Origin of the sequence: Psychroserpens mesophilus, from assembly GCF_050617655.1 — a bacterium.
GTDB lineage: Bacteria > Bacteroidota > Bacteroidia > Flavobacteriales > Flavobacteriaceae > Psychroserpens > Psychroserpens mesophilus_A.
The window spans coordinates 57,672-115,342 of the sequence record NZ_JBODQC010000009.1; the positions used below are offsets into that span (position 1 = coordinate 57,672).

General features: G+C 32.1%; 50 protein-coding genes (2 of these 50 cut by a window edge). 16 read left to right on the top strand and 34 right to left on the bottom strand.

The annotated features are described in order from the left end of the window. Positions 1-41 carry the 5' end (the start) of a pyridoxal phosphate-dependent aminotransferase gene (locus ACRHNM_RS13830; RefSeq protein WP_431137239.1) on the bottom strand. It extends 1,144 nt beyond the left edge of the window, so only the first 41 of its 1,185 coding nucleotides appear in the window; its start codon is at positions 39-41; its stop codon lies off the left edge, out of view. Positions 42-74: 33 nt separating this feature from the next. Next, on the bottom strand, positions 75-1,169 hold the full coding sequence (locus tag ACRHNM_RS13835; RefSeq protein ID WP_431137240.1) for a fatty acid desaturase family protein: 1,095 nt from the start codon (positions 1,167-1,169) through the stop codon (positions 75-77). 145 nt (positions 1,170-1,314) lie between these two features. Here ACRHNM_RS13835 and rsmG point away from each other — a divergent pair, with 145 nt between their 5' ends. Further along, complete coding sequence (gene rsmG / locus ACRHNM_RS13840; protein ID WP_431137241.1) at positions 1,315-1,944, top strand: 16S rRNA (guanine(527)-N(7))-methyltransferase RsmG; 630 nt, start codon at positions 1,315-1,317, stop codon at positions 1,942-1,944. Between the two features lie 336 nt (positions 1,945-2,280). On the opposite strand, the gene ACRHNM_RS13845 is transcribed toward rsmG, so the two are convergent. Both ACRHNM_RS13845 and pruA read right to left on the bottom strand, forming a co-directional pair. Beyond that, positions 2,281-4,644: a T9SS type A sorting domain-containing protein gene (locus tag ACRHNM_RS13845; RefSeq protein WP_431137242.1), complete on the bottom strand. Its 2,364-nt coding sequence runs from the start codon at positions 4,642-4,644 to the stop codon at positions 2,281-2,283. 99 nt (positions 4,645-4,743) lie between these two features. Next, positions 4,744-6,372 carry an L-glutamate gamma-semialdehyde dehydrogenase gene (gene pruA / locus ACRHNM_RS13850; RefSeq protein ID WP_431137243.1) on the bottom strand — a complete coding sequence of 543 codons (1,629 nt, stop codon included), beginning with the start codon at positions 6,370-6,372 and terminating at the stop codon, positions 4,744-4,746. Between the two features lie 139 nt (positions 6,373-6,511). Between pruA and ACRHNM_RS13855 the strand changes: the two genes are divergently transcribed. Continuing rightward, positions 6,512-7,507 (top strand): DUF6695 family protein, encoded by a 996-nt coding sequence (locus ACRHNM_RS13855; protein WP_431137244.1) that lies wholly within the window; start codon positions 6,512-6,514, stop codon positions 7,505-7,507. On the opposite strand, the gene apaG is transcribed toward ACRHNM_RS13855, so the two are convergent. Together apaG and ACRHNM_RS13865 are read right to left on the bottom strand one after the other, a co-directional pair. Next, positions 7,508-7,894 (bottom strand): Co2+/Mg2+ efflux protein ApaG, encoded by a 387-nt coding sequence (apaG, locus tag ACRHNM_RS13860; protein WP_431137245.1) that lies wholly within the window; start codon positions 7,892-7,894, stop codon positions 7,508-7,510. It abuts the gene before it with no gap. Positions 7,895-8,003: 109 nt separating this feature from the next. Beyond that, the gene (locus ACRHNM_RS13865) at positions 8,004-9,365 is read right to left on the bottom strand and encodes a pyridoxal phosphate-dependent decarboxylase family protein (RefSeq protein WP_431137246.1); all 1,362 of its coding nucleotides are present in this window, start codon (positions 9,363-9,365) and stop codon (positions 8,004-8,006) included. A 96-nt stretch (positions 9,366-9,461) separates the two neighbouring features. Here ACRHNM_RS13865 and ACRHNM_RS13870 point away from each other — a divergent pair, with 96 nt between their 5' ends. After that, complete coding sequence (locus tag ACRHNM_RS13870; RefSeq protein ID WP_431137247.1) at positions 9,462-10,007, top strand: cysteine dioxygenase; 546 nt, start codon at positions 9,462-9,464, stop codon at positions 10,005-10,007. Here the strand turns inward: ACRHNM_RS13870 and ACRHNM_RS13875 are convergent. Both ACRHNM_RS13875 and ACRHNM_RS13880 read right to left on the bottom strand, forming a co-directional pair. Continuing rightward, positions 10,004-11,254 (bottom strand): DUF5103 domain-containing protein, encoded by a 1,251-nt coding sequence (locus ACRHNM_RS13875; protein WP_431137248.1) that lies wholly within the window; start codon positions 11,252-11,254, stop codon positions 10,004-10,006. The genes ACRHNM_RS13870 and ACRHNM_RS13875 overlap by 4 nt on opposite strands. An 84-nt stretch (positions 11,255-11,338) precedes the next feature. After that, complete coding sequence (locus tag ACRHNM_RS13880; RefSeq protein ID WP_431137249.1) at positions 11,339-12,061, bottom strand: RNA methyltransferase; 723 nt, start codon at positions 12,059-12,061, stop codon at positions 11,339-11,341. Positions 12,062-12,186: 125 nt separating this feature from the next. Between ACRHNM_RS13880 and ACRHNM_RS13885 the strand changes: the two genes are divergently transcribed. The 13 genes from ACRHNM_RS13885 to rpe all read left to right on the top strand — a co-directional run bounded on the left by ACRHNM_RS13885 (position 12,187) and on the right by rpe (position 28,170). Then, positions 12,187-14,718 (top strand): BamA/TamA family outer membrane protein, encoded by a 2,532-nt coding sequence (locus ACRHNM_RS13885; RefSeq protein ID WP_431137250.1) that lies wholly within the window; start codon positions 12,187-12,189, stop codon positions 14,716-14,718. A gap of 111 nt (positions 14,719-14,829) precedes the next feature. Continuing rightward, complete coding sequence (fbaA, locus tag ACRHNM_RS13890) at positions 14,830-15,897, top strand: class II fructose-bisphosphate aldolase (RefSeq protein ID WP_431137251.1); 1,068 nt, start codon at positions 14,830-14,832, stop codon at positions 15,895-15,897. Between the two features lie 256 nt (positions 15,898-16,153). After that, on the top strand, positions 16,154-17,011 hold the full coding sequence (gene accD / locus ACRHNM_RS13895) for an acetyl-CoA carboxylase, carboxyltransferase subunit beta (protein ID WP_431137252.1): 858 nt from the start codon (positions 16,154-16,156) through the stop codon (positions 17,009-17,011). Between the two features lie 86 nt (positions 17,012-17,097). Next, the gene (locus tag ACRHNM_RS13900) at positions 17,098-18,126 is read left to right on the top strand and encodes a T9SS type A sorting domain-containing protein (RefSeq protein WP_431137253.1); all 1,029 of its coding nucleotides are present in this window, start codon (positions 17,098-17,100) and stop codon (positions 18,124-18,126) included. A gap of 309 nt (positions 18,127-18,435) precedes the next feature. Then, entirely contained in the window at positions 18,436-18,705 is a 270-nt protein-coding gene (gene rpsO / locus ACRHNM_RS13905; protein WP_431137290.1) for a 30S ribosomal protein S15, read from the top strand. 198 nt (positions 18,706-18,903) lie between these two features. Beyond that, positions 18,904-21,153, top strand: a complete 2,250-nt coding sequence (locus tag ACRHNM_RS13910; RefSeq protein WP_431137254.1) for a polyribonucleotide nucleotidyltransferase — start codon at positions 18,904-18,906, stop codon at positions 21,151-21,153. 206 nt (positions 21,154-21,359) lie between these two features. After that, a complete protein-coding gene (locus tag ACRHNM_RS13915; protein WP_431137255.1) occupies positions 21,360-22,814 on the top strand; it encodes a glycosyltransferase in 1,455 nt (484 codons plus the stop codon). Between the two features lie 294 nt (positions 22,815-23,108). Next, complete coding sequence (gene proC / locus ACRHNM_RS13920) at positions 23,109-23,912, top strand: pyrroline-5-carboxylate reductase (protein ID WP_431137256.1); 804 nt, start codon at positions 23,109-23,111, stop codon at positions 23,910-23,912. Positions 23,913-23,914: 2 nt separating this feature from the next. Then, a complete protein-coding gene (proB, locus tag ACRHNM_RS13925; RefSeq protein ID WP_431137257.1) occupies positions 23,915-24,694 on the top strand; it encodes a glutamate 5-kinase in 780 nt (259 codons plus the stop codon). A 13-nt stretch (positions 24,695-24,707) separates the two neighbouring features. Continuing rightward, complete coding sequence (locus ACRHNM_RS13930; RefSeq protein WP_431137258.1) at positions 24,708-25,907, top strand: glutamate-5-semialdehyde dehydrogenase; 1,200 nt, start codon at positions 24,708-24,710, stop codon at positions 25,905-25,907. A 132-nt stretch (positions 25,908-26,039) separates the two neighbouring features. Next, positions 26,040-26,414, top strand: coding sequence for a hypothetical protein (locus tag ACRHNM_RS13935; protein WP_431137259.1), 375 nt, complete (start codon positions 26,040-26,042; stop codon positions 26,412-26,414). 90 nt (positions 26,415-26,504) lie between these two features. Continuing rightward, a complete protein-coding gene (locus tag ACRHNM_RS13940; protein ID WP_094967995.1) occupies positions 26,505-27,368 on the top strand; it encodes a sigma-70 family RNA polymerase sigma factor in 864 nt (287 codons plus the stop codon). 139 nt (positions 27,369-27,507) lie between these two features. After that, positions 27,508-28,170: a ribulose-phosphate 3-epimerase gene (rpe, locus tag ACRHNM_RS13945; protein ID WP_431137260.1), complete on the top strand. Its 663-nt coding sequence runs from the start codon at positions 27,508-27,510 to the stop codon at positions 28,168-28,170. 1 nt (position 28,171) lies between these two features. On the opposite strand, the gene ACRHNM_RS13950 is transcribed toward rpe, so the two are convergent. The 26 genes from ACRHNM_RS13950 to ACRHNM_RS14075 all read right to left on the bottom strand — a co-directional run. After that, the gene (locus ACRHNM_RS13950; RefSeq protein ID WP_431137261.1) at positions 28,172-30,517 is read right to left on the bottom strand and encodes a GumC family protein; all 2,346 of its coding nucleotides are present in this window, start codon (positions 30,515-30,517) and stop codon (positions 28,172-28,174) included. A 5-nt stretch (positions 30,518-30,522) separates the two neighbouring features. Beyond that, positions 30,523-31,284 (bottom strand): polysaccharide biosynthesis/export family protein, encoded by a 762-nt coding sequence (locus ACRHNM_RS13955; protein WP_431137262.1) that lies wholly within the window; start codon positions 31,282-31,284, stop codon positions 30,523-30,525. Between the two features lie 83 nt (positions 31,285-31,367). After that, positions 31,368-32,480, bottom strand: a complete 1,113-nt coding sequence (locus ACRHNM_RS13960) for an MraY family glycosyltransferase (RefSeq protein WP_431137263.1) — start codon at positions 32,478-32,480, stop codon at positions 31,368-31,370. Between the two features lie 124 nt (positions 32,481-32,604). Next, positions 32,605-33,705 (bottom strand): non-hydrolyzing UDP-N-acetylglucosamine 2-epimerase, encoded by a 1,101-nt coding sequence (gene wecB, locus ACRHNM_RS13965; protein ID WP_431137264.1) that lies wholly within the window; start codon positions 33,703-33,705, stop codon positions 32,605-32,607. Positions 33,706-33,905: 200 nt separating this feature from the next. Beyond that, positions 33,906-34,604, bottom strand: coding sequence for a WecB/TagA/CpsF family glycosyltransferase (locus ACRHNM_RS13970; protein ID WP_431137265.1), 699 nt, complete (start codon positions 34,602-34,604; stop codon positions 33,906-33,908). Beyond that, entirely contained in the window at positions 34,594-35,814 is a 1,221-nt protein-coding gene (locus ACRHNM_RS13975; protein ID WP_431137266.1) for a delta-aminolevulinic acid dehydratase, read from the bottom strand. The genes ACRHNM_RS13970 and ACRHNM_RS13975 overlap by 11 nt, the downstream gene beginning before the upstream one ends. Next, positions 35,789-37,927 carry a bi-domain-containing oxidoreductase gene (locus tag ACRHNM_RS13980; RefSeq protein WP_431137267.1) on the bottom strand — a complete coding sequence of 713 codons (2,139 nt, stop codon included), beginning with the start codon at positions 37,925-37,927 and terminating at the stop codon, positions 35,789-35,791. Before ACRHNM_RS13980 ends, ACRHNM_RS13975 begins: the two co-directional genes overlap by 26 nt. Further along, positions 37,928-39,127 carry an O-antigen ligase family protein gene (locus ACRHNM_RS13985; RefSeq protein WP_431137268.1) on the bottom strand — a complete coding sequence of 400 codons (1,200 nt, stop codon included), beginning with the start codon at positions 39,125-39,127 and terminating at the stop codon, positions 37,928-37,930. Between the two features lie 29 nt (positions 39,128-39,156). Further along, positions 39,157-39,615, bottom strand: a complete 459-nt coding sequence (locus ACRHNM_RS13990) for an acyltransferase (protein WP_431137269.1) — start codon at positions 39,613-39,615, stop codon at positions 39,157-39,159. Further along, positions 39,612-40,778, bottom strand: coding sequence for a glycosyltransferase family 4 protein (locus ACRHNM_RS13995; RefSeq protein ID WP_431137270.1), 1,167 nt, complete (start codon positions 40,776-40,778; stop codon positions 39,612-39,614). The genes ACRHNM_RS13990 and ACRHNM_RS13995 overlap by 4 nt, the downstream gene beginning before the upstream one ends. Next, a complete protein-coding gene (locus tag ACRHNM_RS14000) occupies positions 40,771-41,877 on the bottom strand; it encodes a glycosyltransferase family 4 protein (RefSeq protein WP_431137271.1) in 1,107 nt (368 codons plus the stop codon). The genes ACRHNM_RS13995 and ACRHNM_RS14000 overlap by 8 nt, the downstream gene beginning before the upstream one ends. Before the next feature lie 59 nt (positions 41,878-41,936). After that, positions 41,937-43,112 carry a hypothetical protein gene (locus ACRHNM_RS14005; RefSeq protein ID WP_431137272.1) on the bottom strand — a complete coding sequence of 392 codons (1,176 nt, stop codon included), beginning with the start codon at positions 43,110-43,112 and terminating at the stop codon, positions 41,937-41,939. Further along, on the bottom strand, positions 43,112-43,525 hold the full coding sequence (locus ACRHNM_RS14010; RefSeq protein ID WP_431137273.1) for an acyltransferase: 414 nt from the start codon (positions 43,523-43,525) through the stop codon (positions 43,112-43,114). Before ACRHNM_RS14010 ends, ACRHNM_RS14005 begins: the two co-directional genes overlap by 1 nt. Then, on the bottom strand, positions 43,522-44,682 hold the full coding sequence (locus ACRHNM_RS14015) for a glycosyltransferase family 4 protein (protein ID WP_431137274.1): 1,161 nt from the start codon (positions 44,680-44,682) through the stop codon (positions 43,522-43,524). The genes ACRHNM_RS14010 and ACRHNM_RS14015 overlap by 4 nt, the downstream gene beginning before the upstream one ends. Beyond that, the gene (locus ACRHNM_RS14020; RefSeq protein WP_431137275.1) at positions 44,675-45,739 is read right to left on the bottom strand and encodes a glycosyltransferase; all 1,065 of its coding nucleotides are present in this window, start codon (positions 45,737-45,739) and stop codon (positions 44,675-44,677) included. The genes ACRHNM_RS14015 and ACRHNM_RS14020 overlap by 8 nt, the downstream gene beginning before the upstream one ends. Positions 45,740-45,777: 38 nt before the next feature. Continuing rightward, positions 45,778-47,466, bottom strand: a complete 1,689-nt coding sequence (locus tag ACRHNM_RS14025) for an asparagine synthase-related protein (RefSeq protein ID WP_431137276.1) — start codon at positions 47,464-47,466, stop codon at positions 45,778-45,780. Next, complete coding sequence (locus ACRHNM_RS14030; protein WP_431137277.1) at positions 47,463-48,497, bottom strand: glycosyltransferase family 4 protein; 1,035 nt, start codon at positions 48,495-48,497, stop codon at positions 47,463-47,465. Before ACRHNM_RS14030 ends, ACRHNM_RS14025 begins: the two co-directional genes overlap by 4 nt. Next, a complete protein-coding gene (locus ACRHNM_RS14035) occupies positions 48,487-49,656 on the bottom strand; it encodes a glycosyltransferase family 4 protein (protein ID WP_431137278.1) in 1,170 nt (389 codons plus the stop codon). Before ACRHNM_RS14035 ends, ACRHNM_RS14030 begins: the two co-directional genes overlap by 11 nt. Positions 49,657-49,692: 36 nt before the next feature. Then, positions 49,693-50,685: a glycosyltransferase gene (locus tag ACRHNM_RS14040; protein WP_431137279.1), complete on the bottom strand. Its 993-nt coding sequence runs from the start codon at positions 50,683-50,685 to the stop codon at positions 49,693-49,695. After that, positions 50,685-51,551, bottom strand: coding sequence for a sulfotransferase family protein (locus ACRHNM_RS14045; RefSeq protein ID WP_431137280.1), 867 nt, complete (start codon positions 51,549-51,551; stop codon positions 50,685-50,687). The genes ACRHNM_RS14040 and ACRHNM_RS14045 overlap by 1 nt, the downstream gene beginning before the upstream one ends. Then, on the bottom strand, positions 51,544-52,614 hold the full coding sequence (locus ACRHNM_RS14050) for a DegT/DnrJ/EryC1/StrS family aminotransferase (protein WP_431137281.1): 1,071 nt from the start codon (positions 52,612-52,614) through the stop codon (positions 51,544-51,546). The genes ACRHNM_RS14045 and ACRHNM_RS14050 overlap by 8 nt, the downstream gene beginning before the upstream one ends. After that, the gene (locus ACRHNM_RS14055) at positions 52,614-53,495 is read right to left on the bottom strand and encodes a hypothetical protein (RefSeq protein WP_431137282.1); all 882 of its coding nucleotides are present in this window, start codon (positions 53,493-53,495) and stop codon (positions 52,614-52,616) included. The genes ACRHNM_RS14050 and ACRHNM_RS14055 overlap by 1 nt, the downstream gene beginning before the upstream one ends. Positions 53,496-53,528: 33 nt before the next feature. Beyond that, positions 53,529-54,983 carry an MBOAT family O-acyltransferase gene (locus ACRHNM_RS14060; protein WP_431137283.1) on the bottom strand — a complete coding sequence of 485 codons (1,455 nt, stop codon included), beginning with the start codon at positions 54,981-54,983 and terminating at the stop codon, positions 53,529-53,531. A gap of 104 nt (positions 54,984-55,087) precedes the next feature. Continuing rightward, complete coding sequence (locus tag ACRHNM_RS14065; protein WP_431137284.1) at positions 55,088-55,780, bottom strand: sulfotransferase; 693 nt, start codon at positions 55,778-55,780, stop codon at positions 55,088-55,090. After that, a complete protein-coding gene (locus ACRHNM_RS14070) occupies positions 55,777-57,219 on the bottom strand; it encodes a lipopolysaccharide biosynthesis protein (RefSeq protein WP_431137285.1) in 1,443 nt (480 codons plus the stop codon). Before ACRHNM_RS14070 ends, ACRHNM_RS14065 begins: the two co-directional genes overlap by 4 nt. 94 nt (positions 57,220-57,313) lie before the next feature. Next, a protein-coding gene (locus ACRHNM_RS14075) for a GDP-L-fucose synthase family protein (protein WP_431137291.1) crosses the window boundary here: on the bottom strand, positions 57,314-57,671 show its end. It continues 581 nt past the right edge of the window; 358 of the gene's 939 nt are visible here — the last part of the coding sequence; its start codon lies off the right edge, out of view — the gene reads right to left on this strand; it ends in the stop codon at positions 57,314-57,316.

The window sequence follows — 57,671 nt, forward strand, 5'->3', positions numbered from 1 at the left end:
GAAGTTGACATGTTTAGTACTCTTTCTGAAAGTAGGCTCATGTTGTGATTCGTTATTTTAAACTGCAAATTATATTAAGCCACACTAGGTTTTCTGCCTAATTCTTTTAATTGCTGATAATGTTCTGAAATAGCTGTCCATATAGAATTGTATTCGTTGTAAGGTAAACTAAATTCATGAGCCGTTTCTCTTACAATTTTAGCTATATTTTTATAATGAACATGGCTTATATTTGAAAACAAATGATGCTCAACTTGTCTATTTAAACCTCCTGTATAAAATTCAACAATCCAGCTTTTAGGTGAAAAATTAGATGTAGTAAACAGTTGGTGAATTGCCCAAGTATTTTTCATGTTTCCATTCTCGTCAGGTAATGGCATTTCAGTATTAGGCATTACATGTGCTAATTGAAAAATTACGCTTAAAATAATTCCAGCTGTATAATGCATGATAAAAAACCCAATTAATACTTGCCACCAAGCGTATCCTAAAGCAATTGGTAACACTACCCAAATAGAATAATATAATATTTTACCAATAATTAACTTTGTCCATTGTGTTGCAGGATTAGGAAAATCGCCATAAGATAATTTACGCTTAAGATAAACATAAGTCTGCTTAAAGTCTGTGGTAATAGCCCAATTAACAGTCAATAAACCATATAATAAAAAAGCGTAGTATTTTTGGTATTGATGAATTTTTAACCATTTAGAGTGTTTAGAAAAACGAATTATTCTTCCTGCATCAATATCTTCATCGTGTCCTTGAATATTCGTATAAGTATGATGTAATACATTGTGTTGTACTTTCCAGTTGTAATCGTTACCAGCTAAAATATGGATACTGCTTCCCATTAATTTATTAACCCATTTTTTGCTCGAGAAAGACCCATGATTTGCATCGTGCATGACATTCATACCTACTCCTGCCATCCCAATTCCTATAACCATCATACATATAACCTGCAACCAAGTTGGCAAATCAACTGTTAATAATAACACTAATGGCCCTAGCAATAAGGTGAACATTATTATAGCCTTTATGTATAACTTCCAGTTTCCTGTTTTCTTAATATTGTTTTCCTTAAAATATTCATTAACTCGTTTATTTAATGTCCTGAAAAATTTAGCAGAGTCTGTTCTTGAAAAAGATAGCGTTTGCTTTGTCATAGTTTTGGTGTTTTTTTAGTACTAACGTAAATTAATTAGCCTTCGTATGATGTGGCAAATATAAATAATTAAAACTGCTGTAATGCTAATTAAATCGTAAAAATATACACATAAAAATGCATACTTTTGTTGAAAATTCCAATCGATGCAACTTATTAAAAAACATTTTCCAGAATTAACAGACACTCAATTAAAACAGTTTGAGCAACTAGAAACACTATATAAGGACTGGAACTTAAAGATAAATGTAGTCTCTCGAAAAGATATTGATGAATTATATTTACGTCACGTGTTACATTCACTAGGAATTGCAAAAGTGGTGTCTTTTTTGCCAGACACAAAAGTTTTAGATGTTGGTACTGGTGGTGGTTTCCCTGGGATTCCGTTAGCCATATTATATCCTGAAACTCAATTCCATTTAGTTGATAGCATCGCTAAGAAATTAAAAGTTGTTAATGAAGTAGTTGATGGATTAAGCTTAACAAATGTAAAAACAACTCATGATCGGGTTGAAAATATTGATGATCAATTTGATTTTATTGTAAGCAGAGCTGTTGCGATAATGCCAACATTTGTACATTGGGTTAAGGGAAAAATTGCAAAAGAGCAAAAACACGACCTTAAAAATGGAATATTGTATTTAAAAGGAGGAGACTTATCTAAGGAGTTAGAAACTTACAAAACTGCAACAATTTATAATTTAAGTGATTATTTTAAAGACGACTTCTTTGAAACAAAAAAAGTAGTACACTTGCCTCTTAAATTTAGAGGATAAATCAGTTGATTTCATCTGTAATCACTTCCTAAACTAGTTTATATATGATAGTAACTCTGATAGACAAAAAAGCCGTTTGAAAGATATCAAACGGCTTTTTTTATATTTTTAAAATATTGCTTATTGCTTAACAATTCTTTTGGTTGTTAAACTACCTTCAGCATTTACAAATTGTATAATATAAGCTTGAGATGCTAATAATAATGCCAAAAATGCTCAGATTGCTCTTCTGAATGAAGACAAACCTTATGAGTAGGTTGTGTCATTATTTAAATCTACTAAAAGAGGTTAATTCAAAATAAATTAACCTCTTTTTTTTGAATACTGTTTTAGTGATTATCTCACTATAACCTTAGTACGATACGTTAAACTATCTTTTGTTTCCAAATTTAGAACATACATTCCTGAGGTTAAATTCAATGCTATTACTGTTCTGTTGTTAAGTGAATCAACGTTTGTTTTAAAAACTGTTTTTCCAGTCATATCAATTAAAGAAACTTTAACATCTTCAATTAAAGTGTTGTTCAAAATAACCAATTCATTGTCTATTGGATTACTCTCTATGTTTACAGAAAAAGATTTTTCAAATACTGAATCAGATAAAGTCTCTTGAATAATTTCACTCAAAGCAAATGCAACGTTCTCATTTGTTAGAGTCACATGCGGTTCATTATCATCAGGCATATACCAATTTACAAAAGGGGTCTCATTCGTAGTTACAGTTGCAAGTGAATTAAACCAGTTAATGTTAGTGTTTCCAGGTTCGAATGCCATAGCACTAACACTAGGAATAAAATTAAAATAATCTGTGCTCAGAGCACCTAAAAATTCGCCAACAAGTCCATCTGTGTCTAGATCTGTAGTCAGACCAAGAATATCAAAAAGTCCTCCAGAGGCTGCATCTATTCCACCAGAAAAATTTGGTGCTTCAGCACTAGCATTATTAATTCTATCATTAGCTAGAGGAAACCACCATGCAAAATCTAAATGCACTTTGCTCACTTCTATTTGAGTTCCAGCATTAGGTGTAAAATAGGTTTCTACTTTTAAATCTGCTCCAGTCATAATATTTATATCTGCATCTAAAATTTGACTACCAGGCATTAAATTACTTGGTGAAGCCATATTGTTCTGGTAACGATTATTAATTCCGCTACCATTAATAATTGATACATTTCTGGTAAGTTCAGGGAAGCCCGAAGTTGTTAGATTGTGCAGTCTATTATCAAATATAGATTTAAAGTAATATGGTTGTGGTAAAGCTAGAGCACTATTAAAAGTAACACCATCACTATTAGTAATGTGAGATTCAAATTGATCTGTTAACATTTGTCTTGCTGCTGGAGATTTTAACATTCCATCAATAATAGGTTGCAATTCTTCGACATTTTGATCACCAAGAATCCAAAAATCATCTAAACCAAAAGCTAAGAAATTAAACTGATGTTGAAAACTAATAGGCACATTTGCTCCATGGTGAGGTGCATCAAAAGAAATCCAGAGCCTAGTATCGTGATCCATATTTTGATTTTCCATATAATTAAGTGCATAACGTGAAATAAGCCCACCCATACTTGGTCCAATAACAACATTCTGCTCACTACCCACTTTATCCGTATTAATTAAGTTTATTAAATCGACTAGCAACATCGCATTACGCTCAATAAAATCCGCACCACCATCAACAATCGCATTATCCTGTGCTCTGACGTATTTTGGGAAGTTTAAAATGACAATATCAAAGCCTTCATCTCTCACAATATCACCTAAGTTTGAAGTTGTGTTTCCGTCATTAAAATTCAATAAATCATAAATTCCTGAAATAGTTCGTCCATCATCTGGATCAAAACCATCTACTAAAAAAATAGGCTTATCCAAAACATTATCTGCACTTAGAAAGAGTTCATATTCACCAGTTCCAGGATAGGAAGTCGTTTCTCCATAGACCGATAAATCTGGAGTAATACTGGAGCTAAACGTATTAATAACCTCACCAGATCTTGAATATATATCTGCATTAGAATATGAAATTTCAATAGTAGAATTTCTTAAAATTGTCTCACCTGAGTCCAGTGTAATTTTAAACTGAATCAGCTTTTCACCGTTCTCAGAATAATTAACAGTTATATGTTCATTGAAATTAATGAGTCTGAAACCATTTCCATCATTAAAATCGATTTCTATAGATGAGATGGACGCACTCGAAGTATTAAAAACATGATTAGCCGACAATTTATATGTTGTTTGTAACCCTTTATGACCAGTCCTTAAAGCAGAAGCGACTATCAATTGTTTTCTTTCAAAAACAGCAGAGCCATTATTGATTAAATACCCTTGGGCATCTATTGAAACAGAATTACTCTGTAAAGCCTCATCTGTTATGATTTCATATTCAGATTGCAAAATCGCTAACGGAATCACCTCTGTGATATAGCTGTCTTCACTAAGTGTTTTCAAGTGTTGTAATGGTGGTAATTGTTTTTCTAAATCACCTTGAGCAATTGCCTTATATGCCTGGTAAAAGGCAAATGTGCGAATCGGTTTTTCATTATAACTTTGAATATCTATAACTGGAGATTTATGAACTAAAACATTAGTCTCCATATTTGCAGTATCAAATTTTAGAAGCGGATTTTTTTTGTCTTGAGCAAAAATTGAAATTGAAAACATCAAGACAAAAGCCAGGTAATTTTTTTTCACGTTGTAGGATGATTAGTTTTTATAAATATACAAAAATCTTAATATCAAAAAACCCAAAGCGAATTGCTTTGGGCTTAATTAATTTATCATACAAAAATCCTATTCTCCTAAAAACGGATAACGATAATCTGTAGGTGTTACAAATGTTTCTTTTATCATTCGTGGAGACACCCAACGCAATAAATTAAGTGCACTTCCCGCTTTATCGTTAGTCCCTGAAGCTCTCGCTCCTCCAAAAGGTTGTTGACCAACAACAGCTCCAGTTGGCTTATCGTTGATGTAAAAGTTTCCAGCACAATTTTGTAAGGCTTTTGTCGCTTCCTGAATTGCATATCTATCTTTAGCCAAAATAGCTCCAGTTAATGCATATTCACTTGTTTCATCTACTAGTTTTAAAGTTTCAGAGTATTGATTTTCATTATATACATATATCGTAATTACAGGTCCGAATAATTCAGTACACATTGTAGAATATTTCGGATTGCTAGTAACAATTACAGTAGGCTCAATAAAATAACCTTTACTCTTATCGTAGTTTCCTCCAACGATAATTTCGGCATCACTATCAGCTTTAGCCTGATCTATATATTTTGCGAGTTTATCAAACGACCCTTCATGAATCACTGCAGTTATAAAATTCTCTAAATCTGCAGGAGAACCCATTCTGAAAGATTTTACGTCTTCAATAACATAATTCTTAACGTCATCCCAAATATTAGAAGGAATGTAAGCACGTGAAGCTGCACTACATTTTTGTCCTTGAAACTCAAAAGCACCTCTTGAAATTGCTGTAGCCACTTGCTTAGCATTTGCCGTTTTATGAGCTATGATAAAATCTTTACCTCCTGTTTCTCCAACAATTCTAGGATATGTCTTATAATGATGAATGTTGTTTCCTATTTTTTTCCATAGTTCTTTAAAAATGTAAGTAGAACCAGTAAAATGTAATCCTGAAAAATCTGGACTATCCATAACTGTATCAGTAATCATTACAGGATCACCAAACACCACATTAATGACACCTGGAGGAACTCCGGCTTCTTCAAAAACATCCATAATAACTTTAGCTGAAAATATCTGACTATCACTTGGTTTCCAAACTACAACATTTCCCATCATTGCCATACATGCAGGAAGGTTTCCAGCAATGGCAGTAAAGTTAAATGGTGTCACTGCATATACAAATCCTTCTAAAGGACGATATTCTAATCTGTTCCATGCATCACTTGTACTTTCTGGTTGTTCATGATAAATATCTGTCATAAACTGAACGTTAAAACGCAAGAAATCTATTAGCTCACATGCTGCATCAATTTCAGCCTGATGAACAGTTTTTGATTGCGCAATCATAGTTGCTGCATTTATTTTTGCTCGATAAGGACCTGCAATTAACTCGGCTGCTTTTAAGAAAATTCCAGCACGTTGTTCCCATGGCAAATTAGCCCATTCTGTTCTGGCTTCTAGAGCTGTAGAAATTGCAGTTTCAACATGAGATTTTTCTGCTAAATGATACGAACCAACAATATGCTGGTGATCATGAGGAGCTGACATGGTTTTTGTATTTCCTGTCGTGATGTGTTTTCCATCGATGTATAAAGGCACATCAATTTGTGAATTCCACATGTTGCTGTAAGCCTCTAATACTGCATCACGTTCTGGTGAACCTGGAGCATACGATTTTACAGGTTCATTTATAGCTATTGGTACGTTGAAAAATCCTTTTCCCATCTTAAATTTTGATTTAAAAATTGGTTATTGTTTTGAAGATGCAAAGGTACAATTTTTTGACAACTAATAAATCTAACAACTATTAAATGGAAGTTAAAATACTGAGTTATTTTTTGTAAGTTGCTTTCTTTAATTTGATATGAACGACGGCATTATTCTCACACTTGCTTATCCAGAAACCATAGTGTCTCATGCTGAAGAATGGTATTCTCCGTTTTTAAAATATTTCTTTATAGGAAACAATAAGCATGTTAGAGCTGGACATGCGGCTTTAGTATTAATTGATAAGGCTACTGGTGTGTTAGAATATCACGATTTTGGAAGATATATCACCTCTTCACCAGACGGAAGAGTTAGAGGAAGAGAAACGGATTTTGAACTTCATTTTCCTATTAAAGCTGATATCGAAAATGACACTATTAAAAATCTTAAAGACATTTTGATTTATCTAGCCACACATCCCAAAATCACACATGGCGATGGTAAATTATATGCTTCTGTATGCAATGCTGTTGATTACAAAAGAGCAAGGCAACATATAACGTCTCAACAAAAGCTTGGGTTTATCCGTTATGCCGCTTTTATTAAAGACGCTTGCAATTGTGCTCGTTTTGTAACAGACAGTCTTATTGCCAGTGTAACAGATTCTAAAATTAAATCATCACTTATCAAATCTAACTATTTTACACCAAGCACTATTGGTAATGTGGTTATCGCAGATACCGAAAATGATGTGTATGTAGTTTCTGAAAGTGGTGAAATTTCTGAATTTAAGTCTAGTGTAAGTAAAGTGAATCGACGTTTGTTTTTAGACACTTTAAAAGATTATGATCCTAATTTGATTGGCACATTAAAACCTAAACACAATGAAGTGAAAGCTGATCATGCACAATGGCTTGGTGGAATTGCCGCAGGCGCATGGTTTGAAATTCACGATATAAATCAACAAACGAAATTCCGTTTCAGGAGAATTTCACCTCATGGAAATATTGATTGCGATGGAGTTTACAAAGTCAATTCTGAAACATTTGACATTTCAATCCACTACGAATTTATTCATTATTCAAACTGTCAATTTTTTCATATTGAGCAGAATAATAAAACGTATAAGTTTAAGGAAAATTTCAAGGACTAACTAATTAAGGGCAAAAGGCGCACTTAATTTAAATGAAGGAATAATCACCTTAAATTTATTGGTGTTTGAAAAATTAACCATATTGTAGTGACCTTGCATTGCTCCAAAAGGAGATGTGAGTAAGCAGCCCGAATTATAAGTATGAGACTCTCCAGGTTTTAACACAGGTTTTTTTCCGATGACACCTTCACCTTCAATAATTTCAACATTATTAAGAGCATCTAGCACTTTCCAGTATCTGGAGTTTAGTTGAACCGAATCTTTACTTTGATTTTCAATTGTTACTTTATATCCAAATGCGAAATGCACTTTATAATTTTTATAAAATGTGCCTTCGAAAGTTGTTTCGACAGAAATTTTTATACCGCTTGTAACCTGTTGTACCATTAAAGAATTTCAATTAAAGTTTCAAAAATAGCTAAATTTTGAATGAATATCTGCGTTTTTTTTCAATTATACAAAATTTTAACACGATATCCTGATTTTTTGCATTTACTTAAAAGTCTTCAGAATCGACAAAATTTTCTAAGGTTTTAAAAAATAAAAGCATGTCTTTTTCTTCGACTTGAGTATTAATCGTGACCAGTCTCACAAAAGTATTTCCCCTAAATGTTCCGTAGCCAACCATTAATTTAGAATGCTCATATAATTTCGTGCAGAGGCTTTCAGCTGAAATCCCTTTGTAATTAAAGCACACCGAAATAGAATTGTCGAAACTATACAATGTATAATCTGAATTTGACCTGATATAATCTCTGGCTACATTTGCCAGATAAAACTGATAATCTACAATTTTTTCAAGTCCGTTATTACCAACCGATTTCCAAAGCGTCCATAATTTTAAAGCATCATTACGTCTGCCACATTGAAGTGAAGTCTTGCCCAAATTAAAAGCATCATCATCTGTTTGATATAAATAATCTGCATCATTAGAGAACGACTGATACAAGTGTTTTTTATCTTTAGTAACAATAATCGAACATCCTAAAGGCGTACCTAACATTTTATGTGCATTCACGCTAAAAGAGTCGGTTAGTGCAATGCCTTCAACTAAATGTTTGTATTGTTTACTAAAAATCACAGAACCACAGTATGCGCCATCTAAGTGCAACCAAAGATGATGTACTTTACAAATCTGACTGATTTTAACGACATCATCAAAAGCTCCTAAAACAGTTGTGCCAGCAGTCGCATTCACAAAAAAAGGATGATATCCTTTATCCAGATCTTCTTTTATCTGAAGCTCTAACTCTTCAGGAAGCATTTCTCCTTTGGCATTAGTTTTTACAGATCGTACCTGATGTCTTCCAATACCAACAAATGAAGCATTTTTAGTTACAGAATAATGTGAGGTATCAGACGTATAAGCAATTAAAGTTTTAGACATGCCTTCATTTCTAATTGAAGCATCAAAAGCATCTCTTGCCATTAGCATTGCCATGTAGTTACACATTGAACCTCCAGGTGCAATTGTACCATCACTATTTTCTCCATAGCCAATACGCTCACATATACTTTGCAATATAATTTTCTCAATACCAACCTGAACTCCAGCAACTTTATAAGTATACATGCTATTGTTGAGCATTACTGCGAGCAAATCTCCTAACGTAGCTCTGGAAATTCTTCCTCCGAACAACTGATTAAAAAAAGCCTTAGATGCCGTTTTTGGTGTGCTTCTAATGATTTCTTTTAATGTATCTTTAAAAGTGTCGTCAATGGTTGGCTCATCGTGAAGTTCAATATCAATCGTATCATATAATTTTTTAGTATCTATTGGTATTGCAACCGGATTATTTGTTTCTTCAGAAATTAAGAATTCGGCTAATTCTATAAACAATTTTAAGTCGTCGTGCATACCTGATTATGATTCTAAAATTTTTGGCTTTGTGTAAATTTATCCCTATTTTTTCGGAATATTAAAATAATCCCACTCAAATTTATTGATAGCATATTGAAATCTCCAGAAAACATTCAAGAACTTTTACAATTGTTGTCGGAATCTTCAAATACACATTACCACTCTATTCTAAATAATTTTGACTTCAACGCCATAGATTTTAAAGCTTTTGAAAGTTGGTCTTCTGAAAAATACACCAGAAACTGTATGTATAAAGATGCTCAATTTGAATTGATTTTACTGTGCTGGAATGAAGGGCAAGAAACATCGATTCACGACCATAATGGAGAAGATTGCTGGGTTTATGTATTAGAAGGCGAAATGGAAGAGGTTTTCTATTCAACAGATAATTTTAATAACTTAAGAGAAGAAGGTTCGCAATCTTTAGCACCTCATCAATTGTCATTTATGAACGACGGAATTGGGTTTCATAAGCTAAGAAACCATTTTAAGGGAAAGTCTGTAAGTTTACATTTATATGCCAAACCAATAGACCAATGTCGCTTTTACTGCGAAACTTCAGAGCAATTTATCGAAAGAAAACTAAATTATGACACCTTCAAAGAAATGGTTTTTTCAGCTGAGTCTAATTCAATTTAATTAGAAATATTTACAGAACTTGCTTCTCCAAATCCGATTAATTCATCATACCTTGCTCCCAGATCTCTGTAATACACAAGTACTTTGTAATTATTTTCCGTTTGCCAGAAATTTCCACTAATACGACCTTCGTCTAGATTTCCTTTAGGATCAACTACCACATATTTATAGTTATAAAATCCTTGTTTGAGTTTGAATGCTGCCTGATAAAAATTTTCATTTTTATTAAATATCATTCTATTCATATCCTCTAGCGCATAATTATTGAAATTGCCATAAACATATATTTCACTGCCATCTGTAAATTCAGGATAGGCTAACGCAAAATGTGTCATCGTGTAATCTGCTTCTATACTAACATCTTCAACATCAATTGCTGTGACCAAAAAATTACCATTAATATCAGGATTGTAAGTGTAAGGCTCATTAGCTCGTGGAGCATTAACAAACAGATAGTTATGATAAATGTCTTTCAAATCAATAAATTGAACACCAACATTTGCCGCTCTTACATCCTTATTTTCAAAAAAGCGAAATTCGTTTCCTCCCCAAAAAGCTGTTTCATTGGTATATCTGTAAACCAGTTCTTTTCCTAAAGTGTATTGTGGCTTTACATTTTTAATCGCTGTGGGCAAATTATTATTTTGTATTATTAACACATTAACAGTTTGTAACGGATTGTTAAGCGTTAAGCTATTTGAATTTATAGAAATATCAACACTTTGTTTTCCTGCTATATACTTTACATCTCTAGAACGTTTTACAGCAACACCAACACCAACTTTTTGTTCATATATCATAAACTTTCTAGTAAATACCAATTCTCTATCATCATTAAAAATTGAAATCATATAATTCCCTGTTTTAGTTAAAGCTCTGGTTTGCGCGTTAGGAATTTGTAATCTGTAGTGAGAGTATAATTGATAAGCATTATAAGAATTTTGGTAGTTTACAATTCTAAAATCATCGAATCCTACCATGTATTCCATTTTTACAAGATTAGATTTTGTCCAATCATAATTATAATGCTCAATAGTATAGTAAAAATCAGGCTCTGTTGCCACCAAAGCATCAAACTCTAAATAAAAAGGTTCATTTAATCTTAAAACTGGCAATTCTCCTTGAGGTGTATTTCTACTTTTGAAGGTAATTGTTTTGATATAGTTTGGCGGATTGACTTCTTCTACTTGAGCGAATAAAAAAAAAGGAAAACAAGAAACGAATAAAAATAAGGTACTGAATTTCATTTAAGATGGTTTTATGAGTTAAATATAAGCAAAATTCATGCCTTTTTACAGAGCGTTAACGGTATTTTATAAGGATTATGGAATTTAATAGTATTGACCTTTAAAGGCACTTAGCACAATTGCAGTTGCTGTAGCCACATTTAAACTTTCTGTGGCTTTCAAATTTCCAAAACGAGGAATCCCTATTTTTTTATTGACTAAACGTTCAATTTTTGAAGAAATTCCATTAGCTTCATTACCCATGACTATAATGCCTTCTTCTGGTAAAGCTCCAGAATAAATACTGTTTCCCTCCATAAAAGTTCCAAAGATTTCAAGCTTAGACTGTTCTAAATAATCTTCTAAATCTGTGTAAGTAATTTGCACTCGAGTTAACGAACCCATTGTCGCCTGAATGACTTTTGGATTATAACAATCAACTGTTTCCAGACTACAAACAAGATGGTCTATACCAAACCAGTCACACAACCGAATTATGGTTCCTAAATTACCTGGATCTCTTACATCATCAAGAGCTAAAACCAGTGACGATTTTATTACAGATTTAGAGTTTGGTATTTTAAAAATAGCTACTGCTGTATTGGGTGTTTTTAAAGCACTGATTCTTTGCAGGTCTTTTTGTGAAATCAATCTGGTTTCTGCATCAAAAACAGCATCTGTTGCGTATAGTTGATACAACACAAATTCAGAATCTAAAAATTCACGAATGCCTTTTATTCCTTCCACTACAAAAAGCCGTTCTTGTTGTCGCCCTTTTTTTTGTGCTAAGGATTTAATTAACTTAATCTCATTTTTTGTTATACTCAAAATGTATTTACTTTTGCTTCAAATTAAGGATTTACAAAGTAATACTTTTTTGGTCTATTATTTGTTATGCTATAGAACATTAAAACTGTACATTTGAATTACGTCGTCTTTCTAATTGATTTTTGTTGAAAAAAAGTCTCTATTACATATCGGTTCTCTTAATTGCTATTTCATTTACAACGTCATGCAACGTCATGAAACGCGTTGGTGAAAATGAACACTTATTAACCGAAAATACCGTTTTAGTTGATGACAAAAAAGATAAAACCGAAACAATTAGTAATCTTATTTATCAAAAACCTAATGGTGAATTATTAGGCATTCCGCTTCGGCTTCATATTTTTAATTTAGCAAGACCTAATATAGACTCTATTTTAAATGATAAATATCGGAATCCTGAAAACCCAAGAACTGGACAAAAAAAATTACTGTCTTTAAAACAGTATGAAGCGCTTATCAATTCAAAAAAAGGCTTCAATGAATGGCTTAAAAAAACAGGTGAAGCTCCAGTTATTTTTAATGAAACTAAAGCAGAACGAACTGCTGTAGGACTAAGAAAATACTTTTACAGCAAAGGCTGGTTCAATGTAAAAACGTCATTTCAGGTTGAAAAAGACAGCACTCAAAGAGCAAAGGTGACTTATAATGTTGCTCGTGGAAATCCATATTTCTTAGATTCTATTACAACCAACATCGCATCTCCTGTAGTGGATTCTTTATATCATACCAAATTCGAAAAACACGCTCTAATTAAAAAGGGACAGCAATTTGATGAATTAAATTATACAAATGAACGCAACAGACTTACCTCAGAGCTGAGAAACTCGGGTTTATACCATTTTGGTCAGGATTACATACGCTTTGATATTGATACTATTTTACCTGGCGATAAAGTAAACACAGAATTAATTATTGAAAACAGAGCCATTCGTTCTGAAGATTCTATATCACGTGTGCCCTTTAAAATTTATAAAATAAAAGATGTCAACATCTATAGCGATTACAGATTTGAAAATAAAGACAAAGCCATTACAGATTCAATTCAGTATGAAAATTACAACCTTTATAGCTATGAAAAATTAAAATATAGACCCAAAGCATTAACTGATGCCGTTTTTATTAGTAAAGGACAAATATTTAGAGATCTTGACAGAACCCGAACCTACAGGTATTTGAGCGAACTAAAAGCTTTTAATTATCCAAATATTGAATACATTGAAAATGAACAAGACACCACCTTAACTGCAAATATTTATTTATCACCTAAAAAAAAGTATGACTTAGGTTTCGATTTTGATGTCACCCAAAGTAACATCCAAACCGTTGGATTTTCTATAAGCACTGGCCTTATAATTAGAAATGTTTTCAGAGGTGCTGAGACTTTAGAGATATCAGCTCTGGGAGCTATTGGTGCATCAAGAGACGCCTCAGATAGTAAAGATCAATTTTTTGACATCAATGAATATGGAGGAAACCTTAGATTAAGCATTCCACGACTTTTTTTCCCTTTAAATACAGATAAAATTATTCCTAAATATATGTCTCCCAGTACTCGAATAAGTATAGGAGCCACAAGTCAACGCAATATTGGTCTTGATAAACAAACCTTAACAGGTGCCTTTAACTATAATTGGTTTCCTTCAAAAAAAGTAACTAATAATATTGATTTATTTAATGTACAGTTTGTAAAAAACTTAAATACAGACAACTATTTTGGCGTCTATCAAAATTCTTATGACAGATTAAATCAAATTGCCAAAGACGTCAATTACATTATCAGCAGCGACGACTTATCTATTCCAAATGGTGCAGATGCATTTATAAATGATGTTTTAACCAATAACACCTCGTTAATTCCTAATGATGACAGCTATCAGGATGTCAGCAATATTTCACAGCGTAAAGATCGTCTTACAGAAGACAACCTTATTTTTTCATCAAGTTTCAATTACGTCAAAGACCGAAGAGAAAATCTTTTTGATAATGACTTTTCTATTTTTAGATTTAGAGCTAAAGCCGCAGGAAACCTTCTTACCAACTTATCTAAGGTAATTGGCTTAAACAAAAACAGTAATGACAAATATGAACTATTCGGTGTACGTTTTTCTCAATTTATAAAAACCGAATTTGACTATGTTAAACATTGGGACTTAGGCAAAAAAAATATATTTGCAATACGAAGTTATTTCGGGATTGCAATCCCATATGGAAACTCTGACAACATCCCTTTTGCAGAAAGTTTTTTTGCTGGAGGACCAAATGATATTCGAGCTTGGAGTGCATATAATCTCGGACCAGGAAGTTCGTTATCAACAAATGAATTTAATGAAGCCAACATGAAAATCACCTTAAGTGCAGAACAACGTTTTAATTTAGTAGGTCGTTTTAATGGTGCTATTTTTGTTGATGCAGGTAATATCTGGAATGTACTGGATGATGTTGAGGATAAAGACGCTATGTTTGAAGGTTTAAATTCTCTACAAAATATTGCTGTAGGTTCAGGTTTTGGTTTGCGTTATGATTTCAGTTTTTTCGTATTGCGATTAGATGTTGGGTTTAAAACTTACGACCCTTCAAGACCACTGGGCAACCGCTGGTTCAAGAATTATAATTTCGGTAATGCAGTTTATAACATCGGCATCAACTATCCTTTTTAACGATACTATTTTTCTATATACTATCCTTATCTAAGTATCAAATAACCCTCTTTTTATCTAAAAATTTATGTATTTTTGATAACTTAATTTTCAACTTAAAAAATTACAAAAATGAGCCATACTATCAAAGGTGGAGTTGCTACTGGACGTGAAGTTCAAGAGATATTTAAACTCGCTAAAGAAAAAGGATTTGCCTTACCAGCAGTTAATGTTATAGGATCTAACTCCATTAATGGTGTTTTAGAAACCGCAAAAGCTTTAAATGCACCAGTAATAATTCAATTCTCAAATGGAGGCGCACATTTCAATGCTGGAAAAGGGTTAAGTAACGAAGATCAAAAAGCAGCTATTGCTGGTTCAGTCGCTGGCGCAAAGCACGTACATCTTATGGCTGAAGCTTATGATGTTCCTGTTATTTTACATACAGACCACTGTGCAAAAAAATTACTCCCATGGATTGATGGTTTACTAGACGCTAGTGAGCAACATTTTAAAGACACGGGAAAGCCTTTATACAGCTCTCATATGATTGATTTATCTGAAGAACCTATTGAAGAAAACATTGAAATTTGTAAGACATACCTAGAGCGAATGAGTAAAATGGGAATGACTTTGGAGATAGAACTAGGCATTACTGGTGGTGAAGAAGATGGTGTCGACAATACAGATGTTGATGATTCAAAACTATACACACAACCAGAAGAAGTGGCATATGCTTATGAAGAATTAAGCAAAGTAAGTGACCAATTTACAATTGCAGCTGCTTTTGGAAATGTTCATGGTGTTTACAAACCTGGAAATGTTAAACTAACTCCTAAAATCTTGAAAAATTCTCAGGAATTTCTATCTAAAAAGCACAATTTACCTCACAATCATATCGATTTTGTATTCCATGGTGGTTCTGGCTCAACTGTAGAAGAAATCAGAGAAGCTATTGGCTATGGCGTTATCAAAATGAATATTGACACAGACATGCAATATGCATTTATGACTGGTGTTCGTGACTATATGGGAGAAAAAGAAGCATATCTGAAATCTCAAATTGGTAATCCTGATGGTGATGATATGCCAAATAAAAAATATTACGATCCGAGAGTATGGCTACGTAAAGGAGAAAATGCTTTTGTTGAGCGTCTAAAAAAAGCTTTTGAAGACCTTAATAACGTAAATACTTTATAAGTTTTTTTAGAGCATTACTTCAAAATTAAAAAAAGGTTTAATTTTGTCGGTAGACTTTGCGTTGTTTCTTTTTTTAATAGAAAGGATGCTGTGTCGAATACGAAGTATTCACAACTTCGTGATTAAATAAATGATAAGGGATGAGCAATCCTCAATACCGTTTAACGATTGTCTTTATAAACATAATTTATAATCGTCACTTTAAAATAGTAAACTAGTCCTGAACACAGTTGAAGGATCTAAATCATAAAATATTATGGCTTGGTTTAAAAGAAAAGATAAAGGAATACAAACAACTACAGAGGAGAAAAAAGACACACCTAAAGGGTTGTGGTATAAATCTCCTACTGGCAAAATTGTTGATACTAAAGAATTAGAACAAAATTTTTATGTGAGTCCAGAAGACGGATATCATGTGAGAATAGGCAGTAAAGAATATTTTGAAATTTTATTTGACGACAATAAATTTAAGGAACTCGATCCAGATTTGGTATCTAAAGATCCTTTAAAATTTGAAGACACTAAAAAATATCCTGATCGATTAAAAACAGCTCAGGAAAAAACGAAACTCAAAGATGCTGTTCGAACAGCTGTTGGAAAATCTAACGGACAGGATTTAGTGGTTGCCTGTATGGATTTTGCGTTTATTGGAGGATCAATGGGAAGTGTTGTAGGTGAAAAAATTGCACGTGCCGCAGACTATGCTCTAAAGAAAAAAACGCCTTTTATGATCATCTCAAAATCTGGTGGTGCTCGTATGATGGAAGCTGTTTTATCCTTAATGCAATTAGCAAAAACTTCAGTAAAATTAGCTCAATTAGCAGATGCTGGAATCCCATACATCTCTTTATGTACTGATCCTACTACTGGTGGCACCACTGCATCATTCGCTATGTTAGGCGACATTAATATTAGTGAACCAGGTGCTTTAATTGGTTTTGCTGGACCAAGAGTTGTAAGAGATACTACTGGGCAGGAATTACCTGAAGGTTTTCAAACCTCAGAATTTCTATTAGAACATGGTTTCTTAGATTTTATTACACATCGCAAAAATTTGAAAAACAAAGTCAACTTATATATCGATTTAATCAAAAATCAACCGCTTAGAACTTAAAAAAAGACCTCAGTTGAGGTCTTTTTTATTTTAAGTTAAATTATTTACATAAATTCGTAATCAACATTTAATCAAATCATTGAAATATGAAACAAAAAATACTCTTAACATTCTTAATGGCCTCTTACATTGGTTTTGCTCAACAACCTATTGCAGAATTTGTAAATAGCACCCAAAAAGATTATGCCATTATTGACTCAACAAATCCAATTGATGAAAGTTCAGATGGACCTTCAGTTACCTGGAATTTTACATCATTAACGCAAGTAGGTACAAACACAGACACTAATGTGGCACCAACTTCAGGAGAGCAATCTACGTACCCAGGAACTAACGAAGTTTCTGTTGTTACGACTAATGGAATGCCTCCTGTTGAAAGCAGATTATTTATAAGTGATCAGGCTGGAACTATTTCAATTACTGGTTTAGCTCAAGAAGCTCTATCATTAAACTTAACTAACAATGCAACATTAGGTACGTTTCCTCTAACTTATAGTTATACTAATGCAGATACTGTTGGTGGAACTTTCTCGGGAGATGCTAACGGAACACCTGTTAGCGGAACTTTTTCAGGAGACTTTGACACCTCTGTTGATGCATATGGCACCTTAAACCTTAACGATTTCGGTCTAGGTGCTTATAATGGAAACGTTACCAGGCTTAAAACAGAACTGAATATTTCTTTAACCGTTGCAATATTTAATATTGGAACTGTAACACAAACATCTTACTTCTATTATGATGACACTGATGGTAGTTTGGTATTCAGAACTTCAACTAACGTTATTGATATCGATGCTTTTGGAACAGTCATTAATGAAACTATCAGACTTTATGAAGCTTTAGACAGAAGTACTTTGAGCTTAAATGAAAACATAATAGCTTCAAATAGCATTAAATTATTTCCAAATCCGACAAGCAATATTTTAAATATTAAATCATCAAACTTTTCGAATATTAAATCAATTCAGATTATTGATTTAAACGGACGAACTGTATTACGTGTTGACGAGGATTTTAATACAATTGATGCTTCCTCTCTACAATCTGGTTTATACCTTTTGAATGTAGAAACATCTGAGGGTTATATTACTAAAAGATTTATTAAGAACTAATATTAGCAACTGTTTAGCTAAACATGATAAAAAGAGAACCAGATGGTTCTCTTTTTTTATTACTGAATTATAAATAGCTTATAGCAACTTATATTTACCATCAAAAGATTAACAATGTAAAAAAAAATGCTTTTTCATAACATTATATTATCTAACCGTAAGACCTTGTTAATTATAAACATTTAGTCTTTTTATTTAAAATAGAAAAACAGAGTAATCTACTATTTGTAAATCGTTAAAAATTACTATATTTGCCGCTTGAAAGAAAGACTTTCAACGTACATAAAAATCATTTACAACAATATTAGCATGTATTTAGATCAAAAAGAAAAAGAAGCCATTTTTAAAAAACATGGCAAAAATGCAAAAGACACTGGAACAGCAGAAGGACAAATTGCATTATTTACTCACAGAATTAACCACTTAACTGAGCACTTAAAAAATAATCGTAAAGATTACAATACAGAGCGCTCACTAGTAAAGTTAGTAGGTAAACGTCGTGCTTTACTTGACTACTTAACTAAGAAAGATATCTTAAGATATCGTGCAATAGTAAAAGAATTAGGATTAAGAAAATAATCTCAATACAAAAGACCACGCATTTAGCGTGGTTTTTTGATATATACTAACTCGTTTTGGACGAGTATAAAAACCAAAATTGAAGAAGCTAAATACAGTTTTTCATTGGTCAAACAACAACTACACAACAACACAACGACCATTGTTTAACATCATTCTAACGAGCAATAATGCGTTAGAATTAGAATTAAAAAATTTATGATTCCAAAAGTTTTTAGAGAGGTCATTGACCTAGGTGATGGTAGAGAAATTTCTATCGAAACCGGAAAATTAGCAAAACAGGCTCATGGTAGCGTTGTTGTGCAATCAGGAAAATGTATGTTGTTATGTACTGTTGTTTCCAATTACAAACAAAGTCCAGTTGATTTTTTACCATTAACGGTAGATTATAGAGAAAAATTTGCTGCTGCTGGTCGTTATCCAGGAGGCTTCTTCAAAAGAGAAGCAAGACCAAGTGATGGCGAAGTATTAACGATGCGCTTAGTGGATCGTGTGTTACGTCCATTATTCCCAAAAGATTATCATTCAGAAACTCAGGTCATGATTCAGTTAATGTCTCATGATGATGATGTCATGCCAGATGCTATGGCAGGATTAGCAGCTTCTGCAGCTATTCAATTATCTGATTTCCCATTTGAATGTCCAATTTCTGAAGCTAGAGTTGGTCGTGTAAATGGTGAATTTATCATCAATCCAACACGTTCTCAATTATTAGAATCTGATATTGATATGATGATTGGTGCTTCAGCTGATTCAGTAATGATGGTTGAAGGTGAAATGGATGAAATTTCTGAAGAAGAAATGACTGAAGCGATTAAATTTGCTCATGAAGCCATTAAAGAACAATGTGCTGCTCAAGTTAAATTAGCAGAAGCGTTCGGAAAAAAAGAAGTCCGTGAATACGAACCAGAAAGAACTGATGACGATTTAGCTAAAAAAATTCATGACATGGCTTATGATAAAGTGTATGCTGTTGCTAAAGCGGGATCATCTAAACATGAAAGAAGTGCTGCGTTTTCAGAAATTAAAGACGAAATTATGGCTTCTTTTTCTGAAGAAGAACAAGAAGATCTTGGTGAATTAATCTCTAAATATTACTACAAAGCTGAGAAAAATGCTGTCAGAGATTTAACACTAAATGAAGGTTTACGTTTAGATGGACGTAAAACAAATGACATCAGACCAATTTGGTGTGAGGTAGATTACCTCCCATCAACGCATGGTTCGGCAATTTTTACACGTGGAGAAACTCAGGCATTAGCAACCGTCACTTTAGGTACCAGTAGAGAAGCTAATCAAATTGATATGCCATCTTTTGAAGGTGAAGAGCGTTTTTACTTACATTACAACTTTCCTCCTTTTTCAACAGGAGAAGCTAGACCTATTCGTGGAACATCTCGTAGAGAAGTTGGTCACGGAAACTTAGCGCAGCGCGCTTTAAAAGGAATGGTTCCTGAAGATTGTCCATATACAGTTCGTGTTGTTTCAGAAGTTTTAGAATCTAATGGTTCGTCTTCTATGGCAACGGTTTGTTCTGGGACAATGGCACTTATGGATGCTGGTGTACAATTAAAGAAACCTGTTTCTGGTATTGCAATGGGATTGATTTCTGATGCTGATTCTGGAAAATATGCTGTTTTATCTGATATCTTAGGTGATGAAGACCATTTAGGAGATATGGATTTTAAAGTTACGGGAACTGCAGATGGTATTACTGCCTGCCAAATGGATATCAAAGTAAAAGGATTAAGCTACGAGATTTTAGTGAATGCCTTAAAGCAAGCTCGCGAAGGTCGTTTACACATTTTAGAAAAACTTACAGATACGATTGCTGCTCCAAATGCAGACGTTAAAGGTCATGCTCCTAAAATGGTTACTCGACGAATTCCTAATGAATTTATCGGAGCTTTAATTGGTCCTGGTGGAAAAGTAATTCAAGAATTACAGAAAGAAACCAATACCACTATTGTAATCAATGAAGATCCTGTTACCGAAGAGGGTATCGTAGAAATTTTAGGAGTAGGTAATGAAGGAATAGATGCTGTTCAAGCTAAAATTGATTCGTTATTATTTAAGCCTCAAGTTGGTAGCATATATGAAGTGAAAGTTATTAAAATGCTTGATTTTGGAGCTGTAGTTGAATATACTGAAGCACCTGGAAACGAAGTACTGTTACACGTAAGTGAATTAGCTTGGGAACGTACCGAAAATGTTAGCGATGTTGTTAACATGGGAGACGTTTTTGATGTGAAATACTTTGGAATCGATTCCAGAACTCGTAAAGAGAAAGTATCTCGAAAAGCAATTTTACCAAAACCTGAAGGTTTTAAAGAAAGACCACCTAGAGATGATAAACGTTCTGGTGGACGAGATAACAGAGGTCGAGATAATCGTGGACGTGATAACAGACGTGATGATCGTAAACCAAGAGAAGACAAAAAAGATTAATTTCTTTACTCAATAAACAAAACCTCACTAAAAAGTGAGGTTTTTTTATGCTCTGTTTTTAGATTACATCTTTAAATCAAAAACGATAGTAAACGTCTTGATTAGAAATGTATAAATCATAAAAAAATATTAAAAAAAATCTAAACTAAGATCATAAACGTACATCTAGCAAACATAACAATTAATTAAAACAGCTAGATTATTAAATGAAATCTAATAAAAACAAACATAAGATATTACAAACCCTTTTCAATAATATAACGGATCGTCTATCACATAAATCATATGCTTTCTTTAAACAATTCGACTTCGACTTCGACTTTAACGATAGTGAAACACGTCGTAATTTATCTGTAATTTTTAGTTCTTTCGTATTGATTTGCATTGGCGTTTACTTTTTCAGTGTATTTCACAACGACTTTAATCTCATAAATACCGAACGTCTAACCTCATTTTGGGGAACAACATTTGTTATTCTGACTACTACTATAGTCGTGTTTAAAGCATGCTTATTTCTATTTATGCTCTATAAATATTTACATTACAAACCTGTAGCATCTGTTTCTGATAAAGAGTTACCAACAGTGACTGTAATTGTTCCTGCTTATAATGAAGGAAAACAGGTTTGGGATACTCTAATGAGTTTGGCAGAAAGTGATTTTCCAGAACACAAATTAGAACTTTTATCAATTGACGATGGCAGTACAGATGATACTTGGGAATGGATGTTAGATGCAAAAAAACAGTTAGGAGATCGTTTAACCATACTTCAACAACCTGAAAACCAAGGAAAACGCCATGCTTTATATCGTGGTTTCAACTTAGGAAGAGGTGAAGTTTTTGTTACAGTTGATAGTGATTCTATTGTTAACAAAGACACATTAAGGCATTTGGTAAGTCCGTTTGTCAATAATAAAGATTGTGGCGCAGTCGCTGGTAATATTCGAGTACTGAATAATAAAAAAGCAATGTTACCAAAAATGTTAGATGTTAGTTTTGTATTGAGTTTTGAATTCATACGTTCTGCTGAAAGCACTCTAAATTCAGTCTTATGTACTCCTGGAGCATTAGCTGCCTACCGCAGTTCTGCTGTATTTAACTGCTTACCAGAATGGATTAACCAGACTTTTAGAGGTAAACCTTCCGATATTGGTGAAGACCGAGCCATGACCAACATGATTTTAAAGCAAGGGCAACATGTTCTTTTTCAAAGAAATGCCGTAGCTTACACTAACGTTCCTGAGGAATATACAGGTTTATATAAAATGTTTATTAGATGGGGACGAAGTAACGTGAGAGAAAATCTAGAAATGGCAAAGTATGTGTTCACTAATTTTAGACATGGAAAAAAATCTGGAGCTAGACTCCTATTTGTAAGTCAGTTTTTAGAAATAATTCTAAGCTATCCGTTTTTACTCATTATGGTGTTTTTTATTTTAACTCATCCATTGTTGTTTGTAGGTTCAACATTTTTAAGCATTCTGATATTATCTACGTTCTCAGTAATTTTCTATGCTAATCGTTATAAGATTTCCGAATCTATTTGGGCTTATACTTACAGTATATTATACACCTTTGGTTTATTCTGGATCATGCCTTATGCTATTGCTACGGCTAGCAAAAGAGGATGGCTCACGCGTGGACTTGTGGAAAAGAACTAAGACGTTTTTAACTATTTAACTGAAGTCTCTTTAATTTTAGTGTAGTCCCATATAATGCCTATTATTCCAATTTGTCACCGACAAACTGTCACCATATCAATGATTTAAATTTTTATCAATTTTCATATCTGTAATAATTTCTCAGATATACTTTCAATATCGCAATTATAAGCAGGTAATTATTACAATATCAAAATTCTTTAAATAAGATTTATTTTTTGACACTATCGTATGGTCCTTGATGTATTTAAGCAGATATAGTTGAATAACAATTATATATTAAAAAAAAACACAATGAAAATACTAGTAATTGGTGCAGGTAATATGGGTTTAACCTATTCTGAAGGAATGGCAAATTCACCATTGTTAAAAAAACACAAACTCAGAATTTATGATACTGATCCCAAGAAAATAGAAACTTTACGCCAAGACAATCGGTTTAATGTATTTAACAACCTTGAAGATTGCTTACCGAAATCTGATATAGTTTTTATAGCGGTAAAACCCTACCATAGTGATGACTTATTTAAACAAATGCAATCCATGCTCAATAATGAGCAGATATTTGTATCACTAATGGCTGGAGTAACTATAGAATTTATTCAGCAACAATTAAATGCAAAAAAAGTGATTCGAACTATGCCAAATCTTCCAGCACAAGTTGGCAAAGGCGTAACTTCATACACAGAATCAAAAGAGGTCTCTAAAGTTGAACTCATTTTAATTCGAAATCTATTAGACACCACAGGAACTTCAATTCATGTAGATTCCGAGACATTTATTGATGCTTCAACTGGAATCTCTGGAAGCGGACCAGCTTATGTCTTTTACTTTATGCAATCTATGTTGGAAGCAGCATTGAAAATGGGATTTTCAGAATACGATTCTAAAGTATTAGTGAGCAGTACTTTTGAAGGCGCAATTGCTCTCTTTAATGAGAATAACATATCACCAAAATCATGGATTGATAAGGTCGCTTCAAAAGGAGGTACTACACAAGCTGCTATAGATTCTATGGAAGACAACAATGTTAAAGAACTTATTCAAGATGCAGCATATGCAGCTTTTGATAGAGCAGTAGAATTAGGAAAAAAATAATTATGGACGATCAAAAACCCAAACGAATAGTCGTAAAAGTTGGTACTAACGTACTAACCAATAAAGATAATCGAATACTAGGACCTGTATTAAGAGAACTAGTAAGACAGATAGCTGTACTTTATGAACGTGATGTCATGGTTGTTTTAGTGTCTTCAGGATCTGCAATTGCAGGTAAAGAAGTTCTTGGAGATACCGATATTAAAAATCCATCTATAAGACGTCAGGTGTATTCTTCAGTAGGACAACCCAGAATGATGCGTCATTACTACAGTATATTTCATGACTATGGCATGCGATGTGCACAAGTTTTAGCCACCAAACGAGATTTTGATGCAGGTAAACATCGTGAAAATATGATTAATTGCTATGAAGGCTTACTTTCTGAAGGCGTTATTCCTATTGCAAATGAAGATGACGCAGTCTCTTTAACGATGTCTATGTTTTCAGATAATGATGAGTTAGCGAGTTTAGTTGCAGAATTATTAGATGCAGATAGATTAATTATTTTATCTGATACTGACGGTTTGTACACTGGGCATCCTGATGATGAAAATTCTAAAAAATTAAATGAAGTAAAAGTGAATCAAAATGTAGAAAAATATGTCCAGGCATCTAACAAAAAAGAAGGTGAAGGAAGAGGTGGAATGGCGTCCAAATTAAGAATTGCTAAAGGCACAGCTAAAAAAGACATCCCAACCTACATTGCTAACGGAAAACGAGAAAATGTTGTTATTGATATCATTGATAACAAACAAGTAGGAACAAAATTTATACATTAAAATAAAAACACATATGAAACTCTTAAGTTCAATAACTAAAAATAAAGTACTCCAATCAATGATTAGAATAATTGATGAGGAACGAAAACAAATTATTTTCGAAAATCAAAAAGATTTATCTGCATTTGATAAAGAAGACAGAGCCCTTTACGACAGACTTATAGTAGATGACGCTAAAGTTGACGACATGATTAGAGCGATTAAAGATGTTGAAGCTCAAACAGATCCTGTAGGACAAAATTTATCAAATACAACACTTGATAGCGGATTACAAATCACAAATAAAACAGCTCCATTTGGAACGATTTTAATTATTTATGAGTCAAGACCAGATGTAACTATAGAAGCTGCTGTTTTGGCTTTTAAAGCTAATAATAAAATCTTTTTAAAAGGGGGAAAAGAAGCAAAACATAGTAATATAATTCTCGAAAAATGCTGGCATAAAGCCTTAACGGAAAATGGGTTATCTAAAGACTGGATTAAACTCTTACATTTAAATCGTGACGAAACTCAGGAATTCTTAAAAAATCCATCTGAAAAATTAGATTTAATTGTACCACGTGGTGGAGAACGTCTTATTAAATTTGTAAAAACACATGCAAGTTGCGCAGTATTGATAAGCGGTAGAGGAAATAACTTTCTATATGTTGCTAAAGATGCAGATTGGCTAAAAGCAGTCAAAGTTATAGTGAATGCTAAAACTGATAAAATATCTGGTTGCAATGCTTTAGATAAAGTCTTAATAGACAAAAATCTGCCTAACTTTGATTTTAAAGTAAACGAATTACAAACAATATTAACAAAGCTAAAAGTTGACATCTTAGTTGATGAAAAAATTGCAGAAACCTTTCCAAAACTGAACAGAATTGACAATGAACAAATATGGTATGAAGAGTTCTTAGCCATGAAGATTTTAATCGCTCAAGTGGAAAGTGTTGATGAAGCTATTTCAATAATTAACACCTACTCTGGAGGACATTCAGCAGCTATTATTACTGAAAATGGTGCTACAGCCAAAACCTTCATGGAGCATGTTGATAGTGCAGCTGTTTATCATAATGCCTCAACACGATTTACTGATGGAGGACAAATGGGAGTTGGAGCAGAATTAGCAATTAGCACAGATAAACTTCACCATAGAGGTCCTTTAGGATTAAAACAGCTTGTTACCAACAAATATTACGTTTTTGGTGATGGTCACGTAAGGGTATAAAGCATTGAAATCATTATTTTTAAATTGAATTTTTAACATGGTAAGACCAAACCGACTTCCAAATCTTTTTTTTAGACACTAGTTTTAGAAGAAAAATTTGCTTTTTACAAATATTTTGTTATATTACTAGCTATGATACACGCAGACAAAGAAAAATATAAAGACATTTTAGATAACTCGGTAGATTATCTTGAGCAGCATGGTTTTGAAAATATAAAAGCTGACACAGAAGGTTATGAAACTCCAAAATCTTTTGCAAAAAAAGGAAGTGATATTATTATTACTCCTGATATTGTAGCCGAGAAAAACGGAAGAAAACACTACTTTGATATAAGTCTTAAAAGTGAAAAGCCAAAATTATTAAAGTCTAAATGGCTGTTTTTAAACACTCTTACTGCATTAAAATCACATCATTTCAAATTGATTACTACAAAAGGTCATTACAAGTTTACCAATGAAATGTTAGATGATATTAATATGAACAACAAGAATTTAATCAAAATTTAAATTATTTCAATTTTCTTGTAACATTTTTTGTGCTTGTTACGTATAACTATATAGTACAATACATTTACCCAAATTAAAGGAGATACATAAATGAGACAATTAAAAATTACCAAGCAGGTTACTAATAGAGAAACCGCGTCATTAGACAAGTATTTACAAGAAATTGGAAAAGTTGATTTAATTACAGCTGATGAGGAAGTTGAATTAGCACAACGAATTAAGGCAGGTGATCAAATAGCTCTAGAGAAATTAACTAAAGCTAATCTTCGTTTCGTCGTTTCAGTTGCCAAACAGTACCAAAACCAAGGATTAACACTACCAGATTTAATTAACGAAGGTAACTTAGGCTTAATTAAAGCCGCTCAACGATTTGATGAAACTCGTGGGTTTAAATTTATTTCTTATGCTGTTTGGTGGATTCGTCAATCAATTTTACAGGCTTTAGCAGAACAATCTCGTATTGTACGTTTACCATTAAATAAAATTGGTTCTATTAATAAAATAAATAAAACATTTGCATTTTTAGAACAAAGTCATGAACGTCCGCCAAGTGCTGAAGAAATTGCAAAAGAGTTAGACATGACCATTAACGATGTTAAAGAGTCCATGAAAAATTCTGGCCGTCATGTCTCAATGGATGCTCCTTTAGTTGAAGGTGAAGACTCTAACCTTTATGATGTATTACGAAGTGGTGAGTCTCCTAATCCTGACAAAGATTTATTACATGAATCTTTACGCACAGAGATTGAACGTGCGTTAGAAACCTTAACACCTCGTGAGGCAGATGTCATTCGCTTGTATTTTGGCTTAGGAAATCAGCATCCAATGACTTTGGAAGAAATTGGAGAAACATTTGATTTAACACGAGAACGTGTTCGTCAAATTAAAGAAAAAGCAATCAGACGATTGAAACATACGTCTAGAAGCAAAATATTAAAAACCTATTTAGGATAGTAATTATTTGTAAATAATTACGACTAATTTACAGTAACAAACAGTTACAACATAACTGTTCGTTTTTTGATTGATGAAAGAACCCACGGCTGATTACCGTGGGTTTGTTTTTTTATTCTATTTTTGCAAAAAACAACTTATGACTTCAAAACTAATAGCTCCTTCAATTTTAGCAGCCGATTTTGCCAATCTTCAACGCGATATTGAAATGGTAAACGACAGTGATGCAGATTGGTTTCATATTGATATTATGGATGGAGTATTTGTGCCAAATATTTCATTTGGAATGCCAGTTCTAAAAGCGATTACAGCTCATGCTAAAAAAAACATTGATGTACATTTAATGATTGTTGATCCAGACCGATATATTACAACATTCGCTAAACTTGGAACACATAACCTTACAGTTCATTATGAAGCATGTACACATCTGCATAGAACTTTACAGGCTATCAAAGCCGAAGGAATGCAAACTGGAGTGGCTTTAAATCCTCATACATCCGTATCACTTTTAGAAAACACTATCAATGACATTGATTTGGTGTGCTTAATGAGTGTAAATCCTGGGTTTGGTGGACAGAGTTTTATTGAAAACACCTATTCAAAAATTAGACAACTAAAAGCATTGATAACCAAAAATGGTGCTACTACAAAAATTGAGATTGATGGAGGTGTTACAGACAAAAATGCTAAGCTACTTATTGATGCTGGTGCAGATGTACTGGTAGCTGGCAGTTATGTTTTTAAAAGTGGAAATCAAAAAGAAACCATTAAAAACCTGAAAGCCATAGCCAACAGTTAGGTTAAGCTAACTCTTTGCTGCCATATCCATATCCATATCCATAATTATAGCCATAACCATAAGACCTACTTGCTCCAACACCGTTAATAACATAAGCCATATTTTTAATTTTTCCAGATTGAAATAAATCTTCTGAAAAATTAAGAATCTTTTTCTCTGTGAAATTTGCTCTTGATATGTACACTGTTACATCTGCAAGCTGTGAAATAAGCATCGTATCTGTCACTAGAACCGTAGGAGCTGTATCTACAATAATATAGTCATAAAGATCTTTCGCTTCTTCAATAAGCGATTTAAATCTTCCGTTAGTCAACAAACTTGTTGGATTTGGAGGAATATTACCAGAGAGAAGAATATGATGGCTCTGATGTTTTTGAAACCCTCTTATTAAAGTAGACTTCCAATCTACTGAGGCATCATGTAAATAATCAGATAGACCTGCAGTATTTTTGTCAAATTTTGTATGTGTATGAATTTGAGGATTACGTAAATCAGCACCTATTAGCAGTACTTTTTTATTCATACTAGACAATGCTAAAGATAAATTAATACTGATAAATGTTTTTCCTTCACCTTTTATTGTTGATGTACAATAAATCACCTTACCTTTTTCATCATCTCTTACAGGAAGTAGATAATTAACATTTGAACTTAATATCCTAAAAGATTCAGCTAATACTGTTCTATCATTTGGATCTGCAAAAACAGCTTTTTCTTTTTTATTGATATCTGGAATCTCAGCAATTATTGGAATTTTATTATTAAGTTTTAGGATATCTTCTTTACCATGAATTTTAGTATCTAACATAAAAATTAAATACAAAATCGCAAATGGAATTAACAAACCAGCCAGAATTGCAGCAGCATAAGCCACATTTGGTTTGGGAGATATTGGTCCGGAAGATGATAAAGCATAATCAACAACCTTAATAGAAGGTTCTGTAATAGCAAGGTTTATGGCAGCTTCCTCCCTTTTTTGTAATAATAAAAGGTATAAACTTTCTTTAATCATTTGCTGGCGCTCAATAGCTCTTAAAAGTTTCTCTTTTTCTGGAATTTGAGATACTCTGCCAACAAATTTTCGATTTCGATTACTCAGCTGGCTTTGAGAGACTTGAAGTTGTTGCTGATATGAATTAAGAGATTTTGTAATATTAGATCTCAAATCGTCTATATGAGATTCTGTAAATTTAACTGTTGGATTATTCTCTCCACCACTTCTAATCAATTTATCTCTCTCAAGAACAGCTTGATTGTATTCCTCTATTAATGAATTCGTGTTTCCGTTTTCAAGTCCAATGTTAGCTGGTAATAATCCACCATCTAAATTAGATTTAATGGCGTCTTGAAGCATATCAACTACTACTATTTGACTTTCAATCTCAAATACAGCTTTGTCTGATTGGGATCGCTCTTGTAAACCTAATGCAGCATCAGAATTAAGGTCTACCAAATTATTATCTTCTTTAAATACTTTTCTATCAACTTCTATGGAATCTAATTCACTAGCCAGAAAAATAAACCGATCATCAATAAAGTCTATCGTTCTTTGAGACACTAATTGTCTGTCTTTTATACCATCTCTATTAAAAACCTCAATAAGCGTATTTAATATGCGTTCTGAACGTAATTTACTTTCACCTTTAATTGTAAGACTCAATAAATGACTTTGATCTCCTATAGGTTGCGTCAAAATACTTGATTTTAAACCTAACGTTGCTTGTTGAAGAGACTGAAATACTACAATATAACGTTTGCCATTAGCTTCATTAAAAGAAGCCGTATTATCAATTTTTAACTGAAATGGAAACTCATGATCTATTTCAAAACTATTATGATTAGGGATTACTACAGTTTTATCAGTATTTAAAAGTGTAATCTCAAAGCTTTTTTCTTTAACATCAATGGCATAAGATGATGATTTTGAAATGCTATCTGATTCAATGTTTTGTTCAAAATAGAATGGCAATTCAGCAATTTGAGTTGTTTGAATAGTACCCTCTTCATAAAATTGAGTATTAAGATTTAAACTTTTTACAACCTCTTCTAATATTATGTAGGAATTTAGAATTTCAATTTCATTTTCTAAGTTGATATTCGACCTTTTGAAAATAAATGCTGATGTAGGTAACTCCAATCCGTCAGACTCATCTAACACTTTTATTTTAGCTACAGTCTCATATACTCTAGGTGCATACCTGATGTAGATATAGGCACTTAATAAGGTTATGATTAAAGCCAAAACAAACCAAGGCCATTGCCTTAGATATTTCCTAAACTCTTGTTTTAAATCACCTTTATCGTCTTCTAGAATTGCAAACGTATTGTTGTTTTGAGGTGTGTTCATAGAAATTAACGTGTAATTAAAATAATTGAACTTAACAATATTGATGTAACTCCAAGAAGCGTTCCTATATTGCCTATATACCCAGCGCTTTTAACCCTTGGATTATTTGGATTCACAATGATTGTATCATTAGGTTTGATATAGAAAAACTCAGAATTCATAAATTCTGTATTCGTCAAATCAATGTGTGTAATTACTTTTACACCACCTATGTCTCTAGTCATGATAATGTCTTCTCTTTTACCATTAATAGTCAAATCTCCTGCATAGCCTAACGCTTGTAAGAGTGTTATGTTTTGTTCAGTAAAATTATAAGTTCCTGGAGCATTAACTTCACCTAGAATAGTTACTTTAGCGTTTACAATACGAATATTAACACTAGGATCAACTAAATGACCTCCAGATATTAATTGATTTTTAAGCGCTTCTTCTGCTTGATTTACAGTAAGACCAGCCACATTTATATTTCCTAAAATAGGAAAATTAATTACTCCTTCATTAGACACCAAATATCCTTCTAATTGAATAAGTTCCAAACTAGATTGCTGTATTTTTCCTGCACCACTTTTGTTATAGGGTTTAGCTGCCTCTGGCACCAAAGTTTCAACATCTATTTTTAAAATATCGTTTGGCTGTATGGTAGTATATTGAAAATTAATTTCTCTTTGATTATTTTCGTTTGCATCTTGTAAATACAGAATTTCTTTTTTAGTCGCACAAGACGTAGCTATTAAAATAAGCAATAATGCTAAACACTTTAACTTCATAGTTCTATTATTGAGGAAGCAAATATAATCTATTTAAAGGAATCACAAAGCAGTGACAAATATTGATTTAAGATAAATAGCAATTAGGCCTTAACACGTTTTTTATTTTTATTCATTACTTTGATAATAATAAATGGCATACAATACAACATTGATCCATACAATAGTAGTAGTCCTATTTGCGTGTTTAAGTTTAAATGCAGCATATTGAACGCAATAATAACAATTAGTAAATTAATAAACACTATGGTAAAGGTGGTTTGTATGTGAGAAAAGCCTACCTGTATAAACCTATGGTGTATATGGTTTTTATCAGCTTCAAAAGGGCTTTTTTTCAAAATAAAGATTCTTATAAAAAAGATTCTCAAAGTGTCAATAAGTGGAAAAAATAACATAGCAAATGCTAAAGCTGGTGAGGCTCTGTAGTATTCGGAACTTATATTTGTTTGTGATTGCGATATGAAACTAATTGTAAAAAAAGCAAGTAAGAATCCGACAATCATAGACCCAGTATCTCCCATAAATATTTTCTTTTTTGAGGAAAAATTCGACCGTAAAAAGGCTAATAAAGCACCTATAAGCGCTACTGAAATTGTCGCTAAACTTAAAGCTCCTGAATTATAAAAAAGGATGCTAAAAAAAATACATATCAATAAAGCAATACAACCTGCCAAACCATCTACGCCATCAATAAGATTGTAAGCATTAATTATTAATATATATACAAATAAGGTAAAACCAATAGAGACCCAATATGGCAGTATGTCTATGTCAAAAATTTTTGAAAACCCTATAATTCGCGTATCTGTAAACACTATTAATAAGAGCGCTGCAAACAGTTGTCCAATGAACTTCTTTCGAGCTGAAAGCACTGTTAAGTCATCTTTTAAACCGAGAAAGAATAAAATAGTTAATCCTCCCATAACAAGTAACAACACTTTAGTATTGAGCATAGCGCCAACAATAGTCATTACTACAACCAAACTAAAGAATATCCCAATACCTCCTAATGTAGGTGTTTTGCTAGAATGCATACTTCTACTGTCTGGCTCATCCATAAGGTGCTTTTCTTTAGCAACATATAGAATAGTAGGAAACGTTTGGTATGCAATAACAAATGCTAAAACAAACGCACAACCTAGCCATATTAATGGACTGTTTTCGGGATTAAAATTTTCAAGTAATGTTTTAATCATAAGTAGAATACGACATGAAACGATATCATATTTTTAATTAATAGCAATTGCAAGATACAAATTTAAAAAGTAACTTATATTTTCATCGTTATAATACAATTTTATTACGAAGACTGGTTATAACTTAAGCATTTGACAAAAATTCTTTTAAAACACTAACGATTCTTGTCGCTGTTTGCCCATCCCATAATGGAATATCATTTCCTTTTTTCCAATTTCCTGAAAATAATTTATCTAAATAAGGCTTTAGGTGATCTGGATTTGTGCCAACCAATTCATTTGTTCCTAACGTAATGGTTTCTGGTCTTTCGGTATTATCTCTAAGCGTAAGACATGGCACGCGCATTACAGAAGCTTCCTCAGTGATTCCTCCAGAATCTGTAATAACAGCTTTTGCACGCTCTACTAAATAATTAAATTCTAAATAGCTTAATGGCGCAACCATATGAAGTCTTGGGTGGCTAATGTTTAGTCTTTCTAATATTTTAGCTGTTCTAGGATGTACAGGAAATACTAAAGGTAAGTCTTGTGTATGTTCAGTAATTTCATCGATCATATCCTTTAATTGTGACTCTTCATCTACATTTGCTGGTCTGTGAAGTGTCATTACTATATAGTTGCCTTTAGCTAGGTTTAAATCATTCCACACTTTTGGCTGAATGAAGTTAGGTTGTTGCTTTAAAAGCGTATCAATCATTGTGTTTCCAACGAAGAATATTTGATTTTCACTAACACCACTCTTTTTCAAGTTTTCATTTGCTGTTTCCGAAGTTGTAAAGAAGTAATTGGTAATACTATCGGTTACTAATCTGTTTATTTCTTCAGGCATTGTCCAATCATCAGAACGTATTCCACCTTCAACATGCGCTACTTTGGTATGTAGTTTCTGAGCCACTACAGCACAAGCCATTGTTGACGTTACATCACCAACGACAAGCACTAAGTCTGCTGGATTAGCCATTAATTCTTTTTCAAAACTAATCATAATATTAGCTGTTTGCTCTGCTTGCGAACCACCACTACATTCCAAATTCACATGAGGTTCTGGTATTTCCAATTGCTCAAAGAAGCTACCAGACATATTTTTATCATAGTGCTGACCTGTATGAACCAGCCTGTACTCTATATCAATTTCTTCTTGTTTTGCCTTTTGAATGGCATGAATGATTGGAGCTATCTTCATAAAGTTTGGTCTAGCACCAGCAATTATCGTGATTTTATACATTGGTTCCTGTTTTCTGTTTTTGAACTGATCTGTTATTAGTTTATTTTTAATATTAGGCTCACCCGAAGATGACCCGCTTATAACCCGCTTATGACCCGAGGATAACCCGAATATGACTAAAAGTAAACTTGAGTGTACTCTTTTACACCATTTACATGTTTTTGAGCCTTACAACTATCTTATTTTAGTGTTGGATTATTTTAATATTTCCCTAAGTGCAAGTTTACAAAAAATCTTACTAAATGAATTTGACGCTTGATTCTAGAAGGCTGACTCAATAAACGGTAAGTCCATTCCATATTATTTTTCACCCACCATTGAGGTGCTCTTTTTACATTTCCCGTAAACACATCAAAACTTCCTCCTAAACCCTGATAAACAGCCTGATGTGACTGCTGTATTTTCTCCATCAAATTCTCTTGTTTAGGCGAACCCATCGCTACAAACACAACATCTGGCTGATGTTTTTTAATATCTACAATTAAGGCTTGTTCTTCCTCTTGGGTTTTAAGGTAACCATTTCTAAAATTGCAGATGGTAATCCCTTTAAATTCAGATTTTAATTTACGAACTGTTTGTTCAATTATGTCTTGCTTTCCTCCTACTAAATAAAAAGATTTTGTTTTGTAGTAATTTTTAACCACATCTAGCCAAAGTTCACATCCAGGAATTTTAACCACATTTTTAGCACCTTTTTTTTGAAGCGCCCAAACGGCTCCAATGCCATCAGGATAACCTAAGTTTCTATTAATAAGTGCTCGACTATCATCTGTAGCATGAAGAATTTTTTCAGCATTTACGGCCACCATAATTTTATGATTATCGAATGCATATTGCATGAGTTCTTCTCTAGATTTTGGAGCGAAGGTCTTTACTCCATTTAATGATTTAGCTTCCATGCTCAACAGATTTGGTTTCTAATACATAATGTGCCATAGCATTAAACATAAACGCATTGCTCCATCTCATATATGGTATTTTAGAACTCATTCCTCTTTTTAATTGGTAATAAAAATAGCCTTTTTTATGTTGCATATTCTCAATCGTCCAATCTAAAACTTTTGATAAAAGCGTTTCATGTTTTTTGAAAATACCCAACTTAGAAAGTGTAACTATTACTTGAGCCGGACAATGAATATCAATTGGATATGTTTTATTGTGGTAATACTTAGGCATTCCATTGTCTTCAAAAAAGTGTTCAAGATAGTACTCTGTGCCTTTTTTGATGTGTTTTTGAAAACTATAATCCTGAGTGTTTTGCTGATAGGTTTCAATCGCATCTAAATTGAATCCTGTATGAAAACTATCTTTCCACGATTGTACTGGAAGCAATCCATAAATCCAAGACCCATCTTCTTCCTGTAATTCACAAGCAGCAGTAATGGCTTGTTTTGCCATATTAGCGTGCTCTTTATTTTTAGTGTATTTGTACGAATAACTTAAAATTTTAGCACCTAAAAGCGAGGCATTAATAACTGTATTATTCCCATCTTTGATACTGTATGAAAATATGATTCCGTTACCATGAGGTGTTCTTGACAAGTCCTTAAGTACAAAATCTGCAGCAGATAATGTGTCTTTTAAAACTGCTTCGTTTTTTGTGATTTCATAGCTTTCTAATAAGGCCTCGACACAAAAGCAAGTTGCCACAACAGTTGGTGTGTGTTTTTGAAACAAAAACAAACGTCTTGCTTGCCAGTCAAAATTATAACCCCAAGCTGAACCGGAATAACCTTGACTTTTTAAGCTTAATAGCAAGCCGGTTATATCATTAATTTGCTTAAGAATCTCTTCTTTAGTTCCAAAATCTTCACAACCTTTTTCTGCTAATCGGTATAAACGACAATAGCCCAAAAGAAAGAGTGCAACACCTTTAGCATTGTGTTCTTTAGGAACTAATAATAATTTTCTGAAGTTAATCGGACTTCTTTTAAACCCTTGAATCCAGGCTAGTCGTGCTAAATCCCAATGTTTTAAAGGCAATGCCTGAAAAATTTTTGAATTCAAACCATCATAAGGATCCCAACCTTTGAAGTTTTCGGTCTCACAATAAGTTTTCAGTTTTAAAAAACTTGAGTCTACCTTATATTTCAACTTGCTGTCCTCCACACTTTACAGATTCTAATACTCCAAACGATGCTCTAGTGACCGCAACGATATCTTCAAAAGGAATTGGCGCTTTACCGTTAGTTAGTAAACCATTAACAAATGCGTTTACCATTTCTTTTTGTCCTTTATTTTGGTTAAGGAGTTTGTCTTTTTTAGGCTTTCCTTTTCCGTATATTTTTAATTCTTTAAAATCATTAAGTGTGGCTGACATTCCTGCTGAAAAGACCTCAACGTATTCTTTGGTCAAGGATTTAGATCCATTAGCATAGTAGCCAATAACACCTGATGATCCATTTTCAAATTGAACCAAAATATTCAACGTGTCGTTTAATTGATTCGCATCTGGAAGTGCAGATGCTGATATTTTAGTTGGAAGACTTCCGTTTAAATAGGTCAAATAATCAATAAAATGGCATACTTCACCTAAAACACGTCCTCCACCAATTTCTAAATCCTGAATCCAGTTATCACCAGGAATAGATCCAGCATTAATTCTGTAAATCATCGTCATTGGATTGTTTCCAACAGCCTTTTTAAGTTTAGCTGTTAATGGTGAAAATCTTCTATTAAACCCAACCATAACCGCCTTATTGGCTTTTGACTGTAAGTCGATAATAGACTCTAATTCAGATTCTAAAAGACACAAAGGTTTTTCGACAAAAACATGTTTATTCGCCTTCAGACTTTTCAACACATAAGGTCCGTGTGAATCATGACGTGTTGCCACAAAAACTGTATTTGTCTTATCATCTAAAACATCTTCTTCATTTGTGGCACAAAACTGGAACTTAAACTTTTCAGCCACACGCTTAGACGTTGTACCTGTGTTGGTTAAAACTCCAACACGACCAACATCGTTAGTTTCAGGAATATTAGGCAGGAGATTTCCTTGGGCATAACTTCCAGCTCCAATAAATGAAATATTTATTTTACCTAATTGCTCGGTTTCAGAAGTCGAAATTTTAGATTTAGAAACTGTTTTATCTAGGTTATATTTTAGAGCAATTCCAGTAAAAGGTTCAGTTTTCGATACCACTAAATCGAAAGCATCTTTTGCTTTTTCAAATTCAAACTCATGTGTTGTAAGGTAATCGATATTTATGCGTTTGGTGGCGATTAGATTTTGAAAGGCCTCCATGTTACGTTTTTCTGTCCATCGTACATATGGCAATGGGTAATCGATTCCCTTTTCTTCGTAATTTAAATCGTAACGACCAGGACCATACGAACATGCCATTTTTAGTTCTAACTCTTTACGATACCAAAACGGATCACGATCAAAGCCAGTAGGCACAGCACCTAACACCACTATTTTTCCTTTTTTACGAGCAATAGCTCCTGCAAAATTTATTGGGTCTAAGCTAGAGGTAGCTGCTGCAATAATAACAGCATCTGCTCCATAACCATTGGTTGCATTTTGTATTTGTTCTTCAACACCAGCTGCGTTTCTGGTAAGTCCTAAATCTACTACATTATTATCTACAGCTTGTTTAACAGCAGCTTCAGACACATCAATACCAATAACAGTTACTCCAGAAGCTTTTAAGATAAGCGCTGCTAATTGCCCAAGAAGACCAAGACCAATAATGACGCAAGACTCACCTAGTCTTAAATCGGCTTGACGAACCCCTTGCATAGAGATTGCGCCTAAGGTGTTGTAAGCTGCATCTTTAAGATTCGTGTTTGTATCAAGTTTAACGCAAAGGTTAACAGGAACTGATACAATTTCGGCATGATTAGCATAACCTGCTCCTGCACATGCGACTTTGTCTCCAACTTCGAACTCTGTTACCCCTTCACCTACTTCAATAACTTCACCAGCAGAACTATATCCTAAAGGCGAATAGGCATCCAGTTTTTTCATTACAGCTCTGTAGGTTTGAATTGGGCCTTGTTTTTTTAAGGTATCTATAACTTGTTTCACTTGTTGCGGACGTTCTTTAGCTTTACCAAGTAAACTCTTACGTGCAGCGACGACTGTTGAGCCTTCAGTACCAGCACTTATTATTGAATAGTGATTTTTAACGATCACCATCCCTTTACCTAATTGCGGATAAGGCACATCTTGAATAATCATATCTCCAGAACCAAGTTTTTGTGTCAATTGTTGCATTTAATTGTATTGTTTAATAAATATATGAGGTCTTAATAATAAGGTACCAAATATACCCCAAACTAAGATATTATAATAGTAATACGCTCCTGGAACTAAGCCAAGACAGTCAACAAAATACATACCTACAAGCATGAAAGCAAAAAGTCGTATATTTTTATATACCTTAAAAATATTAGTTATTGTTTTAAAAATAAAGACTATAAAAACCAGAAATCCTATAATACCATTTAGCATTAAGACTCTTAAAAACTCATTATGAGTAGGTCTATTTACGCCATCCCCAAACCATTGAAAAAAGAAGGATTGCTTGTTTGTCCAAAAATCCCAATGTTCCTGCCAAATGTATCCTCTTCCTGCTAATGTGTATTTAGCATCTTTAACTTCTCCTGTTTTGTAACCTACTTCTTTACTAAATAATTGTTCAATATTATCGGAAACTGCATCTCCAAATACAATTAATATACCGATTAAACCTATAAGAATTGAAAATGACTGTTTCATTTTAGATTTTGAATATATTAACACAAACAACACCCACAATACTATTATACCAACCGCAGCCTTACTATAAACTGCATAAATTGAAACTACAGCTCCAATACCTAAAAACAACATAAATATATTGAGAAAAAGGTTTGTTTTTATAAACACACTTTGATATAGTATAATGGAAAATATAGTTAATAGTCCATAAAAGCGTACAGGAAAAGCATCATGATAAAATCCAACATATCTTGTTAACCCTACGGTATCTCGTTCCTCTCCAAAAATAATCCCTGTTTGCAACTGAAAAATACTAACTAGTATGGGAAATATACCACAAATCATTATTGCCAATAATAATTGTTTTAATCGCTTTTTGTCATAAACAAGTAATGGTATTAAAATAAAACCAATGTAGATATTTAAATTGGATATTAAATAATCTACAAAGTTCATTGGTTTTGTTAAAACCGCCCAAACAATGCCAAAGGATAATGCTACAAAATAAATATTTGCTGTTCTCAACCAATCTTTAGGAATTTTTTTTCTTTCTGAAATTATTTTATAATAGAGAATTGGGATTAAAACTCCTTGAATTGCCATCATAGATAATGGTCCGATCTTGTACCCCCAAAAGGCATCTACAATAGATTTTGTAGCGACTACAACCAAAAAAGAAGCATATACCCCTTTTTGATTTTTTGCAATAATCATTGCTAAGAAAATAAGTAAAGGTATTAGAATCATCTTATATCAATATGTTTCCTAGGTAAAGGTCTGTATGGTTTTTCTAATTCTTTAATAATTTTGATAGGATTACCAGCAGCCACGACACCTTCAGGAATATCTCTATTAACAACAGAACACGAACCAATTATTGAGTGACTTCCAATAGTAACGTTTCGCATGACTACCGTATTAACTCCAATAAACACGTGATCGCCTATCGTAACATAACCTGTTCCGCTGTCATCAGGATTTATAACATGAGCAGCTCCATCATGAGATAAAATATAGCAGCCATGAGTTATCAAACAGTGATCGCCTATAACAACTTTGCCTCGTCTTAAATCAATTTTAGCTCCTAAACTTATCATGGTGTTCTTACCTATTTTAACTCCAGACACTCTAAGAAATATCAATTTAACAAACCTTAATAAGTTCCCTACATAATGTACCATCTTCCTTAAGAACACTTTCATAATGCAAGTGTATTTAAGATTATACTTTTAAAATCGCCAGCAATTTTTTGTATTGAAAAATTAGAAACTACATAGTCTCTATTTGTCTGTCCAATAGCCAATCGCATATTTGAATCTTTCAGCATTTTTTTTAAAGCTGTTTTCAAATTTTCTAATTCTCCTGGAACAAATGAAAATCCATGAACTCCATCTTCAAGTACTTCGCGATGTGCACCAACAGGTGTATAAACAAGAGGCTTCCCTATTGACATAGCTTCAAGTAAAGATCTAGAAAATCCTTCGGAATACGAGGCTGTTAAAAATATATCTGTAGATTGCAAATGTTTCATTTTATCGTCTCCAAGTATAATACCGAGATTTTCATAGTTTTGTTTATATGCTGAATTCAAAATACTTTTTTCAGCTTCTAAAGGGTCTTCATAATCTATTTTTTCTCCACTATATTGATTATAAAAAACACCTCTTTCTCCTTTTCTTATATTTCCTGCAAAATAAAACTTTATATAAGGAAATTCGTGGCAAAGGTCAGGAATTATTTTTAAAATATCGGTATACCCTTTGGCTTTCGTCATATGACCCATAACCAATATTTTTCCGTCCTCTACTTCAGTGTTGTATTTATTAGAATAGTGATTGACATCCATTGCCTGATAAAGCACTCTAATTTTGGATGCTTCAATGTAAGGAGAAAATTGAACATTTAGATATTTAGCCTGAACAATAGCGCAATCTACTTTTTTTAAACTAAATCCAACCAGTTTTTTCACAAGACCATTAAACCGTTGAAAATTCAATTTAAAATGGCTTCCTCTTAAATGAATGATCACCTTAGCTCCAAATATTTTGCTTATCAATATCGACCAAACGTCACGACCTACCCAACCAATTTGTGTTGGTGTTATTGGATAATATACACAGTGAATCTTTTTAGTAACAAGTATTTTAATCAGTTTTGAAAAAAACACAAAAAAATTGGTTAGCATTGATACATCTAACTTTCCTTTTTTGACATTATCATTTCTGAAATTTGTTTTTAAAAATTTAATATCAAATGTTTCATTCAAAATTTCGGACTCCAAAAACTGCTGCATACTCAATTCGGGTCCAGAATAAGGAGGAGGTGTTGGCCCTATGAATAATATTTTAGGTTTATTGTTAGACATTGATAAGACTTTGCTTCATCTGTTCAATCCACTTTTGTACTGAAAGCGTCTCTCCTTTTTGTTTTGCATGATTACAAAAACTTTCTAATTGACTTCTATTGGTTAAAAGTTGGGTAATGGTATTACTATTTGATTCAAAATCAGAATCAAGAATGTATCCATTTTTACCGTTATCAAGGTAATCCAATTCTGGAGCATGACTAGGACCTTGAAGTGTTATATAAGGTCTTCCATAGGAAAACGAATGATTTACTGAAAGTCCAGAATGTCCAGGAACAAAAACTAATGATGCTCTTTTTATAATAGGAGCAATATCAGCTTCATCAATTAATGTTCCATGCCAATTTATAGAAGGATCTTGCTCAATGGCAGATTTAACATAGTGATTTTCTGGTCCATCACCTATGATTTCAAGTACTAAATTTGGAGTTACTTTCTTAAGCTCAACATAGTATTTTAACAACTCAGGTATTCGTTTTCTAGGACTTAAACGACCAATATAAACTATAACATTTGAATCTTTGGGAGGTAAATGGTAGGTATAATGCTTTTTTATGTCAAGTGTATCAACAGTATTATTTGCCCAACTTGCTTTATTTTGACCAATTAAGCCATTTTTAATTGCCCAATCACAACTTTGCTGTGTGTAAAAAACTACACGATTAAGGTTCTTGAAATAAAATTTTGTGATCCATTTATCAATAAATGTCACCTTCCCATTTCCAGATCTAAGCATAGGATGGTTATAGGAAAACAATCGTACTTGTTTATTTAATCTTCTCAGCTTAATGGCATACAAAAAAAGCCGGATATTCTTCTTTTCAACAGGTATCATTACCCAATCAAACTCACTAAAAACAGATTCAAGTTTTACCTTAACCAGTTTAGAATTTCCAAAATTATTTTTAGGAACATCAACATGTATTAGTTTGAATACATATTCGTCTTTTAGCATGTTATCGTTTCCAGAGCCAATAAAAACAGTTAAATCTATAGTCGAATCTTCTGCAAATTGATTTAGCAGCCTTGACTTGTAGTGATTCAAGTTAGGTGCAAACCAAAGCACTTTAATTTTACTCGTTTTTATCTGTTTTTTCACCTCTTAAAGTATTTAAAATCATAACTCGTATATAGCTTTCGATTCTTTATATAATGTTATCATTTTACCAGTTGAATCAGAGATTTATGTTTTCCGTTTTTAGTCTTTTCAATTTGATCAACCTCAACTAAAGTTAATTCAAATAAATTGAATCGCTCATTAATAATGTCTAAAAACTTGGTCTCATCAAAAACATTAGATTTAATAAATTTCACTTCCAGTTTCCCTTTTTCCCGTTGAATAAACTGTATGGAAACAATGAAATCCCAAAACTCATTATGGATTCCAAAAAGATAAGGTCCAAAAGCTCTTTTATTAAATTCTTTATCAAAAATAAATTCTTGTATTCGTCCAGTTATACGTTTTATTTTAAAGAAATTATCTGTCTTGCATGCCTGAGTAGATTTTTCAGCATAATCACCTGTAAAATAATCTTTAAAAACAGTACCATACGCGTTAAATGAATTCGCTAAAATCAAATCTTTTTGTCCTTCATGAAACAATTCTACTCTACCGTAAGTTGGATAAAAATGAAATTGGTTACATGTATTGCAAAACCTTGCAAGAATTGCATATTCACTATGACCATACCAATGGGCAATTTGGATATTAAAATTTTGTTTAAACCAATTCATTTGGGAAATTGGAAATGCTTCAGATCCAGCGAAAACGCCTTTAACAGGAAAGGTTTTAAATAAATCTATTCCCCAAAAATCAATTAGAAAAAACAATGTACTAGGATAGACATGTAAGAAAAAAGGTTTTTGTTTAAAAAGGGATTCTAATTCTAATTTATTCTCTTCAACAAAAAAATTTTGAGAGATAACCAGTGTATTTTCTAAAAAATTGTACTTTTTACTATGGCTCGGCATATTACCTCTAACTACAATTCTATAGTCAAACTTTTTATAACCTATTCTACCCCAAATATCAAACAGATAAGCCCTTTCCTTTTGTCTGGAGGTAAATACATCCTGATAAAACACAAAAGGTTCTCCAGTTGTCCCTCCAGTTCTTACTTTTCGAAGTGGAACAATTGGGCTGCGTTTTAGAAATTTATTTTCATTTTTCTTAATATCAACTTTGGTATTATAAGTCGATACATTGCTATTATTATGCTTATAGTTTAATACGCTCTTTTTACTCCAGCGCTTAGACTTTTTTATCAATATTAAGTGTCTAAAATAGGCTGGTCCTAAAACTAATTCTCTAAATATATTAGTTAAAAATTGCATTATATTTCTTTTACAATTTTTACTGGATTCCCAATAGCCAGGACGTTTGCAGGTATATCTTTATTAACTACACTTGCAGCTCCTATAACACTATTGTCACCAATAGTAACATTCATTAACACTACAGTGTTAACGCCAATAAACACATTATTTCCAATGACTATTTTTCCACGAGGATTTGCATCTGGTCTCATTTGTTTTATTGCACCATCATGAGCTAAAAGCACACAACCACTGGTAATATGAACGTTATCTCCGATTACAATTTTACCAAATTGGGTATCAAGTTTAGCACCTAAACTAATAAATGTATTATTACCTATTTTAATACCATTCATTCTCAAATAACTATAGTAAATAAATCTAATAATTTGCCCAGCGAAAAACGTGAGCTTTCTAACTATTGCTTTCATTTCATTAAGGTATTAAATAAATTGACATATCTATCAACAACTTTAGTTTCTTCAAATTCATTTTCAAACGTAACTTTGCCATTGTGAGACAAGGTATCTCTCAATTGTTGATTTCCAAGCAAACGAATTAAATTCAGCTCCATTGATTTCAAATCTCCAGGATTGATTAGCACACCATTATAATCATTTTTTATAACATCTTTATTAGCTCCAACAGGTGTTGTTACTATTGGCAATCCTGCAGCCATTGATTCTAAAACGGAACGAGAAAAGCCTTCAGAATACGAAGGCAGTAAAAACAGCCAACTTTGTCTAATCAGGTCAAGTTTATCTTCACCAGACACAATACCTAAATTTTGATAGTTATTTTTATATTCCGAATTTAATATCTCAGCCTCAACTTCAAATGGGTCTTCATATAAAATTCTCTCTTTTGTTATTTGATTATACCTTACACCAGGTTCTCCTCTTCTGATATTTCCACAAAACAAAAACTTAACCTCAGGAAATTTAGAAGCAACCTGCGGAATAACCTTAACAATATCTGTATAGCCTTTTGCTTTGGTAAGATGACCAAAAAACAGAATCTGTGGTGTATTAGACAGATGACTACGATCTAAACTTTTGAATAAATTATCAACAGTGTTAGGTATCACATGTACTTTATCTTCACTGACCAAGCCTTTAAACTGACCCTTTAAACAATCTGACTGAACAATGGCAGCATCAACTAAACCACAAGCATATTTAATAAGTTTTCTACTAAAAGGTCTAAACGTTTTATAGTTAATATCTAAGTGACTACCTCTAAAATGAATAATTTTTTTAACACCAAAAATTTTGCATTGAAACACAAACCAAATATCGCGACCTAACCACCCGATTTCGGTTGGTGTTACTAAATGATATGCAATATCTGGTCTTTTAAAGAGAAGTCTTTTAAATAATTTTAAATTGAATGTTATCACTGAAAGCAGTGCACTCATATCAATTTTTCCTTTTTTTGAATTGTCTTTTCTAACATTCGTATTAAGAAAAATAATATCAAAATGTGATTTCAGGTCTGATTCCAGTAATTGTTTTGTACTTAACTCAGGTCCCGAATAAGGAGGCGGTAATGGACCTATAAATAATACTTTTGTTTTGATTTCACTCATGCAACGCAGACAATATTTGTTCTAACCAACGATTAACACTCAAAGACTTAGAAGTTTCATAGGCTGATTTACAAAAGTCGTCAATTTTTTCTTTATTATTTAAAAACTCTTCAAGGATTTTTAAATTCTCTTCAATAACAAAACCATTTTCACCATCTTTTAAATAACTTATTTCAGGTCCATGCCTTTCTGCACTTAATGTTGCATAAGGTCTTCCATAGGCAAAGGCATGATTAATTGACAATCCTGCTAATCCAGGAATAAACACCAGACTTGCTCTTGTCATAATTGGTGCGATTTTCTCTTCGTCAACTAATGTACCATGCCAAATTATATTTGAATGTGTTGCTTGTGCTTTTTTTACAATATCACTTTGTGGTCCATCACCAATAATTTCTAAAGCGAATTTACCTTTGTATTTACTATTTAAATTCTCAAAGAACTCAATTAAATCGCCAATTCGTTTAGGAGCAATCAATCTTCCTATAAATACAATAGTAACTGGATCTTTAGGTGGCAATTCGAAATTATAATATTTATCCACTTCCAGAGAATCAATGGTATTATTTGCCCAAAATGCTTTATTTGGTTTTACGAGTTTATTCTGTATAGCTTTTTGACAGATGTCTTCTGTATAAAAAATGACGCGATCTAAATTGTTAAATATGAATTTTGTAATCATCAAATCAAAGGTCTTGACCTTTCCTTTTTTTGGTTTTGTGAATTGATGATTATAGGAGAATAATTTAGTGCCTTTAAATCGACGACGCAAATACATTGCATAAACGAACAACAATAAATTCTTTTTTTCTGCAGGAATCAATACCCAATCAAAATTGTTGAAATTAGATTTGAGTGATTGTCTTACTTCCCGTGATAATCCAAATTTACTTTTAGGCACTTCAACTCTAATGGTTTTAAACTGCCAATCTCCTTGTAATTCCTGATCTCCAGTACCTTGTCTTCCAGAACCAGAAAATACTGTAAGTTCAACATTTTGAACATTAGCCAAATGGTTTAGAAAACGTGCTTTGTAGTGGTTAAAAATTGGTGCCAACCAAAGAATTTTATATTCGATTTTTTGGTTTTCCTTCATCATGATTCAAACATATTCTTCTTCCAAATATAATAAGGTATTAATCGTTCAGGTTCAATTGAGCCATCAATATTGTTTTCTAATAAATAAAGATATTCATCTGTTTGTTTTATTAAATCTACGTAGCTATTAATAAAGTCTTTTCCGAAATCTTTGGTTTTAATATATTTATAAGAGTTTTGTAGTCCTATTTTTTTCAGACTCCAATACCCATTATCTATTTTTATTTTAGCGGCTTCTCTTAGCACTTTTTTGGTTGTCTTTTGATAGAGTTTTTGTTCGGTTGGAATACTAAGTGACAACTTAACCATCTCATCAGACCAAAACTCTGGATTAGAAACCAAACCGTGTTTTAATTGTAATTCATAAGGTGTATGAAAAAAGAAGGTAGGTGTATAATAAATACTGAATAGAGAAAAGAAGAGCCATTTATCTATATTTTTATCTAAACGCTTCAATTCATTTGGCAACATCAAATCATTTAGAGCCTCTTCAAATTCTAAATCGAAAGTAATCTTATCTAATAAAATTCGTTCGCCATAAAATTGCATACCATGATTAAGCTTTCTAAAATAGAATTGCAATTTCTTTCCGCTTTCATGTTTTACTAATTTTAATAAGGTTGGAACTAAATAATTTAATTTTAATGATTTACTTCGATCATAAAACTTTAAAAACTTTTTTAGTTGGATAAATTTGTTCATTCCCAGAAACAAACGATCTGCTCCATCTCCATCAAACAACACCTCAACGCCATCGCTAGCAGCCTTTTTATAAATAAAATTCATAATAGAGTTGTTATACCCAAGAGGAAAACTTGAATAAGCACTTACTTTCAAATAATTATCAATAATATCTTTTGCGCTTAAAATGATCTTTTCAGCTTTAAAATTCAGGATGTCTGCCAGATAATCAATTCTCTCAAATTCATTATATCCATCTACATAACCAATAGTATAAGCATTAAACTCACGGTTTGACTGATTTAATTTTTGTGCTAAGTAACCAGAATCAACTCCTCCACTTACTGCAATTCCAATTTTATCATAATTATTAACTGTTTTAGCAGTTGACCTTAACAGAACATCATCTATTGCAGTCGTATTTTCAATAATTGAGCTGGTGTTATTCCAGTTGGTTTTAAATGTTGTTATATCAAAGTATTTAGATATTGATATGGATTTATTTGAATATGTTAGTTGACTTCCACCAGATAAGATTTTTAAATTTTCAATCAATCCTTGTTCAAAACTATTAACTCCAAAATGGTAATACACTGATAAGCCATCATAATTGATATCTAAAGCTTTACTATTAGATATTTGAAGCAGGTAGGTTAGCGAGGTTGCAAAATATATAGTGTCTTCTTTTTGAATGTATAGCAAAGGAATTTTTGAATAATGATCACTAATTACTGAGCATCCTTCAGCTCCAAATGTAATATAAACAAATTTTGAGTCTTCCGTTAAGTAATCAAATTTTTGAGTCTTGCTAATTATTTTAGAACCGCCTTTCCAGAGAAAGGACTCTGAATTAAACTGATAATAATATTCAGGAACTTCAAGAGGCAAAAAGAGTTTAAAATCTGGTTTATTTACCAGAACTTTTTGTCGATTTAAAAAATTTAAATTACTGTTTTCAGTTAGTCCTATAATACCTCCAAAAGTATGCACGTAATTATTTTTCATAGTACATCTAATTTAGATCTAGTATTAGAAATATCATAATTTTTCAAACCCATTGTACCCATTTTTAATTTTAATTCATTCCTTAAATTGACATCACTTAAAGCTGCTATTTTTTTTGAGAGTTCTACTTCACTGTTTACGACATAACCGTTACGATCATGCTCAATAAACTCGACACATGCACCAGTATCTGAAAACACTATAGATGGTATTCCTCTAGAAAGTGCTTCAAGTACTACAAGTCCAAAAGATTCTCCAACCGACGGCAATATAAAAACATCTAACTTAGAATAAAAATCATTCATGTTTTTAAAAAAGCCATAAAAAACAAAAGTAATTTTAGAGTTTATAAATTCTTTTGAGCGCTTTTCTAAATTATTCTGTAAAGGTCCATTACCAGCAATATGTACTTCTACTTCAATGTCATTTTTAATTAATTCTAAAGCATTAATAATTCTAGACACTTTTTTTTGTTCTACCAATCGTCCAGCAAAACCAATTCTTAGCACAGAATCGTTATTCTTAACCAGATTCGTTTGTAACGGTAAATCTATACCAAAACCAATGATAGAAATTAATTTTTTATTAAAAACCGGCACTTTACGTAGTAGTTTTTTCTTTGCAAATTCTGAAGAACATATGATTTTAAATCCGAAAAAATTGATAATCAAGGCATAGTATAATTGTTTGAATATCTTTTTTTTCCCTTTGCCAAAAGTAATTCCATGTTGAAACAAATAAACATTAGACTTTCTTTTAAACAAAGGTATTAACATAAAAGGCATTAATGAATGAACAAAGATACTATCATAGTCCTGAATTAAATTTGCAAACTCTTTTTTTCTACTTGTAGATTTTGACATGTCAACAACATCAAATTCATCATCTGAAACTGGCAACTCTTTCCACACTAAAATATGGTGAGATGTATCAGACGACTTGTTTAAATCAACAAGCGCTTGCACAAAAGTTGTGATACCTCCTTCTCCTAAAGAATGTCTAACATGCAATATCTTTTTTTTAATTGACATGAGGTCTGTGTTCATTATCTACAACCGACAAAAAGTTATCGGTCATTTTTTTAATACTATGATTTTCATTTCCGTAATTAAACGAATTTTGAGCTATCATTTTGTAACTATCAAAATCATTTAATAAGGTTTCAATGTTCTTAACAGCATCATTGACAGATTCTACATCAAAACCAAGCTCATTATTTTTAATAATGCTATCAGGATCGGCTCCAAATACAAGCACAGGCACACTTCTCAGCCAGGATTGGATATAAGTATTAGAAAAACCTTCACTAACAGAAGTGCTAACAAATACAGATGCCATATCGAAATATGATAATGCTTCATCAAAAGGCAAATGACCTGTAATACTTAAGTTTGCTGGTTTATCTTTTAAAAGATTTTTCACATAACTTCCATTGCTGTGACCACCAACCATTAAAAATTTAAATGGTGTATGTAACATCTGGTTTGCAAGATCTATAAATAACTCTGGTCGCTTATGAGGTCCAAAGTTAGCACACCATAATATGGTTTTATTCTCAAATCGTTGTTGTGTCGTTATACCACGTTCTGGCTTTGGATGACCAGAAATCATTTTTTGAGATTCTAGATTGAAATTACGTTTTAAATGATGTTTCTGAAAATCGTTTTGACTAAATGCAATATCAATTTTAGACATGCCTTTATTTCTATAAAAATCCATCAATTTATTATTAACTAGAAAAATGAAATACTTTAAAACACCCAAGGATTTTGTTGTATATCGTTTTTTGAATTGAGAGGTATAAAAACCAAAAAAAGGATTTTTATTATCGGTACACATCCAAATAAATTTACACTTGTTTTTAGAACAATAATTACCAAGAACGTAAGTGACATTTGAAGATAAGCGTTGTACAATAAAATCTGGCTGAATTTCTTTTAGAGGTTGTACATATTTATTTTGATCTTTTATTGGAAATCTTCCCGAAGCCTTAAGCCAATATATAGTTACGCCTTCAATTGGCTCAACTGTGTTAATTTTATTCTTGTTAATTGTTTGGCATACGTAAGAAACCTGAAAACCTCTTCGAGCTAATTCTATTGATAAATAATTCGCCTGCACTTCTGCACCTCCTCCTCTTTCGGAAATATGCCATGGCATTACAAAGGCTATTTTTGAGTTTTTATCCATTGTATCTTAATTACTATCTCATGTTGTAGTACAGTTTTATGACATATTTGGCAAAGCTTTCTTTACAACAGTATTGAACACTTTGCTTTTACAACCCAATAACAAAATAACATCTTTTAATGTTTTTTTATGTAAAGAAAAAAACATTTTTGATGCATTAAACGACTCATTATTCTCAAACTTATTTCTCAGAATAGCTCTGTTATATTGATCTGAAGCATCATTAACAATTGATGTTTTCAAGTTTAGTGTATTTGCAAAATATAACCTTACCTCCTTTGAAGAAATTTTGTAATCAAGTTTAGATTTTTTATTTGTAGGATTAGAAATTGAGCCTTCAAATTTCCTATATGTAGCTGTAGACTCGGATAAATAAAAAAACTTAGTGAATTGTGTTAGTGCCAACCATAAAGGTAAATCTCCAATTTTAAATTTATAAAATACATTAAAGTCTATTTTATCTAAAAGGGAACGTTTAAATACTCCTGTTAATGTATACACAACATAGCTACCTAAAATAATATCTTCAGCAGGATTATCGATTTTGATTTGGTTTCTCTTGTTTATTTTATTTATATTTTTAACCAATTTGTGTATATTTTGATAATACACATGTGTATCTGTATGAACCACACCATAAGCCTGATTAGCTTCTAAAAAATCGACTTGCTTTTGTAATTTTAAGGGGTCTACCCAGTAGTCATCTCCATCAAGTAAAGCTATATAATTACCTGTACAATTTTCTAAAATATTAACAAAATTATAAAGCCTTCCTAACTCTTGTCGTTTTTTCCAATAAGCATCTCCTTTTTGGCGCTGGAGGATTTTTATATGAATTTGTTTAGTGTTTTGATACGATTTTATAATGTCTAGTGTACGGTCTGTAGAAAAATCATCACCAACTACCACTTCAACTTTAAAATTTATTTTTTGCATCATAATGCCATCCATAGCCTCTTTGATAAAAGACTCATGCATATAAGTCATTAGTCGAATACTTAATTTATATTCTTCAGATTTAAGGGACACTATTTTATGCTTTGTTTGAATTGTTTGTATATATCAAAAGTATTGCTTTCTATTGTCTCAACCTCTGTTGAAGACAATACTTTTTTATATCTTTCAATAGTCGTAGGGTCTAGCGGTCTTAAGGTCTTCTTTTTCCATTCTAACAATGCTTTAGGCTCATCGTTTGTTTCATAGTAACGAAGCATCTTTTCTTCAAATGGGAGGTCTAAGAAATCACAAACTTTAACCAATTGCAATTTTGAATCTAACACTAGGTCCTCATAATGAATAACTTGAAATTGTTTTTGATTTAGCTTTTTTAAAAATTTAAAAATTTTGGATTGGTTCTGACTCCAATCATCTGTGAAACTTTTTACACTTTGAGGTAATTTAGGAATATAGGTAGATTTGGAATTCAAATCAGCAATGCCTTTATATGAGCAATAAACATCTCGAGGGTCTCTTATAATAATTAAGTATTTTGCATTTGGAGCTATAGATCTTATTTCCTGTAAATGATTAATGTAATAATTATTTTTATCACCCAGAACTAAAGAGCTAGATTTTTGATTTACTGATTGACCATAAAAGTCAACAATATTAAACACCAATTCTTGATAAGATGTTGATTGTCGTATTTCTAAAAAGCTAGCTAAGGCATCAAAATCTAACTGCCATGTTTCTATTTTTTTAGAAGTTTGTAAATCTGAAATAAACTCAGCTAAACTGCTTTTAGAATTCCAATTTTGATATTTTTTAGACCACCAATGAATAAAACCACATTCAGGAGGAATTACTATGGAGCTGTGACTATTAAGCATAATTCTTAAAAGCGAAGTGCCAGATCTCGGATTACCTATAATAAAAAGTTGTTGTGTATTATCCATTATTAATTATTAACACTATCTTATTTAAATCCTCATCGAACAGCGTCGTATAAAGAGGCAAACATAAAACCCTTTTTGCTATTTTATCTGCGACAGGACATTGATTTGAATTGATATATGGCAATTTTTCTAAACTTGGAAAGAAATAACGCCTTGGATGGATATTCTGTATTTCCAAATCTTTTATTGCTTTTAAGAGTAATGATTCAGATTCAAAAATGACAGGATAGTATGCGTAATTCCATGTTGCACCCTCTCTAAGTTTTAGCTTTGTTAGGCTATTAAAATTTAAGTGTTCATCATAATATTCACAAACTCGTTTTCGTTCAGCAATAATATGTTTGATGTAAGGTAATACACTTAATCCCATAGCAGCTTGTAGCTCGCTCATTTTAGCATTAATACCTAAGCCATGGTACATTCCTGGACCATTATGACCAAAATTATGACGATACCACATATCTTGATATGTTAGTTCATCCTGACAAAATAATGCCCCTCCTTCACCAGTATGAAACAATTTAGTCGCATGAAAACTACAGGTACTTACATCGCCATAATTAAGAATAGATTGTCCTTTATAAGTTACTCCAAAACAATGCGCTGCATCGTAAATCACTTTTAAATTGTGTTTTTTTGCGATAACTTCAATAGCTTCTACATGGCAAGGATTACCATATACATGTGTTGCTAAGATAGCAGTAGTTTTTTTTGTTATTGCAGCTTCTATTTTAGTTTCATCGATTGTTAAATACTCAGGGTGAATATCAACAAAAACTGGTGTACATTTTTCCCAAACAATGCTAGATGTTGTTGCTACATAACTAAAAGGCGTGGTAATCACCTCACCTGCTTTCCCATAAGCATTTAAAGCAATTTGTATGGGTAATGTACCATTAGTCATTAAAATAAGTTTGTTGATTTCTAAATGCTCACGAAGCTTCTTAGTTAATTCCTGGTATAGTTTACCATTATTGGTTAGCCATTGGTTATCCCATATGCGCTTCAATTGCGTTTGATAATCTTCAATAGGTGGAAAAAAAGTTTTGGTAACCGTAATCATTAGTTTGTTTTGGTATTTCGGTTTATTAAGAAGTCATTTATTTGATTGGTGAATAATTTTGCTCCTTTTAAATTTAAATGATCAGAATCTTTGAAATCTCTATAATCAAAACTAGTATTATCAAAAGAATTTAGCCAATATACATTATTGTTTTTAGATTCTAGATTTGTAAGAAGAGAAAACATTTTATTATTAATTTTATTAGGTATTAACTTACGATAGGACTCATGAGCAGGAGGTGTGACTATAATCAAGTCAAAATTATACATTTTTGATAATTCTATTATTTTCATTAGTATTTTTTCATTACTCTCAATACTTCCAACTTTAGGCATATGCCTGCTTGAAGCTTTTAAGGCATGTTCTTCAAAATCATCTGTGAAAGCATCTAATGGAAAGGAGCCCTTTTCTAAATAGTTATCTTGAGGATAATTATTACCTATCACATAGTTTCCTACTCTTTTTATGTTCTTTATTTGTAACCCATTTAGAAACTCAAAATTATACTTTGGAGCATAATTTATTTGAAGTCGAGTATACAAATTATAATTTTTTAATCTCCAATTCTCTGGTGATTGTATTAAACTTACTGTATAAGTTGGTGTACTGAAATTTAAAATAGCAAACTTTAGTTTTTTAGTTTTTAAGACTGCTTTTAACCACAATAAATCGACATCTATTGACTGAGATACATTCGCTAAATTAATTGCACTGAAACTGAGTTCTTCAGCCAAAACACCTCTTAACGCGTGAGAATTTCCCAAAACCACAGCCTCATATTCCTCATCTAAAAGCTTATCTTTATAGGAATAAATGTTCGGTAAATTTGAAGATCTAAGAAGTATTTCATAACACCCTAAAAATATTAGCACAGGTATCAAAAATAAAATTATTTTATTTAAAAATGGTTTCATCTAGAATTGAAAATAAATAAACTCCTGTGGTTTTCCACTATAAATAAACAGAAGAAAAAGTATGGTATAATAAAATAAAGTATTTAGAAGCCTATAATTTGTTAATTTATAAATAGCAAATTCAGCATGTCTACCTCTCCATTCTATTATAATAAAGATACCAAAAATTAAAATTAACATTGGACTAAAATCAAACAATAAACTAAAGGTTTTAAAATAATTTGTAGTTTTTAACAAACCTGTAAATAAATCCATAATGTATTGAATAGCATGCGAAATATTTTCGGCTCTAAAAAAGACCCATGCTAATACTGTTAAACTAAAAGTTAATAACATCCCTCTTAATTCCTTAAATGTTGGTAGCAATTTATTTTCTGCTATATCTCCTGTATGTACACGATTTTTATTTCGCAACAATAAAGGCAAAAAATAAAGTGCATTTAAAAAGCCCCAAATAATAAATGTCCAATTAGCACCATGCCAAAAACCACTAACTATAAATATTACAAAGGTATTTCTTACTTTCATAATTACACCTCCTCTACTACCACCAAGTGGTATATATAAATAATCTCTAAACCAAGTAGACAAAGAAATGTGCCAACGTCTCCAAAACTCAGCTATATCTCTTGAAAAATATGGAAATGCAAAATTCTTCATCAATTTAAATCCAAACAAGCGTGATGTTCCAATTGCAATATCTGAATAACCAGAAAAATCACCATAGATTTGAAATGCGAACATTACTGCTCCTAAAAGTAAGCTGGTGCCACCATAATTAGATGAATTATTAAAAATTTCATTAGCAAGTTCAGCACAATTATCTGCAATAACAATTTTTTTAAATAAACCCCATAAAATCTGACGTAAGCCTAAAACAGCACTTCTATAATCAAACCTTCTTTGCGTATAAAATTGGGGCAATAGGTTAATAGCACGCTCTATTGGACCTGCTACTAATTGTGGGAAAAAACTAACAAAAGCAGTGAATGCTATAAAATCTTTAGTTGGCTCAAGTTGTTTCCTATAGATATCTATAGTATAACTTAAGGTTTGAAATGTATAAAAACTGATACCAACCGGAAGAATAATATTTAAGCTTGTTGAAGGAATTTGATACCCAAAAAAACTGAATGCTTGTACAAAATTATCTACAAAGAAATTGAAGTATTTAAAAAAACCTAAAAAACCAATATTAATAACAATACTTAGCCACAATAGGAGTTTTCTTTTTTTAATTCCATTCACATTTTTTAATTGCAAACCGATAGTATAATCTACAATCGAACTAAATAAAATCAAACCCAAAAAGCGCCAATCCCACCAACCATAAAATGTATAACTAGCTACTACAATTAGTGCATTTTGTGTTCTTAAATCTTTTTGGAATACAAACCAATACAAAATAAAAACGAGTGGTAAAAAAATAGCAAAATCAATGGAGTTGAAGAGCATTTACAAATCAAATTTTAATCTTATGTTTTTACAAATAACACCAATTTTTATTAACCCATAATTAAGACACTCTACAACTAATAAAAAAATTTTAGTAGAATTAATCATTTTCTTGCTGCAGTATTATTGGCGTGAACTTCATAATCTGCAGCCACTTTAATTCCTACAAACGCTCCTAACTCATTCCACTTTTTTGGATTTTCTAAAGACGATGTAAATAGACGGTCAGAACCAAACTGATTGAAAAACTCCTTAACTTCTCGTATTCTTAATTCGTATAAATTTTTATAATGTTCTCTTTGATCTTCAGTTAACAACAACAGATTATCAATATCTCTACTATATAATTTATCTACATTAAAATTTGCATCATAAAACTCATTTTCTCTTCGATAAGTTTTTGAATGACGATAGGTATTTCCTAAAATTTTACCATTAGAGTGATTTACCATTGAATCATACCACTTATCACTATCTCTTTCGAGTAAAATAAATTTTGCTTTTGGAAAACGATGAAACAACACTTTATAAAAACTAAGACACCACCATGGATCATCTTCAAAGACTTGATTTGTTTTAAAATCAAAAGAGTTAAAAATTTTTTCATAATCTCCTTTAAACCAACTTAAAGTCCAATCATTTTTTTTTGAAACACCATAACTACCAACAGCATAACCGTGTTCCTTAAAAAACACACCTACCGAAGTCGTTCCCGTTCTTTGAAAAGAAATACAAAATATTTTTGGTTTAAAAATAGCAAGAACTCTATTTTTGTAATCCATTACTTTATTTATCATTTATTTTTTTTTAATAAATTAAAAAGTTCAAAAAGTGTGTTAAATTTAAATAGAAAAGTAATTAAGATATAACATACTATTTCAAAGCTACTGCCTATTAAAAGTCGAAGCAAGTCAGAATTTAATTTTACTTTAAAAAACATATCAATACAAAACACTAAAGCACCAGAAAAAGCTGCCACTAATATTATTGGTGCTAAATTTTTAACCTGCTCCCATATATAATAACTTATAAACTTGCCAGAATAATATGTATTTATAAAAAACACTAAAAAAGATTGTATAACACTACCAAACAATAAAGCATAAATTCCAAATTGAAATGTTATAAATATGATTATCAAAAATAAGATTTTTTTTATAACCTGTAACTTTAAAACAATATCACTTCTACCCTTCACTCTTAATATGTTTAAATTATAAGCATTAATGGGATACATAATTCCTGTGACTGCTAAAATTTGAAAATAAGGCACAGCAGGTAACCATTTTTCAGTAAACAAAAACCTAAATAAAGGCTCAGCTAAAACTGCCATAGTAATTAAAATTGGAGCCACCAAAAATACTGACATTTGCATTACTTTTTTATAGACACCTTTTAAGCGTATGTCATCGTTTTTTATTTCAGCAAATAAAGGAAATGTCACTTTATTAAGTATGGTACCAACATTACCTACTGGTAGTTTCATTAACGAATCTGCTCTATTAAAAAAACCAACTTGTGCTGGTGCAAAAAACTTACCAATAATAATAGCATAAGCATTCGAAAATAGTGATTCTATTAGCCCAGATAAAGTTAACTTATAACCATAATTGAAATGATACTTAAATTTATGTTTACTAAATACCCAACTTGGTTTCCAATTAGAATACAACCATAATTGTAGAGCACTCGCAAATGCCTGAGCAATACCCATGATGACCAAACTCCAAACCCCATGACCTGTATAAGCCAACCCAACACCTATTAAACCACTAAATATAGTAGATGGAATAGACACTCTCATTTGGGTTTTAAAGTCTAGTAGTTTAGTTAATCGTGTCGTTTGTATTATAGCAAAGGCATTGATGATAAATATGATACTATACCAGCGAATAATTGGAGTAAGTTGGTCTTCTTGATAAAAATCGGCAACTAATGGTGCTACAAAAAACATGAGCACATACATAAAAACACTACCTATTAAATTAAAAAAGAATACAGTTGAATAATCTTCTTGTGTCGGATTATCTGTTCTTATAAGTGAAGAACCTAAACCAGCATTCAATAGGACTGCACCTATCCCCATAAACACCGCTATCATAGCTATTAAACCAAACTCTGACGGCAAAAGCAATCTAGCTAGGACAATAGATACAAAAAAGTTTATACCTTGTGTACTAAATTGTTGTAAAGCTGTCCAAAATACACCAGATAATGCTTTTTGTTTTAATGACATTTTACTTTAATATGCTTTTCTTGGCGTTAATTGTTTCGGTGAATTTGAACATTTCTTTATTCCACATTTTTATTGTGTTACCTAAATTATAATTTCACTTGTTTATAAGCTTATTCAATAAATACCAATTATAAGTAGTCTTGATACCATCAGATAATGAAATAGAAGCCTTCCAACCTAATTCTAATAATTTAGAGCTATCCATCAACTTACGCGGTGTGCCATCTGGTTTAGTCGCATCCCACTCTACCTTACCTTTATGACCTACAATCTTTTGAACCGTTTCTGCTAAATCTTTAATTGTTAAATCACTACCTGTTCCAACATTATATAAATAGTCTGGTAGTACATTTTCAACTGCAAACACTATAGCCTGAGCTAAATCATCAACATGCAGAAACTCACGCATGGGTTTACCACTTCCCCAAAGCGTTACAGACGCATGATTATTT

Excerpts from the sequence above, each read along its gene's own strand:
- ACRHNM_RS14070 (WP_431137285.1), bottom strand. The coding sequence starts at position 57,219 with ATGTCATTAAAACAAAAAGCATTATCTGGTGTATTTTGGACAGCTTTA.
- ACRHNM_RS14065 (WP_431137284.1), bottom strand. The coding sequence starts at position 55,780 with ATGATAAATAAAGTAATGGATTACAAAAATAGAGTTCTTGCTATTTTT.
- ACRHNM_RS13970 (WP_431137265.1), bottom strand. The coding sequence starts at position 34,604 with ATGGAAGCTAAATCATTAAATGGAGTAAAGACCTTCGCTCCAAAATCT.
- ACRHNM_RS14015 (WP_431137274.1), bottom strand. The coding sequence starts at position 44,682 with ATGAGTGAAATCAAAACAAAAGTATTATTTATAGGTCCATTACCGCCT.
- ACRHNM_RS13950 (WP_431137261.1), bottom strand. The coding sequence starts at position 30,517 with ATGAACACACCTCAAAACAACAATACGTTTGCAATTCTAGAAGACGAT.
- ACRHNM_RS13990 (WP_431137269.1), bottom strand. The coding sequence starts at position 39,615 with ATGAAAGTGTTCTTAAGGAAGATGGTACATTATGTAGGGAACTTATTA.
- ACRHNM_RS13835 (WP_431137240.1), bottom strand. The coding sequence starts at position 1,169 with ATGACAAAGCAAACGCTATCTTTTTCAAGAACAGACTCTGCTAAATTT.
- proB (WP_431137257.1), top strand. The coding sequence starts at position 23,915 with ATGGACGATCAAAAACCCAAACGAATAGTCGTAAAAGTTGGTACTAAC.
- ACRHNM_RS13930 (WP_431137258.1), top strand. The coding sequence starts at position 24,708 with ATGAAACTCTTAAGTTCAATAACTAAAAATAAAGTACTCCAATCAATG.
- ACRHNM_RS14025 (WP_431137276.1), bottom strand. The coding sequence starts at position 47,466 with ATGAAAAATAATTACGTGCATACTTTTGGAGGTATTATAGGACTAACT.
- ACRHNM_RS14050 (WP_431137281.1), bottom strand. The coding sequence starts at position 52,614 with ATGATTACGGTTACCAAAACTTTTTTTCCACCTATTGAAGATTATCAA.
- ACRHNM_RS13935 (WP_431137259.1), top strand. The coding sequence starts at position 26,040 with ATGATACACGCAGACAAAGAAAAATATAAAGACATTTTAGATAACTCG.
- ACRHNM_RS14060 (WP_431137283.1), bottom strand. The coding sequence starts at position 54,983 with ATGCTCTTCAACTCCATTGATTTTGCTATTTTTTTACCACTCGTTTTT.
- wecB (WP_431137264.1), bottom strand. The coding sequence starts at position 33,705 with ATGTATAAAATCACGATAATTGCTGGTGCTAGACCAAACTTTATGAAG.
- ACRHNM_RS13960 (WP_431137263.1), bottom strand. The coding sequence starts at position 32,480 with ATGATTAAAACATTACTTGAAAATTTTAATCCCGAAAACAGTCCATTA.
- ACRHNM_RS14035 (WP_431137278.1), bottom strand. The coding sequence starts at position 49,656 with ATGGATAAAAACTCAAAAATAGCCTTTGTAATGCCATGGCATATTTCC.
- ACRHNM_RS14030 (WP_431137277.1), bottom strand. The coding sequence starts at position 48,497 with ATGTCAATTAAAAAAAAGATATTGCATGTTAGACATTCTTTAGGAGAA.
- ACRHNM_RS13980 (WP_431137267.1), bottom strand. The coding sequence starts at position 37,927 with ATGCAACAATTGACACAAAAACTTGGTTCTGGAGATATGATTATTCAA.
- ACRHNM_RS14010 (WP_431137273.1), bottom strand. The coding sequence starts at position 43,525 with ATGAAAGCAATAGTTAGAAAGCTCACGTTTTTCGCTGGGCAAATTATT.
- ACRHNM_RS13915 (WP_431137255.1), top strand. The coding sequence starts at position 21,360 with ATGAAATCTAATAAAAACAAACATAAGATATTACAAACCCTTTTCAAT.
- proC (WP_431137256.1), top strand. The coding sequence starts at position 23,109 with ATGAAAATACTAGTAATTGGTGCAGGTAATATGGGTTTAACCTATTCT.
- ACRHNM_RS13955 (WP_431137262.1), bottom strand. The coding sequence starts at position 31,284 with ATGAAGTTAAAGTGTTTAGCATTATTGCTTATTTTAATAGCTACGTCT.
- ACRHNM_RS13875 (WP_431137248.1), bottom strand. The coding sequence starts at position 11,254 with ATGAAATTCAGTACCTTATTTTTATTCGTTTCTTGTTTTCCTTTTTTT.
- ACRHNM_RS14045 (WP_431137280.1), bottom strand. The coding sequence starts at position 51,551 with ATGGATAATACACAACAACTTTTTATTATAGGTAATCCGAGATCTGGC.
- rsmG (WP_431137241.1), top strand. The coding sequence starts at position 1,315 with ATGCAACTTATTAAAAAACATTTTCCAGAATTAACAGACACTCAATTA.
- ACRHNM_RS13995 (WP_431137270.1), bottom strand. The coding sequence starts at position 40,778 with ATGTCTAACAATAAACCTAAAATATTATTCATAGGGCCAACACCTCCT.
- rpsO (WP_431137290.1), top strand. The coding sequence starts at position 18,436 with ATGTATTTAGATCAAAAAGAAAAAGAAGCCATTTTTAAAAAACATGGC.
- ACRHNM_RS13940 (WP_094967995.1), top strand. The coding sequence starts at position 26,505 with ATGAGACAATTAAAAATTACCAAGCAGGTTACTAATAGAGAAACCGCG.
- rpe (WP_431137260.1), top strand. The coding sequence starts at position 27,508 with ATGACTTCAAAACTAATAGCTCCTTCAATTTTAGCAGCCGATTTTGCC.
- accD (WP_431137252.1), top strand. The coding sequence starts at position 16,154 with ATGGCTTGGTTTAAAAGAAAAGATAAAGGAATACAAACAACTACAGAG.
- fbaA (WP_431137251.1), top strand. The coding sequence starts at position 14,830 with ATGAGCCATACTATCAAAGGTGGAGTTGCTACTGGACGTGAAGTTCAA.
- ACRHNM_RS13900 (WP_431137253.1), top strand. The coding sequence starts at position 17,098 with ATGAAACAAAAAATACTCTTAACATTCTTAATGGCCTCTTACATTGGT.
- ACRHNM_RS13910 (WP_431137254.1), top strand. The coding sequence starts at position 18,904 with ATGATTCCAAAAGTTTTTAGAGAGGTCATTGACCTAGGTGATGGTAGA.
- pruA (WP_431137243.1), bottom strand. The coding sequence starts at position 6,372 with ATGGGAAAAGGATTTTTCAACGTACCAATAGCTATAAATGAACCTGTA.
- ACRHNM_RS13985 (WP_431137268.1), bottom strand. The coding sequence starts at position 39,127 with ATGATTATTGCAAAAAATCAAAAAGGGGTATATGCTTCTTTTTTGGTT.
- ACRHNM_RS14005 (WP_431137272.1), bottom strand. The coding sequence starts at position 43,112 with ATGCAATTTTTAACTAATATATTTAGAGAATTAGTTTTAGGACCAGCC.
- ACRHNM_RS13865 (WP_431137246.1), bottom strand. The coding sequence starts at position 9,365 with ATGCACGACGACTTAAAATTGTTTATAGAATTAGCCGAATTCTTAATT.
- apaG (WP_431137245.1), bottom strand. The coding sequence starts at position 7,894 with ATGGTACAACAGGTTACAAGCGGTATAAAAATTTCTGTCGAAACAACT.
- ACRHNM_RS13855 (WP_431137244.1), top strand. The coding sequence starts at position 6,512 with ATGAACGACGGCATTATTCTCACACTTGCTTATCCAGAAACCATAGTG.